We start from the raw sequence: 46546 nt of genomic DNA on the forward strand, positions 1-46546 counted from the left end.
CATCATTCTTTACGAGCTTAAAACAATTGAAACATTTAGCTTTACGTGGTAATGAATTTTCAGATGTAACACCACTTGTTAAGATGGATAATTTAGATTCTCTTGATTTAAGTAATAATAAAATTACGAACGTTGCACCACTAATTGAAATGAAAAATGTAAAAAGTTTATATTTATCAGGCAACCAAATAGAAGATGTAACAGCATTAGCGAAAATGGAACAACTAGATTACTTGAATTTAGCAAATAATAAAATTACGAATGTTGCGCCATTAAGCGCGTTGAAAAATGTAACATACTTAACTTTAGCAGGTAATCAAATTGAAGATATTAAACCGTTATATTCATTACCTTTAAAAGACTTAGTATTAACACGTAATAAAGTAAAAGATTTATCCGGTATTGAGCAAATGAAGCAATTAGAAGAATTGTGGATCGGGAAAAATGAAATAAAAGATGTTACTCCTCTAAGTAAGATGACACAGTTAAAACAATTACACTTACCTAACAATGAGTTAAAGGATATTACTCCATTATCAAGTCTAGTAAAATTACAAAAGCTTGATTTAGAAGCGAATTATATTTCAGACTTAACACCAGCTAGCAATTTGAAAAAGTTAGTATTCTTAAGTTTTGTTGCAAATGAAATTCGTGATGTTCGACCAGTTATAGAACTAAGTAAAACAGCCTATATCAATGTTCAAAATCAAAAAGTATTTTTAGAGGAAACAGAAGTAAATAAAGAAATAAAAGTACCTATATACGAGAAAGATGGTAAAATTTCTACAAAAATTCGTTTAAAGAGCGAAGGTGGTACGTATAGTAATGATGTAGTTAAGTGGAGTACACCAGGTGAGAAAGTATATGAATTTGGTGTAAAAGATCCATTTGCGGATACAGGAATCTTCTTCACAGGATCTGTGATTCAAAATGTGTTAGAAAGTAAAGGAGATAACACTTCTAAAGAAGACAATAATTCTAAAGAAGATGAAAAAGTAGGAGTAGTAGAATTTAAAGATGTACCGAAAGGACATTGGTCAGAGGAAGCAATTCATTATTTAGCGAAAGAAAATATTTTCAAGGGATATGGAAATGGACAATTTGGATTTGGGGATCGTATTACTCGTGGACAAGTTGCGTCTTTAGTACAAAGGTATTTGAAATTAGAAAATAAAGTAGAGCAGAAAGAGAGATTTACAGATACGAAAGGACATATGTTTGAGCAAGATATTGCTACAGTTGCGCAAGCTGGAATTATGCAAGGAGATGGCACTGGGGAGTTTCGTCCAGATGGAGTATTAACTCGATACGAAATGTCTGTAGTATTATATAAAGTATTTCAGCTAAAAGAAGATGAAAATAATAAAGTGAACTTTAATGATGTATCAACTGGTCATTGGGCAGAAGGATATGTGAAAGCGTTAGCGGACAATAACATATCAAAAGGTGATGGAAAAGGAAACTTTTTAGGTGATGATTTTGTAACACGTGAACAATATGCACAGTTCTTATATAACGCAATAATGAAATAAAAGATGAGAAAATACGTTATTCTTTGATTGAAAAAGAATAACGTATTTTTTATGTATAAAATGAAATAGTCAATATACAGGAGTATAGACATATGAATAGCCCTTTTTAAAGAAGAGACGTGAAACTATATTGACAAAAAGGCGTTCTCATGTGATAATTCAATTAAATTTTTAGAATAATCAAAAAATACTCCTTTTACATAGAAAGGATTCGAACATTATATGAATATTACGCCGGGGGTGACGAAATGTTATTTTTTCTAAAGAAATGGAATGAATTAAAAGATGTGAAATCTGAACTAGCACTTCGTGATTGGTTTTATGGTACAAAAATTAGCTTATCACTTTGTACGTCAAAAGAGCCGTTAACTTTTTTAGTAAACGTTGAAGGAAGAGATAAAGGGTTATTTTCAGAAGAAGATTTTATTGTTGTAAACTGTATGTGTGAACCAGTATTTGAAAATGAAGAAAAACCAGCTGCGGAATCATTTATGCATGCAGATATTTATAAAAAAAGTAGTGCAGAATGTATTTTACAAGTACAGACTGTAGATAGTCATTTAATATCAGAGTTGTATGGAGAAAAAGGGGAAGTAACATTCGATAAACGTAGCGTGGAACGTGTTTTTGGAAAAGAAGGTATAACAGAAATGACAATTCCCATTGTAGAAGATGAGAAAAAATTCGCTGATTTATTAGAAAATAATGTGCCGAATTTTAGTGAAGGTGGAGGAGTAGTTCTCGTTCATAATTATGGCATGATTGTGTGGGGAAAAACTCCAGAATACGCGAAAAAATGGTTGGAGGGTATAGAATATTTAATGAACTACCATGTAAAATTGTTAATGATAAAAGGTGCAAAGAGTTCTGTTATATGAAATGTTTGTGATTTCGTTACAAATCCACAAATGAATGAAAGCGTTTTAAAAAATAATTTTACTCATAAAATATAGGTCTCCTTATTATATATAGATTACATGTTGACATGTAAGGAGGAACATATTTTGCGAGTTAAATATCATTTTCTGCCAAAACAGCAAGTAACATTTTGCAAAATGAACGATTCAGGTAAGAAGGCTCTGCAAATTATGAATGAAACGGGATTTCGAGCAATCCCTGTATTAGCAGAAGATGAAAAGAAATTCATGGGGATTATTTATAAAGTGGATCTTTTAGAAAAGAAGTGTAATGGTGGATTAGAGGAATTAAGTACGGAACATATGCTAGAAGATTCCGCTGCATTTATTTTTGAAAAGGACTCTTTTTTCAGAGCATTTTATGTTATTCGTCGTTTGCCGTTTTTAGCTGTACTAAATGATTATAATGAATTTGTTGGCATCTTAACTCATTCCAATATATTTGATGTTATTGAGGATTCATTTGGTATGCGGACGGGTGGTTATATATTAACGATTGCAACACAAGATTGTAAGGGAACGATTAAAGAACTTGGGACATTGTTGAAAGCATTTCATATCGGTGGACTATTTACGCTAGATAACGGCGATCAATATATTCGCCGCGTTATTGTCAATATAACAGATGAGTTAAATGAAAAAAGATTAAAGCAATTAATCGAAAAAATAGAGAAAAAAGGATTCAGGGTGAGTCATGTAGATTATATTTAAGATGAAAAGGAAAGGGAGCAATTTGCTATATGCAGATTGCTCTCTTTTTTTAGTTTGAGTCATGAATTTTATTTTGAAACAGGAGGCGGAGATAATGCTAAATCGGATAAAAAAATAAAATCTGCATGTTCACGAATTTTAGGAATAGAGGTTTCTATAACACGTGATGTAATTTCACCTGGAGGCCCAACATGTCCGATAGCTACTATAATCGGTTTTTCTTGAAGTTTTTTAATGAGTAATTGGGCTTGTTTTGAAATATGTGCCGCTGTGTATACGTCATCAAAAAATAATTGATTTTCAATAATTGGCACTCCTAATTCTTTCCCGATTTTTGGGACGACACTTTTAGGATTTGTTTTGCTATCTAAATAAAATAAACCGTGTTTTTTACAAGCTGCAAGTATAAGTCGTACAATTCTTTCGTCTGCAGTCACTTTTGATCCCATATGATTATTCATCCCAATTGCATGTGGCACTTCTTGAATCGCTTGTTCGAGTCGGTTAGTTATTTCTTCGTCGCTTAAATCAGTTGTAATTGCTTTTGGTCCAAGCCATTCTTTTTTACCTTTAATCGGTTCCATTGGCATATGTATAATAACTTCGTGTCCTTTCTTATGAGCCGCTATCGCATCTTCCTTTGTGGAAGGAAGAAAAGGCATAACAGCAACAGTTAGTGGAATAGGAAGTGATAACATTTTATCAGTTCCTTTCATATTATTGCCGAAGTCATCAATGACAATAGCTACTTTATTTGTATGAGCCTTGGCCTCAACAGGAAACAAGAAGGATGGTAAGAACATAGTCAAAATAAGCAATGCAATCGTATATTTGCGCATATAAATATTTCCTTTCTATATTATCAATCATCATTATGGTTTGCGTTTTTATATAAATTAAACAAAAAATGTCGAAGAAAAGTATATGGAAAATAGAGAATCCCCTATTTAATTGGTGTTTGTAAAAAAAGAAGATGAAAAAATTGTCTATTATTGCGAATGTATTTACAAAGATAGAATAATTTGTAATAATTCTCAAAGTGAGGGTAAAGATTTGTAAATTACAGGGAGAAAATGTTAAATTTTCTGATTCTTCAAATTCAAATATGATTAAGTGGTTAAAAGTTCAATGGAGAAGTAAAGTAGAGAGCATGGAAGTATAATAAGGGGGATATGAATGTTTACTGTAAAAAGGAAGTACACATTAGAAAAGCTTTCACGTGATATTCATATGAAACGTGAAGAGATGATTCAATTAGGTTTAACGAGTGGGTTAAATAGTATGGAGACGATTCAAGTGAGTCAAGAATTGGACAAGCTTATTTTACAGTACCAGCGTTATAAAGAAAAACAAACACCAAAATGGTTATCAATTATAAAGGTACCTATTTTTCAAATTGGGTATGAAGGGAAATCAAGTAATTTTTGGCGAATGCTTGTGGCTGGTTTTATGAAATAAGTATAATTACCCTTTAGGGATAAGGATAATTATACTATGTGTAACGGAATTTCGATATGAACTGTCGTTCCTTCGTTTTCTATACTGTTAATAAAAATATGCCCGTTGTACATCTCTACAATTCGTTTACATATGACAAGTCCAAGACCTGTTCCAGTATCTTTATTAGTAAAGAACGGATGAAAGAGGTGTTTTTGAATATGTTTTGGAATCCCTTTTCCAGTATCTATAATTTGCAATTGTGCGTGTGTTTCATTGTTTGTTACGAAAATAGTTAGTGTATCGCCAGAAGTCATAGCTTCAATTGCATTTTTTGTAATGTTTAAAACCACTTGTTTCATATGGTCTTTTGAGCACCGGATGTGAACAGGACGGTCTGGCAAATGTAAATGGAATACAATATTATGTAGATTCGCCTCAGATTGAATAATTAATGCTACCTCATTTAGAATGGTTCTCACATCATATGTTTGTTCAATGATTGCAGTTGGCTTTCCAAGAATAAGGAATTCACTTACAATTTCATTAATTCGTTCTATTTCTTGTTCGATGATGGAAAAATAGAACTGATCTTGTTCATCTTTATATTTCTCTTTTAATAGAGCGACGAGCCCTTTAATTCCGGTAAGTGGATTACGGATTTCGTGGGCTGTACTAGCTGCAAAAGTTCCAACTAATTCAATTTTTTGTAGTTCATTTTGTTGTCTTTCCAGTTTTGTTTGTCGTTTTAACAACATATATTGAGCGAGTAAAAATAAAATTGACATTAAAAATAAAGTAGCTATACATTCTACGGCAACCCACTGGTTTAAAGTTTTTTGATGAATAGGTAACGGAGAAACAGAGACCTTCCAATCTAATCTTTGGAGTGGAGTAGTAAGCATATTAGAATGCGCATCACTTGTTTCGTTATTATCATCGGTTAGAAAAACTACATCATACTTATCAGTTACTTCAAAATGGTATTGTGGCTTAATGGCATTTAAAGATGATGAAATGTAGTCAAAGCGTAAACTTGCTAACAATAAGCCTGAGAGCTCCTTCTGTTTATTAAAAATGGGGGAAGCAATCATAATAGCTTGATGGCCAAGAACACGATCTGTAATGACGGATGATACAGTTGTTTTCTTAGTTTGTAATGCGTTTTGAATATATTTACGATCTGAGACATCAACAGGTGGTCGGTCACCTTCCGATGCGATTGTAATGATACCTTCTGGTGTAGCGTAATATAGACCAGAAAAACGTGCATCGTTTCCATCTGTATCATGTACAATTTCTTTCATCCCATTAATATTTCCAGTCTCGGTTCCTACGACCTTTGCGAGCATTTCTAGGGCAGAAATTGCTTCACCAAGGTGGTGATCTAAATAGTCTCTATATAAAAAGAGAACCGTATGGGCAACTTGTTTATTTTCTTGTTTCATTTTATACGAATGATATGAATAAAATGTAGCACCAATCCCTATTGTTGGTAGGATAACAAGCAATATATATAAAACTATGCTGTGGAATTTGAATTTCAAATTTGGTACTCCTTCTTTTTTATTATCATTATATATAAACTATGTTAAAATTGTCATGTTTTTATTCAAGAATCATTCATAATATATTTGGGGAGAGGTAATGAATGAGTGAATACTCATTCGGAATTTATATGAAGTACTATTTTGTTCTTTTTATTACTGAGAATTTAAGTGAAGGGTTGAAAGTTGTATGACATCAAATAATGAACGAGAAGATATTTCTCAATCTTTAAAAGTATTTATTGCATTATCTCGTGTACATCGTTCTGTTATGGATACTACAAATAAGTCTATACAAAGTAACGGTTTAAATCCAACTGAGTTTGCTGTATTAGAACTGCTATATCATAAAGGCGGTCAACCACTTCAGCAAATTGGTGAGCGTATTTTAATAGCTAGTGGCAGCATTACATATGTTGTAGATAAGTTAGAGAAAAAGGGACTAGTAAAGAGAATTCCGTGCCCGAATGACAGACGTGTTATTTATGCACAATTAACTGAATCTGGAGAGAACTTTATTGCTTCTATTTTTCCAGGGCATGAGCAAGTTATTCATCAGTCTTTTGAAATGTTAACGAAAGAGGAAAAGGACGAATTACTTGATCTATTAAAAAAGATTGGAAAGTATGAAAAGTAATAATATGTTCCAAAGGAGCTTTGGATAAAGAAATCCAAAGCTTTTTTGTTTACATGTAATGATGGCAGTATATGCCGTATTTTGCTGAAGAATAAGAGGAGATTTGGAAGTAAGCATTGAATTATAGTAAGGATGCATATAATGGAGAGGAGGCTCGTTCATGTCATTTAAAGACTATGAATATAAAAGGCCAAATATTGAAGAATTAAAAGAGAAGTTTACAGCTGCTTTAGAGAGGTTTGATAACGCAAAAACTGTAGAGGAACAAAAACAAGTCATTCATTCAATTAACGAAATTCGTAACGATTTTGGTACAATGGGGAATCTTTGTTACATTCGTCATTCTGTTGATACAACAGATGCTTTTTATAAGGAAGAGCAAGATTTCTTTGATGAATTCTCTCCAGTTGTACAAGGATATGGTACAAAGTATTATAATGCGTTAATTCATTCTCCATTCCGTGAAGAATTAGAAGCGTATTATGGGAAGCAATTATTTGCTCTTGCGGAGTGTGATTTAAAAACATATTCTGATGAAGTCGTGAAGGATTTACAATTAGAGAATAAATTGTCTTCACAATATACACAATTATTAGCATCTGCAAAAATTGATTTTGCAGGAGAAGAAAGAACGTTATCACAGCTTATTCCATTTATGCAAGGGAAAGAGAGAAGTGAACGTAAAGCAGCAAGTGAGGCGTATTACGGATTTTTAGCTGAGAATGAAGAAGAGTTAGATCGTATTTATGACGAGCTTGTTAAAGTGAGAACGAAAATCGCCAAATCTTTAGGTTTCAAAAACTTTGTTGAACTTGGATATGCAAGAATGTACCGTACAGATTATAATGCAGAAATGGTAGCGAATTATCGTCAGCAAGTGCTAGATTATATCGTTCCCGTTACAACGGAATTAAGAAAACGTCAACAAGCGCGTATCGGTGTAGAGAAGTTAGCGTATTACGACGAAAACTTTGAATTTCCAACAGGTAACCCAACTCCAAAAGGAGATGCGAATTGGATTGTTAATTATGGGAAAACGATGTATAAAGAGTTATCGGCTGAAACAGATGAATTTTTCAATTTCATGTTAGATAATGATTTATTAGATTTAGTTGCGAAAAAAGGAAAAGCTGGCGGTGGATATTGTACATATATTGAGAATTATAAAGCACCATTTATTTTCTCAAACTTTAACGGAACATCTGGTGATATTGACGTATTAACACATGAAGCAGGCCATGCTTTTCAAGTATATGAAAGTCGTAAATTTGAAATTCCAGAGTATAATTGGCCAACATATGAAGCGTGTGAAATTCACTCTATGAGTATGGAATTCTTCACATGGCCATGGATGAAGTTATTCTTTGAAGAAGATGCAGATAAATATTACTTCTCTCACTTAAGTTCAGCACTTCTGTTTTTACCGTATGGTGTATCTGTTGATGAATATCAACATTATGTATATGAAAATCCTGAAGCATCACCAGAAGAGCGTAAGACAGCATGGCGTAATATAGAGAAAAAGTATTTACCGCATCGTGATTATGAAGATAATGATTATTTAGAGCGCGGTGGATTCTGGCAACGTCAAGGGCATATTTATAGCTCGCCGTTCTACTATATTGACTACACGTTAGCACAAATTTGCGCACTGCAATTTTGGAAACGTGCAAGAGATAATAGACAAGAGGCGTGGGAAGACTATGTGAATCTGTGCCAACAAGGTGGAAGTAAATCATTCTTGGAATTAGTAGAAGTTGCAAATTTAACATCACCATTTGCTGAAGGCTGTGTGAAAAGTGTTATTACAGAAATTGAAGCATGGCTACAAGCAATTGACGACACAAAATTGTAAAAAACATGCGCTTTTTTTCACATGTTTAACATCGACATAATGAGAAAATGATGAGATAATAAAAGAAAATTCAGAATACTGAAGAGGTGTTTCTAATAAGGAGCACCTCTTTTCACCAACAAAAGGGGGGAAAGAAGTATGCTTCAATCTAATATGGATGTGAGTTTAGAAAGTTTGGTGAACTCATTACAGTCTACCCGAAGCACGCTATTATCAGAAATTGAAATGTTAAATGATACAGAAGTGAATGTAAAGCCACGTCGTGATAAATGGAGTATTATTCAAATTTTGCATCACTTGCATTTAGTTGAACAATCTGTCACGTCTGCCCTTGCATATGCCTTACAAAAAAATGAAAGAAACACGACTCCATTTAAAGACCTCCAACTTACGCTGGATCGCACACATAAACGAGAAGCTCCTCAGCAAATGAAACCAACAGAAACGCTAATGAAAAAACAGCAAGGAATTCAATTACTAGAACATTCACGACAAGAACTATTACACACGCTTCATAGTGTCTTAGATGAAAAAGATCTATTTGAAAATGGATTAAAGCATCCTGTTTTTAATGATTTGAATTTGTATCAGTGGGTTCAATTTCTTGATTTGCATGAACAAAGACATCTTACGCAGTTAAAAGAGGCGAAACACGCAATTTTACAGCGATAATTAGGAAGAAGTGGGAGACCACTTCTTTTTCATATGTGCATAGTTTTTCTTCTTATTTTGGAATACTACAGAGAGAAAGCAAAGAAGGAGTTGAAAAGTATGTCCAAGAAAAAGAAAGAAGAAGAACGCGCTTGGAAAGCACGTAAAGAAAATCAAAAACCACATGGAAAAGTGAAAGCTTTTGCTGAATTAGTTGAAGGAACAGAAAAAACGTGATGAGTATTTCATCACGTTTTTTGTATGAGTGGAAAAGTTAATAAGAAAGTTGTACCTGTACCTTTTTCACTTATAATATCAATTTTTCCGTTCATAGCTTGCACAACACTGAATACGACCATCATTCCAAGGCCAGTGCCTTTTTCTTTTGTTGAGTAGAAAGGGGATCCAAGGCGTTTTACTTGTTCTTGATCCATGCCAACTCCTGTATCTTTTATATATAATTGAATATGCTTATGATCAGGAACTAATGTGAAATAAAGATCACCGCCTTTTGGCATGGCCTCAATGCAGTTTTTTAAAATATTTAACAAACATTGATTTAGTTTTTGTTTTTCTCCCGCGATAAAAAAAGAAGTACTTTGCTTTATATAATGTGTACGCACATTTGTTAAATTAGCAAGCGGTGTAATTAACGATAATGCATGCAGTAGTTCTTCTTCTAACTGTAATGTTTGTTCTTTTTCAATACTTGGTTTTGCAAAGGTTAAATAATCTGTAAGAACGTGATTTGCTTGTTCGATTCCGTTGATGGCTATGTCAATATATAATTTTCGCTCTTGCTCAGTGCATGTATCTGACTGCAAAAGTTGTAAAAATCCTTTTGTTGAAGTTAACGGATTGCGAATCTCATGAGAGATGGATGCTGCCATTTCGCCAATTAAATGAAACTTTTCAGCATTCATAAGTTCGTTTTGAAGACGAACTTGAGTTTGTAATATGTGTAGTAAATATAAAATAAGTATCGTACCAAGTATCGTACATAACTCATACACAATAATATGTGGTATATAATCAGTCTTATTTGTAACCTTTGAAAGGAAGAAAGGTATCCAACTCAATCCGTATGTGAGACTGTAGATAATAGCAAGTGCTACTTTTATACGATTAGAGGTTCGATTAAAAACTTTATATGTAAATAGTAGGACAATAAATAGAAGGATAGAACCGATAAGCGATGGGAAAACACCTATTCCTCCTAATAAGAAGCGGTATATATTTAGTACAACTAATATAGATCCACCGGCAATAGGACCTCCTGTTAATGTACCGACAATTAATACGATATGACGCATATCAAATTGAAATCCATAATTTGTTTTTGCTCCGAAAGTAATACATAGTATGGTAGCGAGGCAACATAATGTAATAAATATAGTTGAATTTAATTTAGGAGAACGTTTCCCTTTTTGATTCCAAAATAAATGGTATACGAGCATTGTAACAAGGATGAATAATATATTTAAAAAGAGATAAATAATAAAGGGTTTCAGTGGGATGCCTCCTCTCTTCTCACATTAGATTAATCATACTATAAAATGCAAGAAATGAAATGAGAAATAGCGGAAAAATCAGAAATTTTTTCTGGTAGTATACAATATGTTACAATAAGCTTTGTCAATGAAAGAAGGAATTCCGTGTAATGCACGGGAGAGGTTCGCGAACTCCCTCTATAAAAAACTATGGAAACAACAATATCATTAGGTATTGTTTTGTTTTTTTATTGTGACAGTTCAAGAACGTTCTTTCTTCTTATTCGTAGTAGAGAAGGAGAATGAGTGAAATGAAAAAAGAAAAGGCAGTTGTTGTTTTTAGTGGAGGACAAGATAGTACGACATGTTTATTTTGGGCAATAGAGCAGTTTGCAGAAGTAGAGGCTGTAACGTTTAATTACAATCAACGTCATAAGCTAGAAATTGATTGTGCAACGGAAATTGCAAAAGAGCTAGGAATTAAACATACGGTACTAGATATGAGTCTATTAAATCAACTTGCTCCAAACGCGTTAACGAGAACGGATATGGAGATTACACATGAAGAAGGGGAATTACCATCGACGTTTGTAGATGGACGAAATTTACTATTCTTATCATTTGCTGCTGTATTAGCAAAACAAGTTGGAGCACGTCATATTGTAACGGGTGTATGTGAAACTGATTTTAGTGGTTATCCAGATTGCCGTGACGTGTTTGTGAAATCGTTAAACGTTACTTTAAATTTATCCATGGATTATCCGTTTGTGATTCATACACCACTTATGTGGATTGATAAAGCGGAAACATGGAAATTATCAGATGAACTTGGAGCATTCGAGTTTGTTCGAGAAAAAACATTAACATGTTATAACGGAATCATTGGTGATGGTTGCGGTGAATGTCCAGCATGTCAACTTCGTAAAGCAGGATTAGATACGTACCTACAAGAACGCGAAGGAGCGAGTAACTAATGGATAATTTCTTTGGATTTCGTATTGTAGAAAATTTGCAAAAAATGGACAAGGATATTCAGCGTAAACAGCTTAAATATCATAATAAAAGAGTAATGGTCAGCAAGGAATTTACATTTGATGCAGCACACCATTTACACTGTTATGAAGGGAAATGTAAAAACTTACATGGTCACACATATAAAGTTGTATTTGGGATTAGTGGATATGTAAATGAAATCGGTCTTGCGATTGACTTTGGAGATATAAAAGAAATTTGGAAGAATGAAATAGAAATTTATTTAGACCATCGTTATTTAAACGAAACGTTACCAGCGATGAATACAACTGCTGAAAATATGGTCGTTTGGATTTATGAAAAGATGGCAGAAGCGTTAACAAAAGATAATCGTGTGAATGAATATAAAGGAGCTCGTGTTGAATTCGTTCGTCTATTCGAGACTCCGACTAGTTATGCAGAAGTAAGACGGGAGTGGATGCTCGATGAGTAAAATCCCTGTCTTAGAAATATTTGGTCCGACTATTCAAGGTGAAGGAATGGTTGTAGGACAAAAGACGATGTTTATCCGTACAGCTGGCTGTGATTATAGCTGTGCTTGGTGTGATTCTGCTTTTACGTGGGATGGATCGGCTAAAGATCAAATTAGACAGATGACAGCGGAAGACGTTTGGAATGAGCTTGTAGAAATTGGCGGCGAAAATTTTTCTCATGTTACGATTTCAGGTGGAAATCCGGCATTGCTGAAAAATATTGAGTTTCTTCTTTCTATATTAAAAGAGAATGGAATGCGAACAGCAATCGAAACGCAAGGGAGTAAATGGCAAGATTGGTTACTTCAAATTGATGAGATAACGATTTCTCCAAAACCACCAAGTTCGACAATGAAAACTGATTTTCAGAAGTTAGATGCTATGATTCAGAAACTAGCGGGAAAAGATATTAGTTTAAAGGTAGTAGTATTTGACGATTATGATTTCGAGTATGCAGTTAAGATGCACGAACGTTATCCACATGTACCATTTTTCTTACAAGTAGGAAATGATGATACAAAAACTGTGGATGATGCGATGTTGATTAAAAAGCTATTAGATAAGTATGAGTGGTTAATTGAAAAAGCAGTTAATCGTAAAGAAATGAATAATGCAAAAGTATTGCCGCAGCTTCATGCGTTAGTATGGGGAAATAAACGCGGAGTATAATGAGAAGGGATGTTTAAAATGGCAGGAAGATTAGATGAAGATTTAAAAGATGTAACATTATTAGGAAATCAAAATACAAAATATTTATTTGAATATAGTCCAGAAATTTTAGAGGTATTTGATAATAATCATCCAAACCGTGATTACTTTGTTAAATTCAATTGTCCTGAATTTACAAGCTTATGTCCGAAAACAGGCCAACCGGATTTTGCAACAATTTATATTAGCTACATTCCAGAACAAAGAATGGTAGAGAGTAAATCTTTAAAACTATATTTATTTAGTTTTCGCAATCATGGTGACTTCCACGAAGATTGTATGAACGTTATTATGAATGACTTAATTAAATTAATGGATCCACGTTACATCGAGGTATGGGGTAAATTCACACCACGTGGAGGGATTTCCATTGATCCTTACTGCAACTACGGTCGCCCAGGAACGAAGTATGAACAAATGGCTGACTACCGCATGATGAACCATGATTTATATCCAGAAACAATTGATAATCGTTAATATATAATAGAAAGAAAGGATCTGTATAACATACAGATCCTTTCTTTCTATTATATTATGCATTTTGATTAATGACAGTATAGTTTTTATGACTAACAACTGTAAGAGGTTCCATATCTAGTTCTCTAAAATTCTCCATAATTGTTATATCTACAATAACGGAGTTTTGATTTACTTTTTGAACACGGCCTTGCATTCCACCTTTAAATTCAATGATATCTCCAGTTTCTGCGATCTGCATAAGCAACTCTCCTTGTTACAGTTTTCCCAAAAAAGAATAATTTTGGTTTTTTTATTTCTTCCTATTTTGAACCATATTGTCCATTTTGTAAATGTTTCCAAAGTAAAAATTCGAAAAACATTCACTTTTTGTAAGAAAATATGCAAGAATGTCATGTTATTAGAAAAAAGAAGGGTTTAAATGCAGATATCTTTATATAGGGGTATAATAAAAAAATACAAGAACCTACTAAAGTGGGAGAAATTAGAGGCGGTAAAATGATGTTTGAATTTGTGGGGAGTGTTATAGCATTAATTTTATTTGTATTTTCTTATATACATTTAAAAAAGATCCGTCATCATGAAACGACTACATATTTTGATGGGATGGATGGGATACATGCTGGGGTCACAAATGAGAGTGGCGTGGATATGTAAAGGTGTATAACTTTCTTTTTTTGCGTGGTATGATATGTAAAAATAGTACATAATAGAGTTCGTAAGTGATGAATGGAGAGTGGAAAGAATGAAGATTTCTTTTATTCGTCATGGTCGCTTAGACCGTACTATAGAACCAATGACGGTTACATCCTTTCGTGAATGGATGAAAGGATATGACTTACATACTATAACAGAAAAAGCACCTATACCAACGGAAACAAGGGAAGCGGTTGAAGCGGCCAAATTGATTGTAACGAGTGATCAAAGGTGTGCTGTACAGTCAGCAGCTGAATTAACGGATTCTTTATCTTTTATGCAAAATACTCTATTTAGGGAAGCAGAAGTTCCGACGAGTTTTTATGTTCCAAAATGGTTGAAGTGTAAACCTAACGTATGGATGTTTATCGGACGAACATTATGGATACTTAGTTACCATAAAGATGTGGAGTCTTATAAGGAAGTAAGAGAGAGGGCAAGACAAGCGGCTTACTTATTACATCGTTATGCTCTCGTACATGGAAGTATTGCTCTTGTAGGTCATAATTATGTGAATGTAATGATTGGTGCCGAACTGAGAGCGATGGGATGGTCTGGTTCTCCTATTTTGCACAGAGAGCCATGGGGATGTACGACATATACGTTTCATGAGGCGATGAATGGAAATATATTGAATACGAATTTAACATAAAAGCACACGGTTTATATAAATCGTGTGCTTTCTTTTTAAGATATAGAAATTTTGATGTTTAATGGTTTTACGAGATGTGCATAAGGTTCGCCTACAAGCATAACGATTTGATCTTTTTTATAACCTAGTTTTTCGTATAGTGAATAGGCACGTTTGTTTTCTAAATTAACAAGTAATGCGATTTTTTCATACTCTTTTTCAGTTGCATGTATTTCAGCAGCTTCAATTAATTTAGAACCAATTCCTTTTCCACCATATGCACTTGAAACGGATAATGTATCAATGTAATATTCATCAAGCTCGGCTTCTTTTTCTAACGTAATCGATCCATCTTTATGTAATTCTCTTAAGTGATGTACAATGGGTGCATCAAGCATTGTTGCTTCAATACCGTGATAAGCGACAATAACTCCAACTGCACCCCCGTCTTGCTCATATACAAAACAGTTTTCATAGCTCAGTCGATTTCTCTCTTTTGAGAACCATGTTTCAAGTCCTAGTAATACTTCTGTTTCAACTGTGCTACCTGTGATTTTTTCAGCAATTTCGTGCAGAGCGTTATACAATAAAGGTGCTACCAGTTTCGCATCTGTCTTTTTTGCTTTCCGAATCATAGTATCCCTCCTAGTTCTATTTATATATTGTAGCATAGTGGTATGGAACTTTGCATAATTGAATGATGAAATGATTGATATAGAGAAGTAGCTATGTTAGTATATGATATTTAGTGGACATCTACTAACGATATCTTTTTTGAAAAATAATGAAAATGAAATGAAGGTATAGCATCTGGATAATTTTACAGTTGTTGACCTATAGAATATAAGATAAAATAAAATATTGCATAGAGGTGAAATACATGGATAAAGAATTAGCAAATACAATTTTGGATCAGCTGAAAAATGGTGAAATAAAGGAGTATGTTGTTACGAAAGATGTATTTTATACGTTCAGAGAAGTTTTAGTGAATCGAGAAGACTTTAAACATTTCATTGGTAACGCACAGCGCGGCGGACAGGTCATTTATACATATTCAGAAACGCCACGTTCGTAACTAAAAGAATATAGGGAGGAGACTTATGGGCGATTTTAAACAAGGCATATTACCGCATTGGGATTATATGTGGAAAGATAGAGCCGGAAATCGATTTATGGGGATGGTCATGTATCCAGAGAAACGAAAGTGTTCGGCAAAAATGCTTCAGAAAATAAAAAGAGCATATGAAGAGGCTGTAGAAATTAAAGTAACTGTACAAGTTCAACATACATATCAGTACGTTGAAGGAATGATTGTGTACTTTGATGAAGAAGCTCCTGTATGTACAATGATTGATAAAGATGAAAATCCATATCATATATTTGTAAAAGATATTTTGCGTATTGAGCACTCTGAATAATCTTTTCATAAATAAGTTGAATTTCCATAATGATAATCTTTTTCTATAATAGTTATCTTTTAGTATGTAACGCGAACTGAAAGTATATGTATAATATTTAATAAAGCAAAGTTGATAAATGTAATCGTTTTTTAGAACAGATTATCGTTTCATGTCTGTTCTTTTTTGCGTGATGCTGGAGAAATATATTCCTCCAGCATTTGCCGTTTTATGACAAAATATATTGTTAACTTTTTTAAAAATAAGGTTAAATTCGTTGACAACTTTTTTGAAAAGCACTTTATTGACATGAGTTTTAGAATGTTGTTTCATAGTCATTGTATTGAAAAAAATCGACGGTCTTGTCGAAAAGTAAAAGTTAAAAAAAGAAAGAATTTATACATATATCTTGTGTCTTATTTTGAAACGTAATACAATATATAGAGAAATCAAGAAACAACATACAGAGAGTATAGATTGAAAAGGGAGGGTCGGAAATGTTAGTTGCATATGATTCTATGACAGGGAACGTGAAGCGTTTCATCCACAAATTAAATATGCCGGCCGTTCAAATTGGTGAAGATTTAGTAATAGATGAAGACTTTATTTTAATTACGTATACAACAGGTTTTGGCAATGTACCAGAACGTGTTTTAGAATTTTTAGAGCGCAATAATGAAAAATTAAAAGGCGTATCTGCAAGCGGCAATCGTAACTGGGGAGACATGTTCGGTGCAAGTGCTGACAAAATTTCTGCTAAATATGAAGTGCCTATTGTATCAAAATTTGAGTTATCAGGAACAAATAACGATGTAGAATATTTTAAGGAAAGGGTGCGGGAGATTGCGACACATTGAACTGAATAATGAAATCACGCAAATGCAGGACGGTTTTTATCAGCTTCATAAAGATAAAGAGGCATTAGAAGTCTTTATGGAAGAAGCTAGAGAGAATACCGTTCATTTTAATAGCGTGGCAGAGCGAATGGAGTATATGAAAGAACATGATTACTATTACAACGTTCTGGACGAGTATAACTTGGAGGAAGTAGAAGAGGTATATAACATCGCTTATGGTGAAAACTTCGAGTTCCAATCTTATATGGCAGCATCTAAGTTCTACAAAGATTATGCGTTAAAAACAAATGATCAAAAACAATACTTAGAAAGCTATGAAGATCGTGTAGCAATTGTGTCATTATACTTAGGACGCGGTGATGTTGCGAAGGCAAAACAATTCGCAAGCATGATTGTCAAACAAAACTACCAACCAGCGACACCAACCTTTTTAAATGCGGGAAGAAGCAGAAGAGGAGAAATGGTGTCTTGTTTCTTGTTAGAGATGGATGATAGTTTAAATTCAATCGGCTTTAACATTAATACTGCAATGCAATTATCAAAAATCGGTGGTGGAGTAGCTTTAAACTTATCTAAGCTACGCGCACGCGGTGAGCAAATTAAAGGTATCGACAACGCTGCAAGTGGTGTAGTACCTGTTATGAAATTACTTGAAGATTCGTTTTCATATGCGAATCAGCTTGGCCAACGAAAAGGTGCTGGCGCAGTATATTTAAACATTTTCCATTGGGATATTATTGAATTCTTGGATTAATTGGTAGTCCCTCTATACAGTAATGTGTATGAGAAAACCTTGTGAACCTAACCAATAGGGTGTCGCATTAGCGGCTAACGGTATCAGTTGAATAAGGGGTAAAAGAAAAAGAACCCGCGAAGAAGCTGACTAAGAGAGCCTACGGTCCATGTACGTGGATAGCAGGTAATACCGTGCCAAGCTTGGAAGAAATGCTATTTGGGTGAAGTGGAATCTTATATTCACCGGAGGCGAGATTCCATGAATTGTGGAATTTATTTGATAATTAATAAGGAAAATAGGAAGTTTTATATTGGTAGTTCTAATAATTTTAAAGTACGATTTAAAACTCATAGAAATCAATTGAATGCTAATCGGCATCATAGTAAACATTTACAAGCAGCCTGGAATTTATATGGTGAGAATAAATTTGAGTTTAAAGGGATAATTGAGTTACCAGAGGATAAGGATATTCTTCATAAGATTGAGCAAAGTTTATTAAGTCAGTATTATGGAAAACAGTATTGCTATAATGGACATCCTATCGCTAGAGGTGGGGCGTTGAGTGGGGAAAAGAACCATATGTATGGGAAAACACACTCAAAGGAAGTAAAAAAATTTCTTTCTGAAATTAATACTGGTCCTAATAATTATTGGTATGATAAACCTCAACATATGGAGAATATGAGATCTAAGATTACTAAACGATTTCATGGTAGAAAGCATACCGATGAAACAAAAGAAAAAATGTCTAAATCTCGTAAGGGTAAAAAACATACAAAAGAAACATGTATGAAGATAAGTAAAGCTCAAAAACATCAATATAACTCTGGAAGAGAAAAGCAAAAAAAGCCGATTGTTATAAATGACATTTACTATGAGTCTTTAGCGGAGGCAGGACGAGCATTTAATGTGCCTGCTAATACGATAAAATATAGAGTGCTATCAAATAACTTTCCTAATTATCAATACTTTCAAGAAGGTGTAGAGACTATCGAACGCACGTCATTAGACGAAAGCTAGTAGAGTAGGCTGGAAATAGGTACCAGTCGAAGTGCAAGGCAACCAGTTGCAGGTTGATGATATAGTCCAACCTTCATAGAAATATGAAGACGAGTTGACCAAAAAAATAAATGCCGATGAGAAGAGCCGTATTCAGTCTCTATCAATCGGAATTATCGTTCCAAGTAAGTTCTTTGAGCTTGCTGAGAAAAACGAACCTTTCCATGTTTTCGCGCCTTATACAGTGTATAAAGAATACGGAAAGCATTTAGATGATATTGATATCGATGAAATGTACGATGAATTAATGAGCAATCCGAAAGTGAAGAAGAAGCCGCTAGATATTAGTGCGCGTGATATGCTTATTAAAATTGCTATGATCCAGCTTGAGTCTGGTTATCCGTACTTAATGTTTAAATCAAATGCAAATAACCAACATCCATTGAAGGATATTGGAACTGTGAAGATGTCGAACTTGTGTACAGAAATCTTCCAGCTTCAAGAAACTTCTGAAATTAACGATTATGGTACAGATGATATTATCCGTCGTGATATTAACTGTAACTTAGGATCGTTAAATATCGTAAATGTAATGGAAAATAAAGAAATTCGTGAAGCAGTTCATGCGGGAATGGAAGCTTTAACAGCTGTTTCTGATATGACAATCATTCCGAATGCACCAACTGTGAAAAAAGCAAATGATGAGCTTCATTCAGTAGGGCTTGGCGCAATGAACTTACACGGATATTTAGCAAAAAATAAAATCGCTTATGAAAGTGCAGAAGCGAAAGAGTTCGCTCGTACATTCTTTATGATGTTAAATTACTACTCTATTGAGAAAAGTATGGAAATCGCTAAAGAAAAAGGCGAAACATTTAAAGACTTTGATAAGTCTGATTATGCAAGCGGCACATACTTTGAAAAGTATGAAACGACAGATTATAGCCCAGTAACTGAAAAAGTTCAACAATTATTTGAAGGAATTCATATTCCGACAAAAGAAGATTGGACAAGTTTAAAAGAGCAAGTGCAGAAGAATGGTTTATACAACTCATATCGTCTTGCCATCGCTCCTACGCAATCGATCAGTTACGTTCAAAATGCAACTTCAAGCGTAATGCCGATTGTAAGTCAAATCGAATCAAGAACGTATGCGAATGCAACAACATATTATCCAATGCCGTATTTATCAAAAGATACGTTCTGGTACTATAAATCTTCTTACGATATGAATCAGTTTAAATTAATTGATTTAATCGCAGAAATTCAAGAACATATTGACCAAGGAATTAGTACAATTCTTTACGTTAATAGTGATATTTCAACACGTGAATTAGCACGTTATTACATCTATGCACATAAAAAAGGCTTAAAGAGTCTGTATTATACGAGAACACGTAAATTAAGCGTGGAAGAGTGCGTGGCTTGTACCGTTTAATATAAAAAAATTGAGACATTATGAGCAGGGTTTTCTGAACCCTGCTCATGCTCAGTTATCAATTTTTCATGTTTATTTAGAGAAGGGGCGATTGAATGCGTGCGGTAAACTGGAACAAAAAAGAAGATGATTTTAGTTTAATGTTTTGGAAGCAAAACATCGCTCAGTTTTGGACAGAAGAAGAAATCGCAGTGTCTTCTGACAAAAATACTTGGGTGCAATTATCGAAAGAAGAGCAAATTGCTTATAAGCGTGTATTAGGTGGTTTAACACTTTTAGATACGAAACAAGGCGGCGAAGGGATGCCACTTGTACTTGTTCATCTTGAAAATTTACAAGCGAAAAGTGTATTAGCTTTCATGGGTGCTATGGAAGAAGTACATGCGAAGAGTTACAGTCATATTTTCACAACGTTAGCTACTGAAGAAGAAATCGATGAGATTTTTGACTGGGTAGACAACCATCCGTTACTTGAGAAAAAGGCTGGTATTATTACGAGTTACTATCGTCGTTTATTAAAACCTGAAGTGACGAAAAAAGAGTTATACATGGCAATGGTAGCGAGTGTGTTCTTAGAAAGTTACTTATTCTATAGTGGATTCTTCTATCCACTATACTTAGCAGGGCAAGGAAAACTGACGGCAAGTGGTGAAATTATTAACTTAATAATCCGTGATGAGTCAATTCACGGCGTATTCGTCGGTATTTTAGCACAACAAATCTTCGCGGAACTTTCTGCAGAAGATCAACAAGAAGTGCAAAAAGAAACACAAGAGTTATTAATGGAACTATATGAAATTGAAATGGCATACACAGAAGAAATTTACACTTCTATCGGTCTTGTAGAGGATGTAAATCGTTTCGTTCGTTACAATGCGAATAAAGGACTTATGAACTTAGGACTTGAGCCGAAGTTTGAAGAAGAAGAAATTAACCCAATCGTTTTAAATGGTTTACGTACAGATACGAAAAACCATGATTTCTTCTCTGTAAAAGGAAATGGTTACGTAAAAGCAACGAACGTTGAAAAGTTATCTGACGATGACTTCGTGTTTAATTTTTAATATATGATCATAAAGAAAAGCTGTCTTATCAATGAATAAGATAGCTTTTCTTTATGATTTTGTTTACATAACACTATTATTTTTGTATAACGATTTTCGTTTGAAAAATTCTATCCGGTTAATGGATAGAATTTTTTTTGTAAGTAAATGGGTATTTACAATCTTTTTGTATCGGTGTATTATTTAACTAGTACACCAATACAAAAGGAGGGAAGAAATGAAAATAGAGTTTTCTCCAAATATACCAATTTACATCCAGGTAATGGAATACATAAAAAAAGAAATCGTAACGGGACATTTATTGCCTGGTGATAAAATTCCCTCTGTACGTGAATTAGCGAGTGAATTACAAGTAAATCCAAATACGATCCAGCGTACATTTCAAGAGCTAGAACGGGATGGGGTTGTTGTAACGCGTAGAGGAATGGGACGATATGTAACGAATGAAGGGGAGAAAATTATGGAGCTGCGAAAAGAGATGGCGAAAGAATTACTTCATTCTTTTATAGATGGAATGGACAATTTAGGTTTTTCAGAAGAAGAAATTCTTACAATCCTTCGTTCTTCATTATATGAGAAAAGGGAGGAGAGCGAATGACAGAGCTATTAAAAATAGAAAACTTATGGAAGAGATACGGGTTAAAAGCAGTAATCCGTGAATTAAGCATTGAGATTACGGAAGGGAAAATTGTTGGACTCGTTGGAGATAACGGGAGCGGGAAAACGACGTTATTGAAAATGATTGCCGGTTTGCAGCATCCTTCCGAAGGGAGTATTACAATCACTGGTAAAAAAGTAGGATTAGAAACGAAAGAAATTGTTTCTTTTATGTCGGATAAACCAGTATTTGATGATTGGATGACGGTAAAAGATTCTTTATTTTTCTATCGAGATTTTTATAAAGATTTCGACATTCAAAAAGCGGTAGATACGGTTGCGGAATTTAAAATACCGTTAGAAGAAAAAATTACAGCTTTATCAAAAGGGATGGTTGAAAAGCTACAAATTATTTTAACGTTTTCTCGGAAAGCGAAGTTATACGTACTAGATGAACCGCTGGGCGGAATTGATCTCGTTTCTAGAGAACACATATTAGAACTTATTTTACAGTTTTATCGCGAAGATTGTACGATACTAATTTCGACGCACTTAATAAATGAAGTTGAAAATATTTTTGATGAAGTAATCTTTTTAAAAGATGGGGAAATTGTATTGTATGAAAATGTAGAAGAGTTACGTTTTCAGAGAGGAAAAGCTGTTACAGAGGTGTTTAAGGAGGTGTTTAGTAGATGAAGCCGAGCTTAATATATATGTACAATATAAATAAAAAACAAATAATTATTTCTTTGTTATCATTTATATTCGTTGTCGCTGTAGCTTTCGTAAGTTTGGGAAATTATATTAAACAAGAATCAGGAGAAGTAAGACAAACAATTATAGTTGCTTTCGTTATTCTAGTATATATAACTTTTTTAGCAATGATAGTTATTCAGGCGGTGTCTGCATTTGGAAAAATGACTGAAAGCACATTATTTCGGTTAACATCGATATCCGGTAAAAAGATTGTTTTAGCAATATTGTTATACGCTGTAATTTATTTACTTATTTTTGAATTAATAGGCTCTATTTTTTTATATGGTATTTCTATGAAAATAATAAAAGGTACAGAGCTCTATGAAGTATTATTTACTCAAAGTGTATTCAATCCACTAAAGCACCTCTTTAGTACTATGTTATATGTATTTAATTTATCAAGTATATTGTTAGTTTTACTTTTTACAGTAGCTGGTGTGAAAGTATTTTCTTTGAAAAAGAAAAAAATGGAGTATGTAATTATTTTCTTCTTATTTTTACTAATAACGAAAGTAATCAACATGATATATGAAATGCTAGGCGGACTTGCACCTACATCTATTTTTATTAAAAAATTAATTTATATAGATGACTCAATAGATATAAATTTTATACTATATCCGGAAAGTCTTATGAATTTATATAGTATTGCTTTTTCAATCGGTATATTTGTTTTACTTGTTTATATAACAGGTCGCATTATCGATAAAAAACTAGAAGTCTAAAGGAGGAATCAGCATTGGGAAACGTAGTAGTAAAGTTAGAGAATGTTCGAAAAAGGATTGGTGGAACGGAAATTATTCGTGGTTTATCATTTGAAGTTCGTGAAGGGGAAGTATACGGGTTCCTTGGACCGAACGGTAGCGGTAAGACAACAACGATTCGTATGATGACAGGTCTTATTTCAATGACAGAGGGCGATATTACAATTTGTGGTCATAGTATTCGTACGGAGCGTGAAAAGGCGCTAGAGCAAATTGGAGCGATTGTAGAAAATCCTGAACTATATGATTATATGACAGGGATGCAAAACTTGAAGCATTTTGCGAACATGGCAATTACACCGATTAGTAAAGAGCGCATTGCTGAAATTGTAAAACTGGTTGAATTAGAGCATGCAATTCATAAAAAAGTGAAAACATATTCACTTGGTATGAAACAACGTTTAGGAATTGCACAGGCATTACTTCATCAGCCGAAAATTTTAATTTTAGATGAGCCGACAAATGGATTAGATCCAGCTGGTATTCGCCAAATTCGTGATTATTTACAACGTTTAGCGAAAGAAGAGAATATTGCTGTAATCGTATCAAGTCACTTATTAAGTGAAATTGAACTTATGTGTGATCGCGTCGTTATTATTAAGCAAGGTGAGTTTGTACAAGAATACAACTTACATGAACAAGCAAAACATGATGAGACAGTAGTTGTAGCGTTTGAAGTAGATCAAGTTCAGAAAGCAAATGAAATTATTACAGGTAAGGCGCAAGGAAATGTCATTGTAGTATCTGTAACGAAAGAAGAAATTCCACAACTTGTAAAGAAACTTGTGAATGAAGATGTGCTTGTATACGGAGTTACCGTTCAAAATAAAACGTTAGAGGATGAGTTCTTAGCGATTACAGGGGGAGTGAAAGCGTAATGTTTAAATTAATTCAAAATGAATTTTTAAAGTTGCATGCGAAAAAAGGTATGTATATTTTAATTGGTGTTATTGCAGTATTGGAGATTTTGGGAGTTTTAGCGATGCTGAAATGGGGAGACGGAACTGAATTTAAAGGATCATATTTAGATTTTGCAAGTTCAGAGATTGGTTTAATTACTTTGTTTGCAACAATTTTTGGCATTACGATTGCTTCTCGTATAATTACGGATGAGTTCCAAAAAGGTACAATTAAGCAGTTATTAATCCGTCCAAGAAAACGAATGACAGTTTTATTCTCTAAATATATTACAGTGTTACTTACTATAGTATTTATCATATTTGCTAACACGATTATTTCAATGATTATTGGCGGAATTGCAATGGATGGTAGTAAAACAGAATTAACGATAGGAATTGTAATGAAATCTACCTTATATCAAGTACTTTCACCGTTCTTCTTTGCGACTCTTGCATTTTTCTTAGCAAACGTATTTAGAAAGTCTGTCTTACCATTAATTATTACGATGTTCCTCTTCTTTTTACAAGGACCAATTAATATGGTACTGATGATGTTTGCAAAAGGTGTAGCGAAGTTTGTAGTGTTTTTCCATTTAAATTTAAGTGTGTACGATAGCAATAAGCTAGTAAGTGGCGGAACAGAACCAACATTTACAGAGTTTACATTTACAACTTCATTATTACTTGTAGCTGCATACTTTGTTGTATTACTTGTAGCATCAAGTGCATTATTCCAAAAACGTGACGTATTATAATAAAAGAAATCCCCGCTTGTAAAAACGGGGATTTTTATTACATAACTTTCTTGTATTTTTCAACTGAAAGAAAAGAATGATTACTATATATGTTGTTCAAAAGTATTTGAGAAAAATAGGAAAAATTTCAACTATATTCATATTATAATTTAGTTACCACACCATTTACTTTTACTATCTTTGGAGGTGTTCTATATGCACGATGCATTTTCACGCATAAGACTACGCAGTTTTTTTGGATGGATGATTATAGGGCTGTTCCTTACGATGATCCCATTAGGTCTATCAAATGTTTCTGAGAATACGACGGAGGTTATTTCACAAATAACTGTGTTTTTTGTATTTCCGTTATTTTGGTTATACGTAAAAACCAATAAAAATAATGTTATATTTAACAGTTTTTTTGATAAGCCAGGACGTTTACCGTGGGGATTAATTGTGTTAGCAACGATAATGGGAATGATTTTTTCCGTTGGTATATCTCATATTCAATTTTATATATTAGCACATACGTTACCGAGTTTCTTAGTTACTATGTTAGAAGACGGAACTGTTATTAATACGAGTAACATATATATGACGATATTTACTTTCATTTCAGCATGTGTATTAGCACCAATTATGGAAGAGGTTATTTTTAGAGGCTTCTTTTTACAGCGAATGGCTTATAAATGGGGAATTAAAAAAGCTGTCATTATATCTTCCATTATTTTTGGCTTAGGACATTTTGATGTTATTGGTGCGTTCATGTTTGGTGTTGTAATGTGTCTTTTATACATAAAGACGAAAAATATATGGACGAATATTGCTGTACACGCTCTAAATAATTTCATTGCAACAAGTATGCAATTTGTCGGCGGAGAAGAGAGCAGCGCCATTTCAATTCCTGAATTACAAGCGCAAAGTAATTTATGGATCGGTATCGGTCTTACAGTTGTTGGATTACTTTGGTTAATTCCTTACGTTTGGAAACAATGGCGTATGGTAAAAGAAGTGGGTGTGCCACCAGTGCGCTTCATAAATGAGGAAAAAGTAGTGAGTGCATCAGAAGGAAATGAAATGTATAGTCAAGTGATTGTAACAGATAGATTGATGGCTGTAGAGCTACCAGATGAGGCTGTAAATAAGCTCCGATTAGAAGAAAATGATTATGTAACAGTATCTGTAGAAGACGATAAAATCGTTATAAAGAAAGCACATAATAGATAAGTAAAAAGTAGCTCTTTGTGAGCTACTTTTTACTTTGTAATAATTTCCACACGAAAATTATTGCCGTTCTTTACATATTTAATATCTGTAACAGTACGAACTGCTTTTAAAATCTCAACTTTTTCACCAATTCGAGGGATAGTCGGAACATTATCCCAAATGCCAAGCAAGTCATCTAAGTGTGCCGTTTTTTCATAAAACCAGATTTTCAATGTAAAGCCCCTTTCTCGAACTTTATGTATTTTAATACATAATATATTATTTTTATTCTTATTGTAAGAGGTTTTTATATATTTTATGAATAAAAATTAATTAATCTTCTGGGAAGATATGTTCAATATCAGGGGTAAGAGATATTTCTGATAATACGATATGAGAAACGGTCGTTGCATATGAAGAAACATCATTAATAAATTCTTCAAGTTCAACGAGTGAAGGAACAGAAATTTTTACAATGTAGCATAAGCTTCCTGTTACGCGGTAACAAAAACTTGCAGATGGATAGGACTGAATAAACTGTTGCATACGTGTTGTATCCCCGTTTTTTAAAGTGATTTCTAAAATACAGTCTAAAACAAGTCCTGCTTTTTTATAATCGATATCGATTGTGTATTTTTTGATTACGCCTTCACTTTCGAGTTTACGAACACGCTCTGCAGTAGACGGAGCAGATAAGTTTACTCGTTTCGCCAATTCACGCATGGAAAGGCGACTATCATTATATAATTCATTTAAAATTTTTCGATCAACACGGTCTAGTTGCATTTGTAAATATACCTCCAGTAAAATGATAATTTTTGTAAAGGAAAAATATAAATTAAGATTCATATGAAATGTAAAGAGAACTTTATTTATTTTACAATAAAACTGAAGGGAATAGGAGGGAAAATAATGGAGAGAATTTCATTATCAAATGTAGGAGATACAAAGTTTCAAAAGTTATTAGGTCATAATCCGGAAATATTATATTCGTGGAGTACATTAGAAAATACACTGTACAATAAAGGAACTCTTTCAGCAGAGTTAAAGGAACAAGTGAGAAGAACATTAGCGTATGGGAATGAATGCCCGTACTGTATGGCAAAGGGAAGGCCTGATGATATGCAAAAGGTAGAAGAAATTGGTGTAGCAGTAACTTTTGCGCATACATTTATTCATGGCAAAAAGGCGATAGATGATAATATGTTTCATGTATTGAAACAATATTGGACGGAAAAAGAAATTGTAGAGCTTTGCGCTTATATTTGTTTTATTACTGCATCGCAACAACTTGGTTTTCTATTTCAATTACAGCCAAACAAAGGAGAAAATGATGATGAATCAAATAGCACTTATCATAATTGATGTACAAAAAGCATTTCAATTACCATACTGGGGTGAGAGAAATAATCTTTTTGCTGAAGAAAACATGAGAATGTTATTAGAACAATGGAGAAAAAGGAAGCGACCGGTTTTTCATATTCAACATGTAAATAAAGAAAATGCGCAGTCGATGTTTTATGAGAGAGCGGAAACAGTCAACTTTAAAGAAGAGGTGCAACCACTACCAGGTGAAGTGGTTATTCAGAAATCTGTTAATAGCGCATTCATTGGGACAAATTTAGAAGAGCAATTAAGAGAGAACAAATGTAATGCAGTAGTGATTGTAGGATTAACGACAAATCATTGTGTGGAGACTACGACACGAATGGCAGGGAATTTAGGATTTAAAACATATTTAGTGAGTGATGCGACGGCTACTTTTAACCGTAAAGGTCTAGATGGTAAAGAGTATAGTGCAGAAGATATTCATAATATGACACTTGTAAATTTACATGAAGAGTTTGCTACAATTATAAAGACAAAAGAAGTATTAAAATTATTTTAAGAAAATAATTACGAATTATGTAGAAAAAAATAAGAATATTTCGTATAATTTAAGTGCAATCATTTTGAAAATAGGGGTGGCATCATATGGAGCAAATTCCGGTAAAGAGAATAGAAGAAGTACTTGTTGTAGCAGGGGATGATAAACAAAAGCAAAAGGAATTTTATGAATTGCTCTTATCTACTGAGTTTTATGTTGCTGGCTCACTAGAAGCAGAGGAAGGGGCAACAGAAGGAATACTTCGCTTGCGTCATTTCCAAGGAGAGGGTAGATGGATCGTTCCGTTCTTTACACAAATGGAATTTGTAAAAGACGTGTTGCCAGAAGGAACACCCCTTATTACGATACGTGGGAAAGAATTATTTAGTAGCATTGAGAAAGATGCTACAGCAGTATTAAATGTCGGTACTGATATAAGTAAAACATTTATTCCAGAAGAAATTGCAGATATCGCATCTGGACGAATTTTTAACTATTATAAATAAAGTGAAAATTTAATCAGTGGGGGGTTTCTTCATCCCCCACTGATTATTAGTTGAACCAATCGGGCTTTTATGGGCAGCCCGACCCCCACCTAACTTCTTTGCTTTCGCTGCATTTTGAGGTGGGGGTCTTACTGCTCATTAAAGCGGGATAAAAGGAAAAGCATAATCGCTTTTCCTTTTTAATTTGAACACGGGGTCGCTACGCCAGAAGAAATAGAGAGTGTTTTATTATGTGTACTTATTGTCGCTGTAGCTCCAAGAGGAATCCCAATGTTTGGGCTTATATGTCCAATCGGTAAACCGAATAGGACAGGTATAGCATATGGAGTGAAATATTCATATAGTATTGTTTGCAATGATTGAGATGGTTTAGAAGGAGTGCAGTCATGACAACTTGTAAAAATAACGCCACTACATTTATTAAACTTTCCAGATAAAAGTAGCTGATTTAACATACGGTCAATGCGATATGGTTCTTCCCCAATGTCTTCAAGCAATAAAAGTTTATTGGCTGTATTTATCTCGTAGGAGGAGCCAATGATACTCGTTAACACCGCTAAATTGCCTCCAACTAACTGACCTGTAATTGTACGGGAAGGGCTAGGTACGATACATTCTGATGCAGATAAAATGGTTGAATACGGATGAAAGAGTTGATTGAAAGAAGATAAAGAAAGAGAATCTACACCTTTCCCTAATTCTTCAATCATTGGGCCATGAAATGTCACAAGCTTTGCATAACGTGAAAAAGCAGTATGTAAAGCTGTAATATCGCTATATCCCCAAAAGATTTTAGGGTTTTGCCGAATGATTTCATATTGAATGTGGGGGAGGAGACGAGCACTTCCGTAACCACCTCGTGCACAGAAAACGGCTTTTACTTCATGGTTTGAAAATGCTTCATGTATATCATCGAGCCGAACTTGATCGCTTCCAGCTAAATATCCATATTTCTCATAAACACTTTTCCCGATTACTACAGACAACCCCATTTCTTGTAGTACAGTTACACCTTTTAATACATTTTCAATTGTTGGTGGGCCGGATGGTGCAATAATCATTACTGTATCACCTTGTTGTAATGCATTTGGATATATCATTTTTTTCAGCCTCCTTCACTTTCAATATATTCGCTTCATAGGAAGTTCAACCCTTGTAAAAGAAGGGGAAAGTTTGTCAAATAAAGAAGATATAAAGGGAATAGGAGGAGAAATGATGTTTACAAGTCGAGTTATAGATACATTACAAATTAAGTATCCCATCATTCAAGCCGGTATGGCGGGTGCGATTACAACGCCAGAACTCGTTGCAACTGTGAGTAATAGCGGAGGATTAGGAACGCTTGGAGCAGGCTATATGAGCCCAGAACAAATTCGTGAAGCGATTTATAAAATACGGGAACGAACAGATAAGCCTTTCGGTGTTAATTTACTATTAACGAAAGAGATACAAATAGAAGAAGAGAAGATAAACTTGGCCAAGGGATTACTTAGCGGAGTGAATAGAGGATTGGGTATAGAGGAAGAAGAACAGTTAAAGCTTCCAAAAAGTTATAAAGAACAATTACAAGTGTTAGTAGAAGAAAACGTACCAGTCGTTAGCTTTGCATTTCAAACGTTAGAAAAAGAAGAAATAAATGACTTGAAAAGAAGAGGAATAAAAGTTATCGGAACAGCTACTCATGTGGCAGAGGCGAAAGTACTTGCTGAATTAGGAGTAGATATTATTGTCGGTCAAGGTAGTGAGGCAGGGGGCCATAGAGGAACGTTTATCGGGAAAGAACAGGACGCTATGATTGGGACGTTCGCATTAATTCCGCAGTTAGTAGCAGCAGTTCCGCATATCCCGATTGTTGCAGCAGGTGGTGTAATGAACGGGCAAGGGCTTGTTGCGGCATTTACACTGGGAGCAGAAGCTGTTCAAATGGGATCAGCCTTTTTAACGAGTGAAGAGAGTATTACGCATGACGTGTATAAAAAAGCGGTTTTACGTAGTACAGATACGAGTACAACTGTGACTCGTGCGTTTTCCGGGAAATATGCACGAGGTATTCGTAATGAATTTATAGAGAAGCACGAAGGAAAAGAAGAAGACCTTCCGATGTATCCGGTGCAAAATGTATTAACCTCTAAAATACGCCAACAAGCAGCAAAGCAAAATAATGGAGAATATATGTCACTTTGGGCAGGACAAGCGTCATCATTAGCACGAATAGAATCAGCTCAGCATGTAGTGGAGAGAGTGATGAAAGAAGCAGATAACGTAATCGAACAATTGCAAAATGTATATAGAAAAAGACCACTTGAATAATTCAAGCGGTCTTTTCTTTAGTTTGCTTTATAAAATTGTTGGATGGCTTCATCGATATAAACCCAGCCTTTCCAACCTAAGTGCATGTGATCTTTTAAGAAGTATTTATCATACTCATGATTTGAGAAGTCGGCAATTGGATAGCCAGCTTTCTCAATTTGCTCATGAACTTTCTTATAGTACAATTCTCGGCGTTCTTTCGGGAAGCCAGCGTAATCGTACCAAGGACCTTTTACAGGAACAGAAATGAAGAGTGGTTTTGCACCAGATTGTTTTAATAAATCAAGTACAATTTGTAAATCTTCATATTCTGGCGATTGATCATAAGCATCATTTTTTAAGTAACCTTCACGTTGCTTTAATTTCTTCTTGATTTTGCTGTTGAAGTAACCATCTTCAATACCGTAATTGTTAGATCCAGATTCTGCTGCACCTGTTTGATCTGCATGTTTACGAGCCTCTTCCCAGCTCATTTGTTTTAATGACGGGTCAAGTTTTTCTTTATGTGGTTTAATATCAAACATTGCTGTAAATAAATCTTTACGATCTAAAATGTTACGATAAATATAAGCGAAAGGTTTAGCAGCAAGTGCTTTTATTTTATGCTTTGTATCATCGTAAACGATACCTTCAAGCGAAATTTTAAGTAAAGTTTCTTTCTTAACGATCTCAAAGTTTAATAAACGCTTTGCAATTTGCTTTTTCATTTCAGGTTTTACATCATCGTTGAAAATGAAGTGGTAACCTTGTTGCTTTGAAAAGTTAGGTGCAAAGTGTGTTTCATCAATACCTTGTGGCACAAACCATTGCGGAGAAAGAACGAATACCATTTTCTTATCCTTCAATTGATCCATCGTAGATGCAAAGTTTAATACATGTACAAGGTCTTGTGTTCCGCCACGTCCAAGTAGGAATGGTGTGAATCCTTCAGGCTTTACTTTGAAATAATTTGATGGATGGTAAGCATCCATACGTGCGAATTCCGATGAACCATACATCGGAAGGTATTTCGGGTCTGCTAACATCTTTTGCTGTAAAATCATACTTTGAATCTTTTCTTCTTTTAAAGAAGTGGCAGCTTGTTCTACTTTTTCATCACTTAAAAGTGGAAGTAGGAAGCGCGTTGGAATAAGTAAGAATACAGCAAAAAGGGCCAATGCTAAAAGCATCGGACCAAATTTTGCTTTGTTCATCGGATTTCTTCCAACTTCTTAATAACCATGTTTGGTGTAGCCCACTCGTCACGGTCAAAATCAGAAATAGAAACTTCAATATCTAAACGCTCTTGGAATTCAACTAATAAAGATACTACAGCGAAAGAATCAAGGATACCTTCTTCAAATAATTGAACATCTAAGTTTTCTTTCACAATATCGTTTTCACATACTTCTTCTAAAATATCTAATACTTGCTCTTTGAATTCTGCCATTTTTAAAATCTCCTTTATATCCGAAATATATTATATGTGCAACTTCTTAATGGTATAAGAAGGGTGCATTAAAAGTATCTGTTAAGGTGTCCAGAGAAAATGAGGAAACCGAAACATACAACGTGGAACGTAATTACAATCGCAAGGACGTGTGTAAATTTATTGTTTGGCCAAAACTTATGCTTCTTGTTTTTTCGTTCAAAAATATCGAATAAAATAAACAGTGCGGCATGATATAGACCATAAATAACATACTGCGCAACAGCGCTTCCTTGGATGTGCCAAATTCCCATAATGAAGAAGTTTAAAAATGCCCCGATATACGAAATAGTGTAACGGTTCTTAATTAACTTTTTCTTCGTTGCAAAAAAGACGAAACGCATGTAAATAAAATCACGGAACCAGAATGATAAACTCATGTGCCAGCGGTTCCAGAAGTCTTTAATATTACGACTAAGGAATGGCTTATTAAAGTTTTCAGGAGTTTTAATTCCCATCATATAACTGATACCAATTACGAACGCACTATAACCTGCAAAGTCAAAGAATAACTGCATGCTAGTAGCGTACATAAAAATCACATTAGATAAAAGTGTATCTTGATTGGCGAATACTGCCTTTACAAGGTATGTTGTTATCAAGTGCGCGATTATAAACTTATACAGAAAACCTTGGAAAATACGATTAAGCCCTGTATATAGTAAATTTTGATATTCCTCAGCACTAGGTGGCTTTTGGATATCTTTTTGGAATCTACGATAACGATCGATAGGTCCACTTGAAATCGCAGGGAAGAATAAAACGAATTCCCAGAAATTAAAGAAGGAAAGTTCTTTAATTAAATTATCACGAACTTCAAAGACCATTTGTACAGCTCTAAATGTTACATAAGACATACCTGCGAAAACAATAAAATGCAATTCAGGTACAAATGGTGCGATTTTCGCCAAAATAAGTGGCAAAATCGATAAAATAACAGCTATACAAAACATGAATGTACTATTGTTTTGTTTTCTTAAAAGTAAATAGCCTTTAATCAGGGCATATTGCCAAATAATAAATGCGGCTAACATAATCGCTTGCTTCGGTTTATCCGAGAAGATAATAGCAATCATGATTAATGTTAAAACGGCATTATATTTACGCAACATTTTACCTTTTAATCCAGCTATGATAGTAGGTATTAATAAAATGCCCACTATAGCGAAAAAATAAAATGATCCATATGCGGTCATGCTGTAACCTCACTCAATAATTTTTTGCGATCTACCTTTCCATTTGGTGTCATTGGAATAGAAGATTGATACATGAATTTACGTGGAATCATGTAGTTTGGTAATCGCTCATTGAGTTCTTTTTTGATTGCAGATGTTAATTTGAATTCTTTTTCAAATGAATGTTCTCCAGGAACAACAACCGCTAATAAATAATCGTATTTCTCACCTTTTTTAATTGGAACGATAACTGCTCCTTCTACGTAAGAACACGCACGAAGGTGATGCTCAATTTCTTCTAATTCCATTCGATAACCATGCAGCTTAATTTGGAAATCAAGACGACCATTATAGAATAGAAGACCATTTTCAACATAGCCAGCATCGCCTGTTTTATAGGCGCGCTCACCGTCAATCATAGTAAATGCTTTTTCTGTTAATTCAGGGCTTCCTAAATATCCAACGCTTACGCTTGGACCGACAATTACGATTTCACCTTTTTCACCATCAGGTGCAATCGTTCCATCTTCTTTCATAATAAGAAGGCGGCAGTCTGATTTACAGTAGCCAACTGGAAGTGATTTGTATTGATCAAGTACTTCTTCTGTAATGTGAATACCTGTTACAGCGACAGTAGCTTCAGTTGGACCGTACGTATTCATAATTGTTGCTTTTGGGAAACGCTCAATTAATTTTCTAGCTACTTCATTTGGTAACACTTCACCGCAGAATAAGAATGTTTTCATGTTCGGTAGCATACTCTCAGAGAAAGATGCTTCCATTAAACACATCTCTGCGAAAGATGGTGTGGAAGTCCATACTTGTATATCCGATTGCTCTAAAGAAGCAAACAAGTCTTTTGGACGTGCAATCATATCTTTATCGATTGCCCAAAGTGTACCACCTGTTACTAATGATGGGTAAATATCCATGACAGATAAATCGAATGAGAAAGGTGCTTGGTTTAAGAATACTTGCCCCGTTTGTAAGTTGAAATCTTCTACAGCCCATTTTGTAAAACTTACAAGGCAGTTATAAGTAATCTGAACCCCTTTCGGATTACCTGTGCTTCCTGATGTGTAAATAATGTAGAAGTTTTCATCACCTTTTACCGCATGTTCAGGATTTGGAGTTTTCCCTTTATGAGTAAAGAAAATATCTTTTAAGTTGTCCTCACTTACAATGCGAACTGGTAAATCAGCTACAGTTACTTCAGTTCCTGATAAAAGTAGTTTCGCACCAGAATTTTCAGCGATACGTTGTACACGATCAGCTGGGATAGATAAATCTACAGGAATATAAGCATGTCCAGCTTTTACACATCCTAAAAAGTTAATAATCATTTCAGGTTGCATATGGCCATACACCATAATTGGTGAACGATCATCTGGATACTCAGAAGAAATCCAATGTGCTAACGCATCAGAATCTTCCTTTAATTGTTTGTACGTAATTTTCGCATCTCGCCAAACAAAAGCAGTTTGATCAGGCGTTTCAATAGCCCACTTTTCAATTTGTTCTAATAACTTCATAACGTTCCCACCCTAGAATTCATTGTAAATAAATGTACTTGTGTTTGTATCATGGAATCCATACAACCAAAGTAATGCAAATAAAATTGCAAGGTAATAAACCGTCTTTGCAACCCATTGTGTGAGTGGTCGAGACCATATCTCTTTTAATCTTTCCATGTCTTTCCCTCTCTTAATGAAATAATAGCTCTTTGTAGGTATCATGTCCTACATTATTGTGAAAAAAACAAAATTCCACATTTTAGGTAAAAATAAGTCAAAAGGCTCTTTTCTGATATTAGCACTAAATACTAAAAAAGAAAATCCCTAACTTAGCAATTATATTACATTCAGCATCAATTTGTAATGGATTTGATATGTAAATAGGAAGTGGATTGTGTGAATACATAAAAGTGGACTAGAAGAATACGTAAAATATAGTATTTGTGCTTATGAGTCATTCGAGACGAAGTAAACTTTTACATTTCTAGCCCTTTTAAAAAGGAGGAAATTATCATGGATAGAGTGTGGAAGAATCTAATTTCGGAAGAAAACATCGTGAAATGGAGAAGGCATTTCCATAAGTATCCAGAATTATCGTTTCATGAAAAAGAAACTTCGCAATTTATATATGATACAGTATGCTCATTTTCTTCTTTTGAAGTAACGAGACCGACGAAGTATAGTGTACTTGCAATTAAAAGAGGAACGGAACAAGGGAAAGTGATTGCGATTCGAGCTGATATAGATGCGTTGCCAATTCAAGAGGAGACAAGTAAATCTTATACGTCTGTGAATAAAGGTGTAATGCATGCATGTGGGCATGATGCTCACGCGGCTATTTTGTTGGGTACAGCAAAAGTGCTAGCAAATATAAAGGAAAATTTTGCAGGTGAGATCCGTCTATTCTTTCAGCATGCAGAAGAGGTGTATCCCGGCGGGGGACAAGAAATGGTTGAAGCAGGCGTAATGGATGGTGTTGATTATGTAATAGGTTTACATGTTATGTCAGGACTTGAGAGCGGGAAGATAGGCATTGCGTATGGGCCGATGATGGCTGCGCCAGACGTATTTACAGTTGAAATTCAAGGGAAAGGAGGGCACGCGGCGAGGCCAGAAGAAACGATAGATCCTATTGCTATCGGAGCACAGATTATTACAAATTTACAACATATCGTATCAAGAAATACGAGTGCTTTTATGCAAAGAGTCGTTTCGGTTACGCAGTTTCATGGGGGGATGGCTGATAATATTATTCCTAGTGCAGCAACTTTAATGGGAACTGTTCGTTCATTTAATCAAGCATTAAGGATAGAAGCCGAAGAGAAAATTGAGAAAATCGTGAAAGGAATTACAGAAGCACATGGAGGGTCGTATACATATTCGTATCGATATGGATATGATCCGGTTATTAATGATGAATATATTACGAAAGTAGTAGAAGAAAGTGCACTACATTTGTTTGGAAATGAGCGTGTTGTGAAGCTTGAACCTTCTATGGGAGGAGAAGATTTTTCGGCATATTTAAGAAAAGCACCTGGTTGTTTTATTAAATTAGGGACTGGTAATAAAAAGATAGATACTTGCTACCCGCATCATCATCCAAAATTTGATGTAGATGAATCAGCTCTCATTTATGGAGTGGAATTATTTTTAGAGACAACAATGAGATTATTGAAATCATAGAAAAGTATAAAGTGAAACTTTAATCAGTGGGGGTTTTACTGCCCATTAAAGTGGGATAAAAAAAGGCAACTGCGCTCTATCGCAGTTGCTTTTATTTCTTTCCGTCAGAGAGGGCTGAGAAAGAACTATGCTCATTTATAGTATATGAATAGCTAACGGACAAGCTTGTACATTTTAATCATTTTTTTAAAAAAAGTTATTGACAGTGATAATCAATGTCAATTAATCTAAAAGTAGTTGAAATTGATAATTATTATCAATAGGATGGATGCGACATGTTAATGAGAAAAAAATTTCACCTTCTACGGAGGGGATTAAAAGATAAAAATAAAGAAGTTGATCAGCATATGGAATGGCAACGAAATGTAATTCGTTCTGAATATGTAGATGAGAAGAAGAGCATTCAAACAGAAAAAGAGATACAAAGTAAAGGGAGAGGTTCAGTTGAGTAAGTTAGTAATGATTTTTGCAAGTATGAGTGGAAATACAGAGGAAATGGCTGATCATATTGCCGGCGTGATTCGTGAAACTGAAAATGAAATTGAAGTGATTGATATTATGGATTCACCAGAAGCTTCTATATTAGAACAGTATGATGGAATTATTTTAGGTGCATACACTTGGGGAGATGGTGACCTTCCTGATGATTTCTTAGATTTTTATGACGCAATGGATTCTATTGATTTAACTGGGAAAAAAGCGGCAGTATTCGGATCATGTGATTCGGCTTATCCAAAATATGGCGTGGCAGTTGACATTTTAATAGAAAAGCTAAAAGAACGCGGGGCAGAAGTTGTGTTAGAAGGATTAAAAGTAGAATTAACGCCAGAAGATGAAGATGTAGAGAAATGTTTACAGTTTGGAGCTGAATTTGTAAAACACCTTTCTTAATGGCAGAAGGGAGATGAAGAGCAAGTGCATGAGAAAATCGCAATTAAAACGATGACAGATTATCATTTGTATGATTTTATGCGTTGTCCACATAAATTTTATTTTCGTCATATAAAAAGAAGAGAACCTTCTTCGTTTGAATGGCAACAAATCGCACAAATGATTGTGAATCGAATTATTAACGAATATTACACACTACCGGCAGGCCAACAAACGAAAATTGTACTTTTAATATTAATAGAAAAGTATTGGAAAAAAGTAAGGGTTAATATGTTTGCTTCGAAGATGGAGTATTACATTGTGTTAGCGAAGCTAACGGATCACTTATTACAGTTTGTTGAAAGAGATGATAGTCAGACACCGCCGTTATTTTTATATGAAAAATTTCAAACATATATGGAAGAGTTAGGTGTCCACATGTCATTGATATTAGAAGTTGGTGAGTGGAGTACTGAGTCGTTTGTAATTAAAAAGTATGTTGTCGATGCGGATGAGGAAATGCTTGCTCTTTGTCAAAAGTTAATGACAGTATTCAGTTATAAAGCTTTCGGCATTCTTCCAGGGAAAATTGAAGTTATTAATTTAATAGAAGGAACTAAGTATGACTACATTCCGAAACCGGAAGATATTATAACTGGAATGGCTCATTTATCTAGAATGAAAGAAATGTTACAGCAACCTGAGCATTATACAGAGCGTCATTTTCGTTCTGAGTGTATAAGTTGTGCATTTCGTAGTGAATGCCAAGGGGAAGAAGTAAAGAAAGAAGCGAAACAGAAGAAAAATATCGTACATTAAAGAATGCAATGTTGCATTCTTTTTTGTTATTGACATGAAAAGCTTTTCATCATGTACCGTATATTTGTAGCAGATTTTAATAAAGGGAGGAATAATCAATGAAAGATGAAACGCAAGTATTTCAATGGTTAAAAGAACAGAATGCCCCTTTTGGAATTCAACTGCAAATTTTACAGGCATTTCAACTGTATAAAGTCATTGTTGAAATGGATAAAAAGTTAATGTTATATGAGGAGAGAGAATATAGGGAGAGAATGTAATCTCATCCCTGTAGTATTGTTTTCAGTTGTTCTATACCAGCTAAAAACTCAAGTTCATTCTTTGTTTCAAAGTTATAAATCATATTATGTAGTAAAGGACTGTATTGATAAAAATTTGTGATACGGTGAATGAGTAATGGATCATGGTGTGAAGTAAGTGTACTGTATTGTTCATATACTGATGTAGTAAATTCATGTCCGAAATCATAATATAGCCCAGCAAAATCAAAGGCAGGATCTCCAATTTGAGCATCACCAAAATCGATAATCCCTGAAATGGTTTTATTTTGTTTATCAAATAAAATGTGATGATGTGTAAAGTCGGCGTGAATAATTGTATTTTGAAAAGCAGATGTATCGATACATGTAAAGAAATTTTTGAATAAACGATTTAAAGACAATTTTTGGAACGAAGTAAGGTTGTTGGTAACATATTGATTTAACTTAGCTTGTAGCTCTTTCCAGTAGGTAAGTGTTTTTTCAATAGGGAATCCTAACGCTGTAACACTTTTTAAAGGAATACTATGTAGAGCAACAAGGAAAGTTGCTAATTGTGTAATAAGTGCTTTTCGTTCTTGTTTTTCTAGTGTAGTAACTATTTCTGTTTTTAAAGGTTCACCATGAATGAGAGTATAGTAGCTACAAAGCGGAATAGCATCAGTATTCTTTTCATAGAATAGGTGATATTTTGGAACTTCAATTTCATGTAGTGAACAAGAGAGAAGTGTGCATAGTTCTTTTTCTAATGGAATTCGCATTGCATATTCCTGTTTTCGCGGGAAACGAAACAGTAGCTCATCATTTACTATAATCGCTACATTATCCCATCCTTCCTCATTTTGTTTGTAGGAATGTATAGAAAGATTAGGTAGAGCTTCTTTAATATATTGTTTGTAAGAGTCCATAATTGTTCCTCGTTTCTAAGTTAAGTTATTCTACTTCATGATATCAGAATTTTCTTTCTATATGTTAAAATATAGTTATCATTATGAAGAGGGGCGGGAGTGTTATGAAGAAAAGACTATTAATCACTTCTCTATGTATCGCTTTTGGATTGTTTTGGTCATATAAAGAAGAGGTTTTTGCGAGCTATAAACCGATTGATCAGTACGGATTAAATAAGGAATTAAAAAACAAAAGTATAGAAGTTTTAACTCATAATGAAATGAAAAAGGTAGGAGAACATTTTGTGACAGAGCAACTATCAGTGTTTGGATTTCATAATAAAGAACATGTAAAACGAAAAGGTGAAGAAATATTTTTAAATAGTGGGTATGAACAATTAATGAAAAACTATTATCCAAATCGTTTTCAGGATTTAGAGTATAAATTTATAAACGGAGAGATACGTGAAGTAACGGATGAAAGTTTTCTCTATAAAACTGTAGCGTACGTGGCGGGTACTGAAAATGGTAAGAGAAGCGAAATGAAATTGAATTATGAAATGAAAATTGTAAAGGTTAATCATATATTTAAGGTGTTAGAACAAAAACAGTACGTACAATAAAGTGAAACATGAATCGGTGCCATAAATATGCTATAAATAGCGGAATAAAAAATCCCCCAGTTCTTTGAGGGATTTTAAAGGTTTTCATTTTGTTGACCAATTTCTTTTTGAGCAATATATAAATTTCCTTGCTCGACTTGTTTCTGAGTAAGAACCGAATCACCTGCATACCCTTTTTCTGTTTTCACAATTCTTTTTGAACGATTGGAATTTTGTTTCTTCATATAATAAACCGCCTTTCATCAAAAATAAACGAAAATGATAAGCACGAGTAATACAGCAGCAAAAATGGTAATACCCATTAAAAACGAAGTGTTTTTATATTTAGGTGGCTTATGTACATCTTGCCGATATCCAGGTGAAATTTCAGGGGCGAATTCTTCATCGAATGATTGCTTTTTTTCTTGTTCGTCCATATGTACCCACCTTTCTTTTTCATTATGTTATACGTTTAAAGAAAAAATATGCATAAAGAAAACCGCCCTCTATCGTGAGCGGCGGTTTTCTATTGTATATTTTCTTTGAACTTGAAAGAGACGGATAAGAAGGAAGGTGGCGCCAAATGCTAGACCGATAATAAGACCAATCCAATATCCTTTTGCTGCCCAGTCCGTATACGTTGCTAATATGTAACCGAGAGGGAGACCGATTACCCAATAAGCGATTAATGTCATAATTAAGGAAACGTTTACGTCTTTATAACCACGTAGTGCCCCTTGTACAGGAGTTGCAATTGCATCTGAAATTTGAAATAAAATCGCAAATATAAGAAATTCTTTTGCTAAATGATGAACTTGTATATCTGTCGTATAAATAGAAGCAATTTCATCATCAAAGAAGTAAAGAAGAATGGAATATAATAGGGCGAATGCAAGTGCTAAGCCAATCCCAATAAACCCATATTGTTTTGCGTTATTATATCGTTTCGCTCCAACTTCGAATCCAACAGCGATAGTCATTGCCATTGCTAAACTTAAAGGCGTCATATATAGCAAGGAAGCGAAGTTCATAGCCGCTTGATGAGCTGCGATTGTTGTCGTACTAAAATTACTCATCATAAGTGTTACTGCAGCGAAAATACTCGTTTCAAAAAAGATAGCAAATCCGATAGGGACGCCAAGTTTTAAGAACTCTTTCCAACTAGAAAGAGAAGGGCGATATAACTGTTTAAAAATATGGAAAGATGCAAAAGGCTCTTTCGTACGAATAATCATAACGGTAATAATTAAAATGCACCAATAGGTTGCTGTAGAAGCAATTGCTGCTCCGACACCACCGAGTTTTGGAAAACCGAAATGCCCAAAAATTAATACATAATTTAATATTACGTTAATAGGTAATGATAGTAACGTAATAATCATCGTTGTGCGAGTTTTTCCTAATGCATCAATAAATCCACGTAAAACAGTGTAAGTAAATAAAGGAATAATTCCAATTGCAATAATACTTAAAAATTGTGCTGCAATACGTTCCACCGGTTCTTCTAATCGCATGCCATTTAAAATGGGTGTAACAGCGAAAAATCCAATAAGCATAACGACGAAGCTAGCGCAAATTGCTAAATAGACTGCTTGTATGACGACTTGGGGAACATCTTCTTTTTTCTTGGATCCAACGAGTTGCGCAACAATTGGAGTTGTAGCCATCAAAATACCTGTTAATCCCGTACTAACTGGAATCCATATACTCGTTCCGATAGCAACCCCTGCTAAATCAATAGGGCTTGCATGTCCTGACATTGTTGTATCAAAAAAGCTCATTGCAAATAATGACATTTGCGTAACGAAAATCGGGAAAAATAGTAATACAAATTGTTTTAATTTTTGTGAGAATGTATTAGTTTCTTTCATAAAATCCCCTTTCTACGTAAAAAAGAAAACTCTTACTATCATACAATTTAATCAAAAAATAGAAAAGGAATAAGCTTATTAAAACTACGGTTTGACTATAAAAAAGGATGCACTTTGAAAGGGGATAAGGTATTATGGTAAGGTATGAAAAAATTACATATTATTAGTTATTAAGGAGGCACTACTCGTGGCTGATTGGTTAATTGGAATAATCATGGGTGCTGTTGAAGGTTTAACAGAGTTTTTACCAGTTTCATCAACAGGGCATATGATTTTAACAGGTCATTTACTTGGATTTGACGATGAGAGAGCGAAAGTTTTCGAAGTTGTTATTCAATTGGGATCGATTTTAGCAGTTGTAGTTATATTTTGGAAGCGTCTATGGTCTTTAGTAGGTATAGGGAAAGTAACAGACGGACCATCGTTAAATTTATTACATATTATTATCGGAATGATTCCTGCCGGCGTACTTGGCGTATTGTTCCATAGTGCGATTAAAGAAGTTTTATTTGGGCCAGGCCCAGTTGTCATTAGCTTAGTGGCTGGTGGTATTTTAATGATTGTTGCTGAGAAGTTTTCGAAACCAAGTACAGCAAGAACATTAGATGAAATCACATATAAGCAAGCATTTACAATCGGAATGTTCCAATGTTTAGCGCTTTGGCCAGGATTTTCTCGTTCTGGTTCTACAATAAGTGGTGGTTTATTAGCTCGCGTGTCACATACAGCGGCAGCTGAATATACATTCATTTTAGCAGTACCAATGATGGTAGCTGCAAGTGGCTTAGATTTAATTAAAAGCTGGGATATATTAAGTGCGGCTGATATACCGTTATTTGCAACAGGATTTATTACGGCATTCGTTGTTGCAATGCTTGCAATTGTTTCATTCTTAAAATTATTATCTCGTGTAAAACTAACACCGTTTGCTTACTACCGTTTCATTTTAGCTGCGGTATTCTATTTCTTCATTATGTAATAAAAAAACTGCCGAGTTCGGCAGTTTTTTTATTTTACTACTTTTTCCATCATGCTTTCCATTACATGTTCCCAAAGAGAAGTGTCATCAGCTAATGTGGCACGGAAATTAGCGTACATTTCTTTTTGTTTCTCTTCGAATGTTGGGTCTTCTTTTTCAGGCAATGTAGCGCGCATTGAAGTTACTAACTCTTGTACTTTTGGAGCACGTGGTCCCCAAACGGCTTGTTCGTTTCCATCTTTATCAATGAAAATAAAGATTGGAATCGCACGTGCTGTTCCATTTGTTAAATATTGATCCATTAATTCTAAATTTTCATCGCGAATTAATAATGACATATCAATATTTGCAACTTCAGAAATTCGTTTCATAACAGGCACGCATAAAAGAGCATCGCCACACCAATCAGCTGTTAATACGATAACACGCCAGCCATCATTTTGACGTTCTTCTAATACAGGAAGTAATTCATTTGGAATTAAAAAGTTATTGTAAATGTGCAGTAGCTCGTATTGATTTACTTTCATTTCATTCACATATGTATCAAAGGACATACCTTTATCAGCCCATTGTTGTAAGTTCATAAGTAACACCTCTTTTGTATGATTTGTTTTCATTGTATCAATTTTTATAGAGAAAAGCTTGTATTCTTACTCTTTCTTATCACTTAATAATTTACTTAATAGGAAAAAGAATAGTACGACACATAATTCAGCTATGTTGGATAGTTGCACGCTCTCTATCCAATCGTCAGCGGTATGAATGACGAACCAATCTAGCGTAATTTCAATGATTGCGAAAAGAGTAATAGAAAGCCAATTTGGCATGTTTTGTGTCATTGGATATAGCAGTGCCTTGAAGAAACTGAAGATGAAAAATATAATACCGTCTAAGAAAGTAATTAATAAAAAAATAGAAGTAAGGCAGTGCGCGACCTATACTCTACACCAGTAATATGAAAGATTCCTACATATACAAAAAATATAAATGCAAAAATTACAATGAGGAACAGAATAACAAAACCAATAATCAAAGTTTTATCTTTTAGATTGAAATTCGAAAATTTGTCTTCTTCACCCACTATCCTAACTCCTTTTTTTGGAAATTTAACTTCATTTTATCATGAAATATCTATTAAAAAACTACGAATTATGGGAAAATAAGGTGACAAAAAGTAAGATTTCATGTAAAATTATTAATAAGGTTTTTATTTAACTAAATGAAATAAAAGGGGCTGTCAAAGTTGTCTCAAAATCGAGAGCAATTAATGGAAGAACTATCGACAAATGTTTTTGCTATGTTCCGCACGTTGCGTAATGATATTGGAAAAATATTTGGTGGTTACATACCGTGGAATGAGTTTATCGTCCTTAGAATATTGAATCGTACGAATAAAGAAATGGTATCACGTGTGGCGAATGAGTTAAATGTGTCGAATAGTCATATTACAGCTGTTACAGAAAAATTAATTAATAAAGGTTTTGTAACTCGTTCACGTTCTACGTCAGATCGCCGAGTTGTATATTTGGAGATTACTGAACAAGGAAAAGATTTAGTTGCAAAAATGGAAGATGCAAAAAAACAATATTTGCAAGAAAGATTTTCTACGCTTTCAGAAGAAGAAATGAATATAATGATATCTATTTCTAAAAAACTTATTTAAGTCATTATAAGTAAGAAAACGCTTACATTAAAAAAAGAAGACTTTCCTTATATGAGGAAGGTCTTCTTTCGTATGTAAAAGATTATAAAAAAGAAAATATGTAACATACTACTAATAAAGGAAGGGGGCAGAAATATGACAAATCGAAATGGTAGTAAAGGGAGCGGAAATCAAGGCTCGCCGAAATCAGGGCAATTTCAGCAAGAGTTTAGTGCAGAATTTGAAACTGGTAACGATAATAAAGGAAAAGAATATCGTTCGAAAAAGGGAAGTAAATCAAAAAAGGAGTGAATCATTTCACTCCTTTTTTGATTTAAGATGCGGCAGATTGATCTGTATTATATTTTTCTTCTGATTTTGCGACAATCATTGCGCAAATTGCATCACCAGAAATATTTACAGCTGTTCTTGACATATCTAGAATGCGGTCAATACCGATAATTAAGGCAATACCTTCTACCGGTAGATTTACTTGATTTAAAACCATCGTCAGCATTACAAGCCCAACACCTGGTACACCAGCAGTGCCGATACTAGCTAGTACAGCAGTTAATACGACTACAGCTAATTGGGAAATAGTAAGTTCAACGCCGTATACTTGAGCGATAAATACAGTTGCTACACCTTGCATAATGGCAGTACCATCCATATTAATTGTTGCACCTAGTGGTTGTACAAAAGAGCTGATTGCTTTTGGAACACCAAGCTTCTCTTGTGCGGTTTTCATTGCAAATGGAAGCGATGCATTAGAGCTAGATGTACTAAATCCAATCGCCATTACTGGTCCGAAATGTTTAAAGAAACGGACAATGCTTTCTTTTGCTAATACTTTTAATAAGCTACCATATACGAAGACACCGTGAATAATAAGTACTAGCATAACGACAATCATATACTTGAACATCGCAGCGACGCCTGCAAGACCCATTTTACCAACGGATGAAGCAAGCAACCCAAATGTTCCGATTGGAGCTAATTTCATAACGAGATTAACGAGATACATCATTAATTCGTTGCCCTGTTCAAGTAATGAATGAATACCTTGGACACGTTTTCCTAAAATAGCTATACCAAGTCCAATTAATACGGCAAAGGCAATAATTTGTAACATGTTTCCATCAGCCATCGCTTTTGCTGGGTTATCTGGTACGATATTTAGCAATGTATCGACGAAAGATGTTTCGGTTTTTGCACCTTCATATTTAAGCCCTTCGGTTTTAAAATTACCACCAGATCCTGGTTGTATAATCAGTGCAAATGTAACTGCAATAGAGATGGCAACGGCTGTAGTTACAAGAAAGAATGAAATTGATTTTAAACCAATTCTTCCAAGTTGCTTCGGGTCCCCAAGACCAGCAGCTCCAAGTACGATAGAAATGAATACAACAGGGACAACTAGCATTTTAATGAGGCGAATAAACAATTGACCAAGTGGATTGAACACATATTGATTTAATGGTTCAAAAATGGATGGTGCAGCTAAATTTAAAGTGAGTCCGACAACTAAACCGAGAAATAATGCAATTAAGATTGCTTTTGTTTGTTTCAATAAAACCCCCTCCTTATTTTTGTGAAATTACTTTCTACATTAATTGTACCGAAAAACTACCTATTTTGACAATATTTTCTGAATATTTTGTACAAAAGTATCTATTTAAATATAGATTGCTTTTACTAAAGTAAGCAGAAAAAGCTAAATACACTATTTAGAAAACAAAATAGACCATCACATAGGATGGTCTAGGGAAGGGGACAATTTATGTCAATTTAATTAGGGATGGAAGTTGTTCAAGACACTGGGGAATGTCTTATAAATTAGGGAGGAACAACT

The 46546-nt window shown here is 34.3% G+C and carries 57 protein-coding genes, 3 pseudogenes and 1 riboswitch; of the genes and pseudogenes, 40 read left to right on the forward strand and 20 right to left on the reverse strand.

Annotation, left to right across the window (positions count from 1 at the left end):
- From MR079_RS15170 to cbpA, 3 genes are all read left to right on the forward strand, one after another.
- Positions 1–1532: leucine-rich repeat domain-containing protein (locus MR079_RS15170; protein ID WP_242294215.1), on the forward strand; the 1532-nt coding region annotated here is incomplete at its 5' end.
- A 248-nt stretch (positions 1533–1780) separates the two neighbouring features.
- Complete coding sequence (locus tag MR079_RS15175; protein WP_000895997.1) at positions 1781–2410, forward strand: class II aldolase/adducin family protein; 630 nt, start codon at positions 1781–1783, stop codon at positions 2408–2410.
- A 126-nt stretch (positions 2411–2536) separates the two neighbouring features.
- Positions 2537–3160: a cyclic di-AMP binding protein CbpA gene (cbpA, locus tag MR079_RS15180; protein ID WP_001264217.1), complete on the forward strand. Its 624-nt coding sequence runs from the start codon at positions 2537–2539 to the stop codon at positions 3158–3160.
- A gap of 68 nt (positions 3161–3228) precedes the next feature.
- On the opposite strand, the gene MR079_RS15185 is transcribed toward cbpA, so the two are convergent.
- Positions 3229–3999, reverse strand: coding sequence for a divergent polysaccharide deacetylase family protein (locus MR079_RS15185; protein WP_242294216.1), 771 nt, complete (start codon positions 3997–3999; stop codon positions 3229–3231).
- A 337-nt stretch (positions 4000–4336) separates the two neighbouring features.
- On the opposite strand from MR079_RS15185, the gene MR079_RS15190 reads away from it, so the two are divergent.
- Complete coding sequence (locus tag MR079_RS15190; RefSeq protein ID WP_000495533.1) at positions 4337–4618, forward strand: aspartyl-phosphate phosphatase Spo0E family protein; 282 nt, start codon at positions 4337–4339, stop codon at positions 4616–4618.
- A 29-nt stretch (positions 4619–4647) separates the two neighbouring features.
- Here the strand turns inward: MR079_RS15190 and MR079_RS15195 are convergent, their stop codons facing one another.
- On the reverse strand, positions 4648–6144 hold the full coding sequence (locus MR079_RS15195) for a DUF3149 domain-containing protein (protein WP_242294217.1): 1497 nt from the start codon (positions 6142–6144) through the stop codon (positions 4648–4650).
- 190 nt (positions 6145–6334) lie between these two features.
- Between MR079_RS15195 and MR079_RS15200 the strand changes: the two genes are divergently transcribed.
- The 4 genes from MR079_RS15200 to MR079_RS15215 all read left to right on the forward strand — a co-directional run bounded on the left by MR079_RS15200 (position 6335) and on the right by MR079_RS15215 (position 9524).
- Entirely contained in the window at positions 6335–6781 is a 447-nt protein-coding gene (locus tag MR079_RS15200; protein ID WP_000203340.1) for a MarR family winged helix-turn-helix transcriptional regulator, read from the forward strand.
- A 160-nt stretch (positions 6782–6941) separates the two neighbouring features.
- Positions 6942–8636, forward strand: coding sequence for a M3 family oligoendopeptidase (locus tag MR079_RS15205; protein ID WP_242294218.1), 1695 nt, complete (start codon positions 6942–6944; stop codon positions 8634–8636).
- Between the two features lie 138 nt (positions 8637–8774).
- The gene (locus MR079_RS15210; RefSeq protein WP_000941965.1) at positions 8775–9308 is read left to right on the forward strand and encodes a DinB family protein; all 534 of its coding nucleotides are present in this window, start codon (positions 8775–8777) and stop codon (positions 9306–9308) included.
- A gap of 99 nt (positions 9309–9407) precedes the next feature.
- Positions 9408–9524, forward strand: a complete 117-nt coding sequence (locus MR079_RS15215) for a DUF6254 family protein (protein ID WP_000038254.1) — start codon at positions 9408–9410, stop codon at positions 9522–9524.
- Between the two features lie 11 nt (positions 9525–9535).
- On the opposite strand, the gene kinB is transcribed toward MR079_RS15215, so the two are convergent.
- Entirely contained in the window at positions 9536–10744 is a 1209-nt protein-coding gene (gene kinB / locus MR079_RS15220) for a sporulation sensor histidine kinase KinB (RefSeq protein ID WP_048553797.1), read from the reverse strand.
- Between the two features lie 207 nt (positions 10745–10951).
- Positions 10952–10995, forward strand: a riboswitch (PreQ1 riboswitch).
- Positions 10996–11088: 93 nt separating this feature from the next.
- Here kinB and queC point away from each other — a divergent pair.
- The 4 genes from queC to queF are packed head-to-tail and all read left to right on the forward strand — an operon-like array spanning position 11089 to position 13467.
- Positions 11089–11751 carry a 7-cyano-7-deazaguanine synthase QueC gene (queC, locus tag MR079_RS15225; protein WP_000711599.1) on the forward strand — a complete coding sequence of 221 codons (663 nt, stop codon included), beginning with the start codon at positions 11089–11091 and terminating at the stop codon, positions 11749–11751.
- The gene (gene queD / locus MR079_RS15230; RefSeq protein WP_000368413.1) at positions 11751–12242 is read left to right on the forward strand and encodes a 6-carboxytetrahydropterin synthase QueD; all 492 of its coding nucleotides are present in this window, start codon (positions 11751–11753) and stop codon (positions 12240–12242) included. Before queC ends, queD begins: the two co-directional genes overlap by 1 nt.
- Entirely contained in the window at positions 12235–12951 is a 717-nt protein-coding gene (gene queE / locus MR079_RS15235; RefSeq protein ID WP_000036279.1) for a 7-carboxy-7-deazaguanine synthase QueE, read from the forward strand. The genes queD and queE overlap by 8 nt, the downstream gene beginning before the upstream one ends.
- A gap of 18 nt (positions 12952–12969) precedes the next feature.
- Complete coding sequence (queF, locus tag MR079_RS15240; RefSeq protein ID WP_000918895.1) at positions 12970–13467, forward strand: preQ(1) synthase; 498 nt, start codon at positions 12970–12972, stop codon at positions 13465–13467.
- A gap of 55 nt (positions 13468–13522) precedes the next feature.
- On the opposite strand, the gene MR079_RS15245 is transcribed toward queF, so the two are convergent.
- Positions 13523–13708, reverse strand: a complete 186-nt coding sequence (locus tag MR079_RS15245) for a YkvS family protein (protein ID WP_001165081.1) — start codon at positions 13706–13708, stop codon at positions 13523–13525.
- A gap of 233 nt (positions 13709–13941) precedes the next feature.
- On the opposite strand from MR079_RS15245, the gene MR079_RS15250 reads away from it, so the two are divergent.
- Positions 13942–14124: a hypothetical protein gene (locus MR079_RS15250; protein ID WP_016716951.1), complete on the forward strand. Its 183-nt coding sequence runs from the start codon at positions 13942–13944 to the stop codon at positions 14122–14124.
- An 88-nt stretch (positions 14125–14212) separates the two neighbouring features.
- The gene (locus MR079_RS15255) at positions 14213–14815 is read left to right on the forward strand and encodes a histidine phosphatase family protein (RefSeq protein ID WP_242294219.1); all 603 of its coding nucleotides are present in this window, start codon (positions 14213–14215) and stop codon (positions 14813–14815) included.
- A gap of 35 nt (positions 14816–14850) precedes the next feature.
- On the opposite strand, the gene MR079_RS15260 is transcribed toward MR079_RS15255, so the two are convergent.
- Positions 14851–15429 (reverse strand): GNAT family N-acetyltransferase, encoded by a 579-nt coding sequence (locus MR079_RS15260; RefSeq protein ID WP_242294220.1) that lies wholly within the window; start codon positions 15427–15429, stop codon positions 14851–14853.
- A gap of 245 nt (positions 15430–15674) precedes the next feature.
- Here MR079_RS15260 and MR079_RS15265 point away from each other — a divergent pair, with 245 nt between their 5' ends.
- The 13 genes and pseudogenes from MR079_RS15265 to MR079_RS15325 all read left to right on the forward strand — a co-directional run bounded on the left by MR079_RS15265 (position 15675) and on the right by MR079_RS15325 (position 26265).
- Entirely contained in the window at positions 15675–15869 is a 195-nt protein-coding gene (locus tag MR079_RS15265; protein ID WP_000356683.1) for a hypothetical protein, read from the forward strand.
- A gap of 25 nt (positions 15870–15894) precedes the next feature.
- Entirely contained in the window at positions 15895–16212 is a 318-nt protein-coding gene (locus MR079_RS15270; RefSeq protein WP_242294221.1) for a hypothetical protein, read from the forward strand.
- 476 nt (positions 16213–16688) lie between these two features.
- Positions 16689–17048: a class Ib ribonucleoside-diphosphate reductase assembly flavoprotein NrdI gene (gene nrdI / locus MR079_RS15275; RefSeq protein ID WP_000959450.1), complete on the forward strand. Its 360-nt coding sequence runs from the start codon at positions 16689–16691 to the stop codon at positions 17046–17048.
- Positions 17035–17799, forward strand: a pseudogene (locus MR079_RS15280) (ribonucleoside-diphosphate reductase subunit alpha); the annotation flags it as partial. The gene nrdI and the pseudogene MR079_RS15280, both read left to right, overlap by 14 nt.
- Positions 17800–18042: 243 nt before the next feature.
- A complete protein-coding gene (locus MR079_RS15285; RefSeq protein WP_242294222.1) occupies positions 18043–18804 on the forward strand; it encodes a group I intron GIY-YIG endonuclease in 762 nt (253 codons plus the stop codon).
- Positions 18805–18901: 97 nt separating this feature from the next.
- Positions 18902–20221 (forward strand): annotated as a pseudogene (locus MR079_RS15290) (ribonucleoside-diphosphate reductase subunit alpha); the annotation flags it as partial.
- Between the two features lie 95 nt (positions 20222–20316).
- Positions 20317–21285: a class 1b ribonucleoside-diphosphate reductase subunit beta gene (gene nrdF / locus MR079_RS15295; protein WP_001203035.1), complete on the forward strand. Its 969-nt coding sequence runs from the start codon at positions 20317–20319 to the stop codon at positions 21283–21285.
- A 217-nt stretch (positions 21286–21502) separates the two neighbouring features.
- Positions 21503–21883, forward strand: coding sequence for a GntR family transcriptional regulator (locus tag MR079_RS15300; protein ID WP_242294223.1), 381 nt, complete (start codon positions 21503–21505; stop codon positions 21881–21883).
- Positions 21880–22578 (forward strand): ABC transporter ATP-binding protein, encoded by a 699-nt coding sequence (locus MR079_RS15305; RefSeq protein WP_242294224.1) that lies wholly within the window; start codon positions 21880–21882, stop codon positions 22576–22578. The genes MR079_RS15300 and MR079_RS15305 overlap by 4 nt, the downstream gene beginning before the upstream one ends.
- Complete coding sequence (locus MR079_RS15310) at positions 22575–23363, forward strand: ABC transporter permease (RefSeq protein ID WP_242294225.1); 789 nt, start codon at positions 22575–22577, stop codon at positions 23361–23363. Before MR079_RS15305 ends, MR079_RS15310 begins: the two co-directional genes overlap by 4 nt.
- Before the next feature lie 14 nt (positions 23364–23377).
- Positions 23378–24280 (forward strand): ABC transporter ATP-binding protein, encoded by a 903-nt coding sequence (locus MR079_RS15315; RefSeq protein ID WP_139869661.1) that lies wholly within the window; start codon positions 23378–23380, stop codon positions 24278–24280.
- Positions 24280–25056: an ABC transporter permease gene (locus tag MR079_RS15320; RefSeq protein WP_139869660.1), complete on the forward strand. Its 777-nt coding sequence runs from the start codon at positions 24280–24282 to the stop codon at positions 25054–25056. The genes MR079_RS15315 and MR079_RS15320 overlap by 1 nt, the downstream gene beginning before the upstream one ends.
- A 195-nt stretch (positions 25057–25251) precedes the next feature.
- The gene (locus MR079_RS15325; RefSeq protein ID WP_139869659.1) at positions 25252–26265 is read left to right on the forward strand and encodes a CPBP family intramembrane glutamic endopeptidase; all 1014 of its coding nucleotides are present in this window, start codon (positions 25252–25254) and stop codon (positions 26263–26265) included.
- A 29-nt stretch (positions 26266–26294) separates the two neighbouring features.
- Here the strand turns inward: MR079_RS15325 and MR079_RS15330 are convergent, their stop codons facing one another.
- Positions 26295–26477, reverse strand: coding sequence for a DUF3913 family protein (locus MR079_RS15330; protein WP_074610755.1), 183 nt, complete (start codon positions 26475–26477; stop codon positions 26295–26297).
- A gap of 100 nt (positions 26478–26577) precedes the next feature.
- A complete protein-coding gene (locus MR079_RS15335; protein ID WP_139869658.1) occupies positions 26578–27030 on the reverse strand; it encodes an Lrp/AsnC family transcriptional regulator in 453 nt (150 codons plus the stop codon).
- Between the two features lie 63 nt (positions 27031–27093).
- Here MR079_RS15335 and MR079_RS15340 point away from each other — a divergent pair, with 63 nt between their 5' ends.
- From MR079_RS15340 to MR079_RS15350, 3 genes are all read left to right on the forward strand, one after another.
- Positions 27094–27609 (forward strand): carboxymuconolactone decarboxylase family protein, encoded by a 516-nt coding sequence (locus tag MR079_RS15340; RefSeq protein ID WP_139869657.1) that lies wholly within the window; start codon positions 27094–27096, stop codon positions 27607–27609.
- Entirely contained in the window at positions 27578–28132 is a 555-nt protein-coding gene (locus tag MR079_RS15345) for a cysteine hydrolase family protein (protein ID WP_139869656.1), read from the forward strand. The genes MR079_RS15340 and MR079_RS15345 overlap by 32 nt, the downstream gene beginning before the upstream one ends.
- 86 nt (positions 28133–28218) lie before the next feature.
- Positions 28219–28617: an SseB family protein gene (locus MR079_RS15350; RefSeq protein WP_000435209.1), complete on the forward strand. Its 399-nt coding sequence runs from the start codon at positions 28219–28221 to the stop codon at positions 28615–28617.
- Between the two features lie 179 nt (positions 28618–28796).
- On the opposite strand, the gene MR079_RS15355 is transcribed toward MR079_RS15350, so the two are convergent.
- Entirely contained in the window at positions 28797–29717 is a 921-nt protein-coding gene (locus MR079_RS15355) for a S66 peptidase family protein (protein ID WP_016716962.1), read from the reverse strand.
- Between the two features lie 115 nt (positions 29718–29832).
- Here MR079_RS15355 and MR079_RS15360 point away from each other — a divergent pair, with 115 nt between their 5' ends.
- Positions 29833–30927, forward strand: a complete 1095-nt coding sequence (locus MR079_RS15360; RefSeq protein ID WP_242294226.1) for an NAD(P)H-dependent flavin oxidoreductase — start codon at positions 29833–29835, stop codon at positions 30925–30927.
- A 17-nt stretch (positions 30928–30944) separates the two neighbouring features.
- Here MR079_RS15360 and dltD read toward each other — a convergent pair whose 3' ends face one another.
- From dltD to MR079_RS15385, 5 genes are all read right to left on the reverse strand, one after another.
- Positions 30945–32120, reverse strand: a complete 1176-nt coding sequence (gene dltD, locus MR079_RS15365) for a D-alanyl-lipoteichoic acid biosynthesis protein DltD (RefSeq protein ID WP_242294227.1) — start codon at positions 32118–32120, stop codon at positions 30945–30947.
- Complete coding sequence (dltC, locus tag MR079_RS15370; protein WP_000807310.1) at positions 32117–32356, reverse strand: D-alanine--poly(phosphoribitol) ligase subunit DltC; 240 nt, start codon at positions 32354–32356, stop codon at positions 32117–32119. The genes dltD and dltC overlap by 4 nt, the downstream gene beginning before the upstream one ends.
- Positions 32357–32424: 68 nt before the next feature.
- Complete coding sequence (gene dltB / locus MR079_RS15375; protein WP_242294228.1) at positions 32425–33591, reverse strand: D-alanyl-lipoteichoic acid biosynthesis protein DltB; 1167 nt, start codon at positions 33589–33591, stop codon at positions 32425–32427.
- Positions 33588–35102, reverse strand: coding sequence for a D-alanine--poly(phosphoribitol) ligase subunit DltA (dltA, locus tag MR079_RS15380; RefSeq protein ID WP_139869651.1), 1515 nt, complete (start codon positions 35100–35102; stop codon positions 33588–33590). The genes dltB and dltA overlap by 4 nt, the downstream gene beginning before the upstream one ends.
- A gap of 12 nt (positions 35103–35114) precedes the next feature.
- Positions 35115–35261: a teichoic acid D-Ala incorporation-associated protein DltX gene (locus MR079_RS15385; protein ID WP_000440293.1), complete on the reverse strand. Its 147-nt coding sequence runs from the start codon at positions 35259–35261 to the stop codon at positions 35115–35117.
- A gap of 336 nt (positions 35262–35597) precedes the next feature.
- On the opposite strand from MR079_RS15385, the gene MR079_RS15390 reads away from it, so the two are divergent.
- From MR079_RS15390 to MR079_RS15410, 5 genes are all read left to right on the forward strand, one after another.
- Positions 35598–36767 carry an amidohydrolase gene (locus MR079_RS15390; protein WP_242294229.1) on the forward strand — a complete coding sequence of 390 codons (1170 nt, stop codon included), beginning with the start codon at positions 35598–35600 and terminating at the stop codon, positions 36765–36767.
- A 275-nt stretch (positions 36768–37042) separates the two neighbouring features.
- Positions 37043–37219, forward strand: a complete 177-nt coding sequence (locus tag MR079_RS15395) for a hypothetical protein (protein WP_000929012.1) — start codon at positions 37043–37045, stop codon at positions 37217–37219.
- A complete protein-coding gene (locus MR079_RS15400; RefSeq protein WP_000041150.1) occupies positions 37212–37658 on the forward strand; it encodes a flavodoxin in 447 nt (148 codons plus the stop codon). The genes MR079_RS15395 and MR079_RS15400 overlap by 8 nt, the downstream gene beginning before the upstream one ends.
- Before the next feature lie 24 nt (positions 37659–37682).
- Entirely contained in the window at positions 37683–38456 is a 774-nt protein-coding gene (locus MR079_RS15405; protein WP_242294230.1) for a hypothetical protein, read from the forward strand.
- Positions 38457–38554: 98 nt separating this feature from the next.
- Complete coding sequence (locus tag MR079_RS15410; protein WP_016716967.1) at positions 38555–38716, forward strand: hypothetical protein; 162 nt, start codon at positions 38555–38557, stop codon at positions 38714–38716.
- 2 nt (positions 38717–38718) lie between these two features.
- Here the strand turns inward: MR079_RS15410 and MR079_RS15415 are convergent, their stop codons facing one another.
- On the reverse strand, positions 38719–39621 hold the full coding sequence (locus tag MR079_RS15415) for an aminoglycoside phosphotransferase family protein (protein WP_242294231.1): 903 nt from the start codon (positions 39619–39621) through the stop codon (positions 38719–38721).
- An 83-nt stretch (positions 39622–39704) separates the two neighbouring features.
- On the opposite strand from MR079_RS15415, the gene MR079_RS15420 reads away from it, so the two are divergent.
- Positions 39705–40223 (forward strand): biotin transporter BioY, encoded by a 519-nt coding sequence (locus MR079_RS15420; protein ID WP_242294232.1) that lies wholly within the window; start codon positions 39705–39707, stop codon positions 40221–40223.
- A gap of 74 nt (positions 40224–40297) precedes the next feature.
- Here MR079_RS15420 and MR079_RS15425 read toward each other — a convergent pair whose 3' ends face one another.
- The 3 genes from MR079_RS15425 to MR079_RS15435 form a co-directional block, all read right to left on the reverse strand.
- Entirely contained in the window at positions 40298–40447 is a 150-nt protein-coding gene (locus MR079_RS15425) for a hypothetical protein (RefSeq protein ID WP_000744619.1), read from the reverse strand.
- Positions 40448–40465: 18 nt separating this feature from the next.
- Positions 40466–40639 carry a 2-isopropylmalate synthase gene (locus tag MR079_RS15430; RefSeq protein ID WP_242294233.1) on the reverse strand — a complete coding sequence of 58 codons (174 nt, stop codon included), beginning with the start codon at positions 40637–40639 and terminating at the stop codon, positions 40466–40468.
- Positions 40640–40708: 69 nt separating this feature from the next.
- Positions 40709–42073 (reverse strand): MATE family efflux transporter, encoded by a 1365-nt coding sequence (locus MR079_RS15435; RefSeq protein ID WP_139869646.1) that lies wholly within the window; start codon positions 42071–42073, stop codon positions 40709–40711.
- Positions 42074–42260: 187 nt separating this feature from the next.
- On the opposite strand from MR079_RS15435, the gene uppP reads away from it, so the two are divergent.
- Positions 42261–43052, forward strand: a complete 792-nt coding sequence (uppP, locus tag MR079_RS15440) for a bacitracin resistance undecaprenyl-diphosphatase (protein WP_000796248.1) — start codon at positions 42261–42263, stop codon at positions 43050–43052.
- Between the two features lie 29 nt (positions 43053–43081).
- On the opposite strand, the gene MR079_RS15445 is transcribed toward uppP, so the two are convergent.
- Both MR079_RS15445 and MR079_RS15450 read right to left on the reverse strand, forming a co-directional pair.
- The gene (locus MR079_RS15445; RefSeq protein WP_125902873.1) at positions 43082–43669 is read right to left on the reverse strand and encodes a thioredoxin family protein; all 588 of its coding nucleotides are present in this window, start codon (positions 43667–43669) and stop codon (positions 43082–43084) included.
- A 33-nt stretch (positions 43670–43702) separates the two neighbouring features.
- Positions 43703–44133, reverse strand: a pseudogene (locus MR079_RS15450) (regulatory YrvL family protein).
- 162 nt (positions 44134–44295) lie between these two features.
- On the opposite strand from MR079_RS15450, the gene MR079_RS15455 reads away from it, so the two are divergent.
- Together MR079_RS15455 and MR079_RS15460 are read left to right on the forward strand one after the other, a co-directional pair.
- Positions 44296–44715 (forward strand): MarR family winged helix-turn-helix transcriptional regulator, encoded by a 420-nt coding sequence (locus tag MR079_RS15455; RefSeq protein WP_000081435.1) that lies wholly within the window; start codon positions 44296–44298, stop codon positions 44713–44715.
- Positions 44716–44850: 135 nt separating this feature from the next.
- A complete protein-coding gene (locus tag MR079_RS15460) occupies positions 44851–45006 on the forward strand; it encodes a hypothetical protein (protein WP_000184931.1) in 156 nt (51 codons plus the stop codon).
- A 22-nt stretch (positions 45007–45028) separates the two neighbouring features.
- Here the strand turns inward: MR079_RS15460 and MR079_RS15465 are convergent, their stop codons facing one another.
- Positions 45029–46264 (reverse strand): dicarboxylate/amino acid:cation symporter, encoded by a 1236-nt coding sequence (locus MR079_RS15465; protein ID WP_139869643.1) that lies wholly within the window; start codon positions 46262–46264, stop codon positions 45029–45031.
- Positions 46265–46546: the final 282 nt, after the last annotated feature.

It is taken from the genome of Bacillus cereus group sp. BfR-BA-01381, from assembly GCF_022663555.1.
Lineage (GTDB): Bacteria > Bacillota > Bacilli > Bacillales > Bacillaceae_G > Bacillus_A > Bacillus_A pacificus.

Coding starts and splice junctions, on each gene's coding strand:
- MR079_RS15430 (WP_242294233.1), bottom strand. CDS start 40,639: ATGGACGAACAAGAAAAAAAGCAATCATTCGATGAAGAATTCGCCCCT.
- MR079_RS15205 (WP_242294218.1), top strand. CDS start 6,942: ATGTCATTTAAAGACTATGAATATAAAAGGCCAAATATTGAAGAATTA.
- MR079_RS15435 (WP_139869646.1), bottom strand. CDS start 42,073: ATGAAAGAAACTAATACATTCTCACAAAAATTAAAACAATTTGTATTA.
- dltA (WP_139869651.1), bottom strand. CDS start 35,102: ATGAAGTTATTAGAACAAATTGAAAAGTGGGCTATTGAAACGCCTGAT.
- MR079_RS15410 (WP_016716967.1), top strand. CDS start 38,555: ATGAAAGATGAAACGCAAGTATTTCAATGGTTAAAAGAACAGAATGCC.
- nrdF (WP_001203035.1), top strand. CDS start 20,317: ATGCGTGCGGTAAACTGGAACAAAAAAGAAGATGATTTTAGTTTAATG.
- queD (WP_000368413.1), top strand. CDS start 11,751: ATGGATAATTTCTTTGGATTTCGTATTGTAGAAAATTTGCAAAAAATG.
- queF (WP_000918895.1), top strand. CDS start 12,970: ATGGCAGGAAGATTAGATGAAGATTTAAAAGATGTAACATTATTAGGA.
- MR079_RS15200 (WP_000203340.1), top strand. CDS start 6,335: ATGACATCAAATAATGAACGAGAAGATATTTCTCAATCTTTAAAAGTA.
- MR079_RS15355 (WP_016716962.1), bottom strand. CDS start 29,717: ATGATATATCCAAATGCATTACAACAAGGTGATACAGTAATGATTATT.
- MR079_RS15445 (WP_125902873.1), bottom strand. CDS start 43,669: ATGAAAACAAATCATACAAAAGAGGTGTTACTTATGAACTTACAACAA.
- MR079_RS15385 (WP_000440293.1), bottom strand. CDS start 35,261: ATGGAAAGATTAAAAGAGATATGGTCTCGACCACTCACACAATGGGTT.
- MR079_RS15265 (WP_000356683.1), top strand. CDS start 15,675: ATGGATAAAGAATTAGCAAATACAATTTTGGATCAGCTGAAAAATGGT.
- MR079_RS15395 (WP_000929012.1), top strand. CDS start 37,043: ATGTTAATGAGAAAAAAATTTCACCTTCTACGGAGGGGATTAAAAGAT.
- queE (WP_000036279.1), top strand. CDS start 12,235: ATGAGTAAAATCCCTGTCTTAGAAATATTTGGTCCGACTATTCAAGGT.
- MR079_RS15425 (WP_000744619.1), bottom strand. CDS start 40,447: ATGAAGAAACAAAATTCCAATCGTTCAAAAAGAATTGTGAAAACAGAA.
- MR079_RS15345 (WP_139869656.1), top strand. CDS start 27,578: ATGATGAATCAAATAGCACTTATCATAATTGATGTACAAAAAGCATTT.
- nrdI (WP_000959450.1), top strand. CDS start 16,689: ATGTTAGTTGCATATGATTCTATGACAGGGAACGTGAAGCGTTTCATC.
- MR079_RS15305 (WP_242294224.1), top strand. CDS start 21,880: ATGACAGAGCTATTAAAAATAGAAAACTTATGGAAGAGATACGGGTTA.
- MR079_RS15420 (WP_242294232.1), top strand. CDS start 39,705: ATGAAGAGGGGCGGGAGTGTTATGAAGAAAAGACTATTAATCACTTCT.
- MR079_RS15245 (WP_001165081.1), bottom strand. CDS start 13,708: ATGCAGATCGCAGAAACTGGAGATATCATTGAATTTAAAGGTGGAATG.
- MR079_RS15255 (WP_242294219.1), top strand. CDS start 14,213: ATGAAGATTTCTTTTATTCGTCATGGTCGCTTAGACCGTACTATAGAA.
- MR079_RS15310 (WP_242294225.1), top strand. CDS start 22,575: ATGAAGCCGAGCTTAATATATATGTACAATATAAATAAAAAACAAATA.
- MR079_RS15320 (WP_139869660.1), top strand. CDS start 24,280: ATGTTTAAATTAATTCAAAATGAATTTTTAAAGTTGCATGCGAAAAAA.
- MR079_RS15325 (WP_139869659.1), top strand. CDS start 25,252: ATGCACGATGCATTTTCACGCATAAGACTACGCAGTTTTTTTGGATGG.
- MR079_RS15335 (WP_139869658.1), bottom strand. CDS start 27,030: ATGCAACTAGACCGTGTTGATCGAAAAATTTTAAATGAATTATATAAT.
- MR079_RS15350 (WP_000435209.1), top strand. CDS start 28,219: ATGGAGCAAATTCCGGTAAAGAGAATAGAAGAAGTACTTGTTGTAGCA.
- MR079_RS15415 (WP_242294231.1), bottom strand. CDS start 39,621: ATGGACTCTTACAAACAATATATTAAAGAAGCTCTACCTAATCTTTCT.
- MR079_RS15360 (WP_242294226.1), top strand. CDS start 29,833: ATGTTTACAAGTCGAGTTATAGATACATTACAAATTAAGTATCCCATC.
- MR079_RS15210 (WP_000941965.1), top strand. CDS start 8,775: ATGCTTCAATCTAATATGGATGTGAGTTTAGAAAGTTTGGTGAACTCA.
- MR079_RS15190 (WP_000495533.1), top strand. CDS start 4,337: ATGTTTACTGTAAAAAGGAAGTACACATTAGAAAAGCTTTCACGTGAT.
- MR079_RS15460 (WP_000184931.1), top strand. CDS start 44,851: ATGACAAATCGAAATGGTAGTAAAGGGAGCGGAAATCAAGGCTCGCCG.
- MR079_RS15260 (WP_242294220.1), bottom strand. CDS start 15,429: ATGATTCGGAAAGCAAAAAAGACAGATGCGAAACTGGTAGCACCTTTA.
- MR079_RS15390 (WP_242294229.1), top strand. CDS start 35,598: ATGGATAGAGTGTGGAAGAATCTAATTTCGGAAGAAAACATCGTGAAA.
- kinB (WP_048553797.1), bottom strand. CDS start 10,744: ATGCTCGTATACCATTTATTTTGGAATCAAAAAGGGAAACGTTCTCCT.
- dltB (WP_242294228.1), bottom strand. CDS start 33,591: ATGACCGCATATGGATCATTTTATTTTTTCGCTATAGTGGGCATTTTA.
- MR079_RS15215 (WP_000038254.1), top strand. CDS start 9,408: ATGTCCAAGAAAAAGAAAGAAGAAGAACGCGCTTGGAAAGCACGTAAA.
- dltD (WP_242294227.1), bottom strand. CDS start 32,120: ATGAACAAAGCAAAATTTGGTCCGATGCTTTTAGCATTGGCCCTTTTT.
- MR079_RS15270 (WP_242294221.1), top strand. CDS start 15,895: ATGGGCGATTTTAAACAAGGCATATTACCGCATTGGGATTATATGTGG.
- MR079_RS15175 (WP_000895997.1), top strand. CDS start 1,781: ATGTTATTTTTTCTAAAGAAATGGAATGAATTAAAAGATGTGAAATCT.
- MR079_RS15340 (WP_139869657.1), top strand. CDS start 27,094: ATGAAATGTAAAGAGAACTTTATTTATTTTACAATAAAACTGAAGGGA.
- queC (WP_000711599.1), top strand. CDS start 11,089: ATGAAAAAAGAAAAGGCAGTTGTTGTTTTTAGTGGAGGACAAGATAGT.
- MR079_RS15185 (WP_242294216.1), bottom strand. CDS start 3,999: ATGCGCAAATATACGATTGCATTGCTTATTTTGACTATGTTCTTACCA.
- dltC (WP_000807310.1), bottom strand. CDS start 32,356: ATGGCAGAATTCAAAGAGCAAGTATTAGATATTTTAGAAGAAGTATGT.
- MR079_RS15300 (WP_242294223.1), top strand. CDS start 21,503: ATGAAAATAGAGTTTTCTCCAAATATACCAATTTACATCCAGGTAATG.
- MR079_RS15285 (WP_242294222.1), top strand. CDS start 18,043: ATGAATTGTGGAATTTATTTGATAATTAATAAGGAAAATAGGAAGTTT.